General features: G+C 61.1%; 39 protein-coding genes, 1 tRNA gene, 2 rRNA genes and 1 pseudogene (1 of these 43 only partly in view). 19 read left to right on the top strand and 24 right to left on the bottom strand.

Annotated features, from left to right (window positions below; translation table 11 throughout):
- The first annotated feature begins 234 nt into the window (after window positions 1-234).
- Window positions 235-774 (top strand): gamma carbonic anhydrase family protein, encoded by a 540-nt coding sequence (locus tag I6L36_RS13045; RefSeq protein WP_053288965.1) that lies wholly within the window; start codon window positions 235-237, stop codon window positions 772-774.
- A gap of 77 nt (window positions 775-851) precedes the next feature.
- Here I6L36_RS13045 and polA read toward each other — a convergent pair whose 3' ends face one another.
- The gene (gene polA / locus I6L36_RS13040) at window positions 852-3,605 is read right to left on the bottom strand and encodes a DNA polymerase I (RefSeq protein WP_053288856.1); all 2,754 of its coding nucleotides are present in this window, start codon (window positions 3,603-3,605) and stop codon (window positions 852-854) included.
- 401 nt (window positions 3,606-4,006) lie between these two features.
- Here polA and elbB point away from each other — a divergent pair, with 401 nt between their 5' ends.
- Window positions 4,007-4,657, top strand: coding sequence for an isoprenoid biosynthesis glyoxalase ElbB (gene elbB / locus I6L36_RS13035; RefSeq protein WP_053288857.1), 651 nt, complete (start codon window positions 4,007-4,009; stop codon window positions 4,655-4,657).
- 72 nt (window positions 4,658-4,729) lie between these two features.
- On the opposite strand, the gene I6L36_RS13030 is transcribed toward elbB, so the two are convergent.
- From I6L36_RS13030 to I6L36_RS13015, 4 genes are all read right to left on the bottom strand, one after another.
- Window positions 4,730-4,939: a cell division protein ZapB gene (locus tag I6L36_RS13030; protein WP_010672454.1), complete on the bottom strand. Its 210-nt coding sequence runs from the start codon at window positions 4,937-4,939 to the stop codon at window positions 4,730-4,732.
- 221 nt (window positions 4,940-5,160) lie between these two features.
- The gene (locus tag I6L36_RS13025; RefSeq protein ID WP_010672453.1) at window positions 5,161-6,441 is read right to left on the bottom strand and encodes a hypothetical protein; all 1,281 of its coding nucleotides are present in this window, start codon (window positions 6,439-6,441) and stop codon (window positions 5,161-5,163) included.
- A 21-nt stretch (window positions 6,442-6,462) separates the two neighbouring features.
- Complete coding sequence (gene cysE / locus I6L36_RS13020) at window positions 6,463-7,242, bottom strand: serine O-acetyltransferase (RefSeq protein WP_010672452.1); 780 nt, start codon at window positions 7,240-7,242, stop codon at window positions 6,463-6,465.
- An 8-nt stretch (window positions 7,243-7,250) separates the two neighbouring features.
- Window positions 7,251-8,162, bottom strand: a complete 912-nt coding sequence (locus I6L36_RS13015; protein WP_043155671.1) for a cation diffusion facilitator family transporter — start codon at window positions 8,160-8,162, stop codon at window positions 7,251-7,253.
- A gap of 87 nt (window positions 8,163-8,249) precedes the next feature.
- Here I6L36_RS13015 and I6L36_RS13010 point away from each other — a divergent pair, with 87 nt between their 5' ends.
- From I6L36_RS13010 to trmL, 3 genes are all read left to right on the top strand, one after another.
- On the top strand, window positions 8,250-8,945 hold the full coding sequence (locus I6L36_RS13010; RefSeq protein WP_010672450.1) for a response regulator: 696 nt from the start codon (window positions 8,250-8,252) through the stop codon (window positions 8,943-8,945).
- Complete coding sequence (locus I6L36_RS13005) at window positions 8,942-10,297, top strand: ATP-binding protein (RefSeq protein WP_053288858.1); 1,356 nt, start codon at window positions 8,942-8,944, stop codon at window positions 10,295-10,297. The genes I6L36_RS13010 and I6L36_RS13005 overlap by 4 nt, the downstream gene beginning before the upstream one ends.
- A gap of 70 nt (window positions 10,298-10,367) precedes the next feature.
- A complete protein-coding gene (gene trmL / locus I6L36_RS13000; RefSeq protein ID WP_010672448.1) occupies window positions 10,368-10,832 on the top strand; it encodes a tRNA (uridine(34)/cytosine(34)/5-carboxymethylaminomethyluridine(34)-2'-O)-methyltransferase TrmL in 465 nt (154 codons plus the stop codon).
- Between the two features lie 31 nt (window positions 10,833-10,863).
- Here the strand turns inward: trmL and I6L36_RS12995 are convergent, their stop codons facing one another.
- From I6L36_RS12995 to lexA, 4 genes are all read right to left on the bottom strand, one after another.
- The gene (locus I6L36_RS12995) at window positions 10,864-12,234 is read right to left on the bottom strand and encodes an MATE family efflux transporter (RefSeq protein ID WP_182955898.1); all 1,371 of its coding nucleotides are present in this window, start codon (window positions 12,232-12,234) and stop codon (window positions 10,864-10,866) included.
- 14 nt (window positions 12,235-12,248) lie between these two features.
- The gene (locus I6L36_RS12990) at window positions 12,249-12,875 is read right to left on the bottom strand and encodes an SCO family protein (RefSeq protein ID WP_216986710.1); all 627 of its coding nucleotides are present in this window, start codon (window positions 12,873-12,875) and stop codon (window positions 12,249-12,251) included.
- 190 nt (window positions 12,876-13,065) lie between these two features.
- The gene (locus I6L36_RS12985) at window positions 13,066-13,275 is read right to left on the bottom strand and encodes a hypothetical protein (RefSeq protein WP_080560358.1); all 210 of its coding nucleotides are present in this window, start codon (window positions 13,273-13,275) and stop codon (window positions 13,066-13,068) included.
- Between the two features lie 431 nt (window positions 13,276-13,706).
- Window positions 13,707-14,333 carry a transcriptional repressor LexA gene (lexA, locus tag I6L36_RS12980; protein WP_010672444.1) on the bottom strand — a complete coding sequence of 209 codons (627 nt, stop codon included), beginning with the start codon at window positions 14,331-14,333 and terminating at the stop codon, window positions 13,707-13,709.
- Window positions 14,334-14,537: 204 nt separating this feature from the next.
- Here lexA and plsB point away from each other — a divergent pair, with 204 nt between their 5' ends.
- Window positions 14,538-16,961 (top strand): glycerol-3-phosphate 1-O-acyltransferase PlsB, encoded by a 2,424-nt coding sequence (gene plsB / locus I6L36_RS12975; protein WP_201922608.1) that lies wholly within the window; start codon window positions 14,538-14,540, stop codon window positions 16,959-16,961.
- A 63-nt stretch (window positions 16,962-17,024) separates the two neighbouring features.
- On the opposite strand, the gene ubiA is transcribed toward plsB, so the two are convergent.
- Complete coding sequence (ubiA, locus tag I6L36_RS12970; RefSeq protein WP_201922610.1) at window positions 17,025-17,888, bottom strand: 4-hydroxybenzoate octaprenyltransferase; 864 nt, start codon at window positions 17,886-17,888, stop codon at window positions 17,025-17,027.
- Window positions 17,885-18,436 carry a chorismate lyase gene (locus tag I6L36_RS12965; protein WP_042879173.1) on the bottom strand — a complete coding sequence of 184 codons (552 nt, stop codon included), beginning with the start codon at window positions 18,434-18,436 and terminating at the stop codon, window positions 17,885-17,887. The genes ubiA and I6L36_RS12965 overlap by 4 nt, the downstream gene beginning before the upstream one ends.
- Window positions 18,437-18,581: 145 nt before the next feature.
- Here I6L36_RS12965 and I6L36_RS12960 point away from each other — a divergent pair, with 145 nt between their 5' ends.
- Both I6L36_RS12960 and I6L36_RS12955 read left to right on the top strand, forming a co-directional pair.
- Window positions 18,582-19,013, top strand: coding sequence for a flagellar basal body-associated FliL family protein (locus I6L36_RS12960; protein WP_010672440.1), 432 nt, complete (start codon window positions 18,582-18,584; stop codon window positions 19,011-19,013).
- A 56-nt stretch (window positions 19,014-19,069) separates the two neighbouring features.
- Window positions 19,070-19,240, top strand: coding sequence for a hypothetical protein (locus I6L36_RS12955; RefSeq protein ID WP_010672439.1), 171 nt, complete (start codon window positions 19,070-19,072; stop codon window positions 19,238-19,240).
- Between the two features lie 57 nt (window positions 19,241-19,297).
- On the opposite strand, the gene I6L36_RS12950 is transcribed toward I6L36_RS12955, so the two are convergent.
- The 3 genes from I6L36_RS12950 to I6L36_RS12945 form a co-directional block, all read right to left on the bottom strand.
- The gene (locus I6L36_RS12950; protein WP_010672438.1) at window positions 19,298-19,636 is read right to left on the bottom strand and encodes a DUF2799 domain-containing protein; all 339 of its coding nucleotides are present in this window, start codon (window positions 19,634-19,636) and stop codon (window positions 19,298-19,300) included.
- A gap of 168 nt (window positions 19,637-19,804) precedes the next feature.
- On the bottom strand, window positions 19,805-19,927 hold the full coding sequence (locus I6L36_RS22190; RefSeq protein WP_010672437.1) for a hypothetical protein: 123 nt from the start codon (window positions 19,925-19,927) through the stop codon (window positions 19,805-19,807).
- 265 nt (window positions 19,928-20,192) lie between these two features.
- The gene (locus I6L36_RS12945; protein ID WP_041212112.1) at window positions 20,193-21,215 is read right to left on the bottom strand and encodes a LacI family DNA-binding transcriptional regulator; all 1,023 of its coding nucleotides are present in this window, start codon (window positions 21,213-21,215) and stop codon (window positions 20,193-20,195) included.
- 252 nt (window positions 21,216-21,467) lie between these two features.
- Here I6L36_RS12945 and I6L36_RS12940 point away from each other — a divergent pair.
- The 4 genes and pseudogenes from I6L36_RS12940 to I6L36_RS12925 all read left to right on the top strand — a co-directional run bounded on the left by I6L36_RS12940 (window position 21,468) and on the right by I6L36_RS12925 (window position 24,803).
- Window positions 21,468-21,898: pseudogene (locus I6L36_RS12940) on the top strand (PTS sugar transporter subunit IIA).
- A 35-nt stretch (window positions 21,899-21,933) separates the two neighbouring features.
- Window positions 21,934-22,221: a PTS sugar transporter subunit IIB gene (locus tag I6L36_RS12935; RefSeq protein ID WP_016349013.1), complete on the top strand. Its 288-nt coding sequence runs from the start codon at window positions 21,934-21,936 to the stop codon at window positions 22,219-22,221.
- A 60-nt stretch (window positions 22,222-22,281) separates the two neighbouring features.
- Complete coding sequence (locus I6L36_RS12930) at window positions 22,282-23,538, top strand: PTS ascorbate transporter subunit IIC (RefSeq protein WP_201922616.1); 1,257 nt, start codon at window positions 22,282-22,284, stop codon at window positions 23,536-23,538.
- 215 nt (window positions 23,539-23,753) lie between these two features.
- Entirely contained in the window at window positions 23,754-24,803 is a 1,050-nt protein-coding gene (locus I6L36_RS12925; protein ID WP_201922619.1) for a glycosyltransferase family 9 protein, read from the top strand.
- A 21-nt stretch (window positions 24,804-24,824) separates the two neighbouring features.
- On the opposite strand, the gene I6L36_RS12920 is transcribed toward I6L36_RS12925, so the two are convergent.
- Genes I6L36_RS12920 through rfaD form a run of 5 tightly spaced genes read right to left on the bottom strand, consistent with a single transcriptional unit; the run spans window position 24,825 to window position 30,346 of the window.
- On the bottom strand, window positions 24,825-25,520 hold the full coding sequence (locus tag I6L36_RS12920) for a glycosyltransferase family 32 protein (protein ID WP_201922623.1): 696 nt from the start codon (window positions 25,518-25,520) through the stop codon (window positions 24,825-24,827).
- A complete protein-coding gene (locus I6L36_RS12915; protein ID WP_042864640.1) occupies window positions 25,517-26,248 on the bottom strand; it encodes a glycosyltransferase family 25 protein in 732 nt (243 codons plus the stop codon). The genes I6L36_RS12920 and I6L36_RS12915 overlap by 4 nt, the downstream gene beginning before the upstream one ends.
- On the bottom strand, window positions 26,229-27,551 hold the full coding sequence (locus I6L36_RS12910) for an O-antigen ligase (protein ID WP_223932050.1): 1,323 nt from the start codon (window positions 27,549-27,551) through the stop codon (window positions 26,229-26,231). Before I6L36_RS12910 ends, I6L36_RS12915 begins: the two co-directional genes overlap by 20 nt.
- 22 nt (window positions 27,552-27,573) lie before the next feature.
- Window positions 27,574-29,337 carry a polysaccharide deacetylase family protein gene (locus I6L36_RS12905; protein WP_216986709.1) on the bottom strand — a complete coding sequence of 588 codons (1,764 nt, stop codon included), beginning with the start codon at window positions 29,335-29,337 and terminating at the stop codon, window positions 27,574-27,576.
- Window positions 29,338-29,386: 49 nt separating this feature from the next.
- A complete protein-coding gene (gene rfaD, locus I6L36_RS12900; RefSeq protein ID WP_201922634.1) occupies window positions 29,387-30,346 on the bottom strand; it encodes an ADP-glyceromanno-heptose 6-epimerase in 960 nt (319 codons plus the stop codon).
- A gap of 154 nt (window positions 30,347-30,500) precedes the next feature.
- Between rfaD and I6L36_RS12895 the strand changes: the two genes are divergently transcribed.
- From I6L36_RS12895 to I6L36_RS12875, 5 genes are all read left to right on the top strand, one after another.
- On the top strand, window positions 30,501-31,145 hold the full coding sequence (locus I6L36_RS12895; RefSeq protein WP_010672429.1) for a TetR/AcrR family transcriptional regulator: 645 nt from the start codon (window positions 30,501-30,503) through the stop codon (window positions 31,143-31,145).
- 183 nt (window positions 31,146-31,328) lie between these two features.
- A complete protein-coding gene (locus tag I6L36_RS12890; RefSeq protein WP_045522539.1) occupies window positions 31,329-32,519 on the top strand; it encodes a glycine C-acetyltransferase in 1,191 nt (396 codons plus the stop codon).
- Window positions 32,520-32,608: 89 nt separating this feature from the next.
- A complete protein-coding gene (gene tdh / locus I6L36_RS12885) occupies window positions 32,609-33,634 on the top strand; it encodes an L-threonine 3-dehydrogenase (protein ID WP_010672427.1) in 1,026 nt (341 codons plus the stop codon).
- Between the two features lie 219 nt (window positions 33,635-33,853).
- Window positions 33,854-34,306 carry a cytochrome c5 family protein gene (locus I6L36_RS12880; RefSeq protein WP_039041132.1) on the top strand — a complete coding sequence of 151 codons (453 nt, stop codon included), beginning with the start codon at window positions 33,854-33,856 and terminating at the stop codon, window positions 34,304-34,306.
- Window positions 34,307-34,390: 84 nt separating this feature from the next.
- Window positions 34,391-36,694: a bifunctional diguanylate cyclase/phosphodiesterase gene (locus tag I6L36_RS12875; RefSeq protein ID WP_200163706.1), complete on the top strand. Its 2,304-nt coding sequence runs from the start codon at window positions 34,391-34,393 to the stop codon at window positions 36,692-36,694.
- Here I6L36_RS12875 and rep read toward each other — a convergent pair.
- Window positions 36,681-38,693 carry a DNA helicase Rep gene (rep, locus tag I6L36_RS12870; RefSeq protein ID WP_216986708.1) on the bottom strand — a complete coding sequence of 671 codons (2,013 nt, stop codon included), beginning with the start codon at window positions 38,691-38,693 and terminating at the stop codon, window positions 36,681-36,683. The genes I6L36_RS12875 and rep overlap by 14 nt on opposite strands.
- 152 nt (window positions 38,694-38,845) lie before the next feature.
- Here rep and I6L36_RS12865 point away from each other — a divergent pair, with 152 nt between their 5' ends.
- Window positions 38,846-40,066 carry a cysteine desulfurase gene (locus I6L36_RS12865; RefSeq protein WP_201985759.1) on the top strand — a complete coding sequence of 407 codons (1,221 nt, stop codon included), beginning with the start codon at window positions 38,846-38,848 and terminating at the stop codon, window positions 40,064-40,066.
- 12 nt (window positions 40,067-40,078) lie between these two features.
- Window positions 40,079-40,513 carry a SufE family protein gene (locus tag I6L36_RS12860; RefSeq protein WP_201985760.1) on the top strand — a complete coding sequence of 145 codons (435 nt, stop codon included), beginning with the start codon at window positions 40,079-40,081 and terminating at the stop codon, window positions 40,511-40,513.
- A gap of 21 nt (window positions 40,514-40,534) precedes the next feature.
- Here the strand turns inward: I6L36_RS12860 and tcdA are convergent, their stop codons facing one another.
- The 4 genes from tcdA to I6L36_RS12840 all read right to left on the bottom strand — a co-directional run.
- Window positions 40,535-41,371 carry a tRNA cyclic N6-threonylcarbamoyladenosine(37) synthase TcdA gene (gene tcdA / locus I6L36_RS12855; protein ID WP_201985761.1) on the bottom strand — a complete coding sequence of 279 codons (837 nt, stop codon included), beginning with the start codon at window positions 41,369-41,371 and terminating at the stop codon, window positions 40,535-40,537.
- A 147-nt stretch (window positions 41,372-41,518) separates the two neighbouring features.
- Window positions 41,519-41,595 (bottom strand) — tRNA-Asp (locus I6L36_RS12850).
- A gap of 97 nt (window positions 41,596-41,692) precedes the next feature.
- Window positions 41,693-41,807, bottom strand: a 5S ribosomal RNA gene (rrf, locus tag I6L36_RS12845).
- Between the two features lie 121 nt (window positions 41,808-41,928).
- Window positions 41,929-42,500, bottom strand: a 23S ribosomal RNA gene (locus I6L36_RS12840) (it continues 2,318 nt past the right edge of the window).

Genomic DNA, 42,500 nt, shown 5'->3' with positions numbered 1-42,500 from the left:
CCTTATTTTCAAAGGCTTTTCGAGGCTACCGACCGGCTTGTTTGCGTTGCCGCTTGCCCTGTCGATGGAGGCGCATTATAGGGAGCTAATTCGTTCTGGCAACCCCTCCTCTGCAATAAAATTGTAAAAATCGGCACTTTTTTAGTTATTCATATCCAAACACAGCTTTTATACAAACTTATCCACAGAAACCGGTGTCGTCTTGCTAGAATGGCCGAAAACAAGGAGGCCAAGATGGACTTGCGACTGAGACCTTACAAGGGAAAACGCCCGCAACTGGGCAAACGGGTATATGTGGATCCCTGCGCCACCCTAGTGGGGGATATCCAGCTGGGTGACGATGCCAGCATCTGGCCCATGGTGGCCGCCAGAGGGGACGTCAACCATATCCGCATCGGTGCGCGCAGCAACATTCAGGACGGCACAGTGCTGCACCTGACCCGCAAGAGTGCCAGCAACCCCGGCGGCTATCCGCTGCTGATAGGTGAGGATGTCACGGTCGGTCATAAAGCCATGCTGCACGGTTGCACCATAGGCGACCGGGTGCTGGTCGGCATGGGTGCCATCCTGCTGGATGGGGTGATCGTTGAAGACGATGTGATGATCGGGGCGGGCAGCCTGGTGCCACCAGGCAAGCGGCTCGAGGCCGGCTTTCTTTATATGGGCAATCCCGTCAAGCAGGCCCGCCCTCTCAAGCCGGCCGAGATCGCCTTCCTCAAGACCTCGGCCGACAACTATGTGCTGCTCAAGGATGAATACCTGCAAGAGGCCTGACCCTGCAGCCACAAACAGGAAGCCCGGCATCATGCCGGGCTTCTCTTCTTATATAGCTATGTGACCATCAGGCAGGATCAGTGGGCCTGATCCCAGTTGTCACCGGTGCCCGCTTCCACCACCAGCGGCACATACAGTTCGGCCGCACCCGACATCTTCTCCTTGATGAGGGCGATGTACTCTTCCAGCTTCTCTTCGCGGATCTCGAACACCAGTTCATCGTGCACCTGCATCAACATGCGGATCGACTGGTCTTCAATGCCCCGGATCCAGCCATCCACGTTGATCATGGCCCGCTTGATGATGTCGGCAGCCGTACCCTGCATGGGGGCGTTGATGGCGGCCCGTTCGGCCGCCTTGCGCAGGCCCGCGTTGCGAGACTTGATATCCGGCAGATAGAGGCGACGGCCAAACAGAGTCTCCACATAGCCCTGGGCGTCCGCCTGCTGGCGGGTACGCTCCATGTACTCCAGCACACCCGGGTAGCGCTCAAAGTAGAGATCCATGTACTTCTGCGCTTCGGCGCGACCGATCCCCAGCTGCTTGGCCAGACCGAAGGCACTCATGCCATAGATGAGACCAAAGTTGATCGCCTTGGCACTGCGGCGCATGTCGCTGGTCACCGCATCAAGCGCGACCCCGAACACCTCGGCGGCGGTCGCCTTGTGGATGTCCTTGCCCTCGGCGAAGGCGGTCAGCAGCCCCTTGTCACCGGAGAGGTGGGCCATGATGCGCAGCTCGATCTGGGAGTAGTCCGCCGCCACCAGCTTGTAACCGGCGCACGGAATGAAGGCCTGCCGAATGCGGCGCCCCTGTTCGTTGCGCACCGGAATGTTCTGCAGGTTGGGATCGGTGGACGAGAGCCGACCGGTCGCCGCCACCGCCTGATGATAGGAGGTGTGCACCCGCCCGGTCTGCGGCTTGATCATCAGCGGCAGCTTGTCGGTGTAGGTGGACTTGAGCTTGGCCAGCCCACGGTGCTCCATCAGCAGTTGCGGCAGCTCATAGGTCTCCGCCAGCTCGGCCAGCACCTCTTCCGCAGTGGATGGCGCTCCCTTGGGGGTCTTTTTGATGATAGGCAGCCCCAGCTTGGTGAAGAGGATTTCACCCAGCTGCTTGGGCGAGGAGAGATTGAACTCCTGCCCGGCCAGCTCGTGGGCCTGCTTCTCCAGCTCTGCCAGACGCACTTCGATCTCCTGGCTCTGCTGATGCAGCAGCTTGGGCTCGATGGTGGTACCGAGTCGCTCCATCCGCGCCAGAACCGGCAGCAGCGGCAATTCGATCTCTCTGAATACCTTGGCAAGTCCCGGCTCGGCAGAGAGCTTGCCCCACAGCGCCTGATGCAGACGCAGGGTGATGTCGGCATCTTCCGCCGCGTAAGGAGCCGCCTGCTCCAGTTCGATCTGGTTGAAGGTGAGCTGCTTGACCCCCTTGCCGGCAATGTCCTCGAACGAGATGGTCTCGACGTTCAGATACCTGCGGGCCAGGGAATCCATGTCGTGGCGGCTGGCGGTAGAGTTGAGCACATAGGATTCGAGCATGGTGTCGTAGGCGATACCCTGCAGCTCGATGCCGTGGTTGAGCAGCACATTGCGGTCGTACTTGAGGTTCTGCCCCACCTTGAGACGGGCCGGATCTTCCAGCAGCGGTTTGAGCTTGCCGAGTACCACGGCCTCGGTCAGCTGCACCGGCGCCCCCAGATAGTCGTGGCCGAAGGGCACGTAGGCCGCCTTGCCCGGCTCGATAGCAAAGGAGACGCCAACGACGCGCGCTTCCATATAGTCGAGACTAGTGGTCTCGGTGTCGAAGGCAAACAGCGGCGCCGCCTGCAACCGTGCCAGCCACTCGTCGAATTCGGCCTCGTCCAGGATGCAGCGATAGTCGGTTTCGATGGCGGCTGCCGGGGCGGCGCCTTCCTCATCACCTTCTGCTTCGCTCTCCTCAGCGCCACCGGACTCCAGCTCTTTGATCAGGTTGCGCAGCTCATACTCGCGATAGACCGCCAGCAGAGCCTCTTTGTCGATGGGGCCAAGCTGCAACTCTTCCAGGCTCTGTTCCAGCGCCACGTCGGTCTTGATGGTGGCCAGCACATAGGAAAGGCGCACCTGCTCTTCCTGCTCGCGGAACTTGTCGGCGAACGCCTTGGAGCCACGGAAGCCGAGCGCCGCCACCTTGTCGAGGTTGGCGGCGATCTCGTCGATGCTGCCTATCCCCTGCAACAGAGCCAGTGCGGTCTTCTCGCCGACACCTGTCATGCCGGGAATGTTGTCCACCTTGTCCCCCATCAGCGCCAGGTAATCGATGATGAGCTCGGGCGGTACGCCGAACTTCTCGATCACCCCTTCCCGATCGGTCTTCACATCCTTCATGGTGTCGATCAGGGTGACATGGTCGGAGACCAGCTGCGCCATGTCCTTGTCGCCGGTGCTGATGAGCACAGGCAACTGTTTCTCGGTCGCCTGACGGGCCAGGGTGCCGATCACGTCGTCAGCCTCCACCCCTTCGACCATCAGGAAGGGGAAACCCATTGCCTTGATCATCTGGTGGATAGGGACGACCTGGCTGCGCAGATCGTCCGGCATGCTGGCGCGTGTTGCCTTGTATTCGGGATAGATGTCGTCGCGGAAGGTCTTGCCCTTGGCGTCGAACACCACGGCCACGTGGCAGTCGGGGTACTGCTTGCGAAGGCTGCGCATCATGTTGGCCATGACACGGACGGCGCCGCTAGGCAAGCCGGTCGAGGTGCGCAGATCGGCCTGCTGCGAGGCAAAGAAGGCGCGGTAAAGATATGAAGATCCGTCGACCAGAATAAGAGGATTGCTAGAGGCCATGAAAATCGTCCTGCCAAGAATAAACAGCCGCTAGGATGCCACAGGGCCCGCACCACACCAAGGGGACTCCCACCATCACCCCGGCGCACAGGTGGGGCACATTGCTGTGGATAACTCTGTGCTCAAAAATGGCACCATTGCATCACGGCCGTGACAAAGCTGTGGATTAAAACAAAAAATATCTTTTAAAACATTACGTTGAGATCATGAAAACTCAACATGACACACTCATCATGATCTCGATCAATGTGGAAAAAAATTCAAGGGGGGTACTGAGGCAGGATCCAAAACGAAACAATCCTAGCACAGGGAGATGACTTGACCAGCGGAGGTCGAACGATAACCATACAAAAGTACAACAATCTACCCTGGCTCACATTTTCAACAACGAGGAGTCTGTCATGAAAAAAGTGGCCGTGATCTTGAGTGGTTGTGGCGTGTTTGACGGCGCCGAAATCCACGAGGCCGTCATCAGCCTGCTGGCGCTGGCCCGTCAGGGAGCATCCGTTCAATGCTTCGCCCCCAATGTCCCTCAGCTTCATGTCATCAATCACCTGACCGGCGAGGTCAGCGAGGGAGAGAGCCGCAACGTGCTGGTCGAGGCGGCCCGCATCTGCCGCGGCCAGATCAGGGATGTGGCTGAACTGGATGCAGCCGACTTCGACGCCCTGCTGGTGCCGGGCGGCTTCGGCGCCGCCAAGAACCTGTGTGACTTCGCCATCAAGGGCGCAGAGTGCCGCATCCAGCCGGATGTGCTGAAGGCCTGCCAGAGCTTTACCAGAGCAGGCAAACCGGCCGCCTACATCTGCATCGCACCGGCCATGATCCCGCTCATCTATGGGGCAGGCACCCTGGCCACCATTGGCAACGACGAGGACGCTGCCAACGCCATCGAAACCATGGGTGGCAGTCATCTCGACTGCCCGGTGAGCGAATTCGTGGTGGATCAGGAGCGCAAGGTCATCTCCACCCCTGCCTACATGCTGGCCAACAATATTGTGGAGGCGGCGGACGGCATCGAGAAGACCGTCAAACAGCTGCTGGCACTCTGATTGCCCGGCAGACCAAAACAAGCGGGCCGCTCAAGGAGCGGCCCGCTTTCATTCCGGTCAATCTAGACGGGATCAGATGGCATCGCCCATCTGGTCCATCTTGCCCAGCAGGGCACGCAGACGCTCTTGCCAGGCAACGTGCTCGTTGCGCAGTTGGTGGTTTTCGTCTTGCAGCTTGCTGTTCTGCTCTTTCAGCTCGTCCAGCTCCATCTTCAGCAAGGAGATGTTGTCGACGGCGGATTGTACTTTGGATTCGAGTTGCTCAAGGACTTCTAGTGACATATGCATACCTGTATGTTCAATTGCGATGCCCCACAGAGGGCGATTCAAGCGCGTGGAGCCAGCATACCCTGATGCGCTCGGCACAAACAAGCCAGCACGTTGCAAAATGCGCCCTGCGGCCCGGTATTGCTTAAATATGCGTCGGTTTTTCTCGCAGGCAGCAGGAACCTCGATCCCGGGCGTCCGCCGTGGCATAACCCGCCCTCCTGCCGATGCCGTCATCAGCCATGCAAGGCGATGAAGCCCCCCATCATCAGACAGGCCACGGCGTACATCAGCAGGCCGTAGAGCAGGTTCCAGCGCAGCAGCAGCCCGGCGCTCAGGTTGTAGCGGGACGCCAGCGCCAGATTGGAGCCGGAGAGCGGGCTCGTCCCGGTCGCCAGCCCCCACCCCATGAGGAAGCACATGCCAAGCAGGCTGGGATCCGGTGCCAGCGGCCAGAGCAGCGGCGCCACCCCCGAGATGCTGATGAGAGGATGCACGCCCACTATGGCCACCAGGAAGATCAGCAGCAGGGTCAGGCAGGCTTCCAGCCAGCCGAAGTGGTTGAACAGCGGCAGGCCGTGGCCACTGCCAAAGTCCAGTACTGACAGCGCGCTGTTGATGCCAGCCGCCAGCAGGCCGGCCCCCAGAAACAGCACAAGCTGGCCACCGATGGCCGGGAAGCGCTCCACCACCTGGCGCTTGAGAGCAGCCCCTCGCCCCGCTTGCGGCATGAACAGCAAGGCCAGCAAGGGCGCCACCAGGGCGATCACCGCCAGAATGCTGAGTCCGGGCCAGAAACGGTGGATCACCAGCACCAGCAGTGCCAGGGTCACCGGTAGCCCCAGGGTCTGGAGCCGCAGCGGATAACCTTCAAAGGTCTCCACACCGAGTCGCTCTACCTGCCAGGCCGTCAGCCCCATGGCCAGCAAGGCCGCCAGTATGCCAAAAGGCAGTATGCTGCCCAGTTGCAGACCCGGTGCATAGGTGAGGGCCACCGCCATGGCGACGAAGAAGGGGGACCAAAACGCAGCAGCACAGAAGATCCGGCTCAGCACCATGACCTGACGCCGCTCCAGCGTCCCGTTGCGCTCCAGCCGATCGCCGATGATGAAGAGCACCGAAAGATTGATGACGGCCCCCAGCAGATTGAGGCTGGCCATGGTGCTCCACAGCCCCTTGCGACCGGACCAGGAGGCGGTGCCGGTCAAGAGGCCGGAGGTAGCCAGATTGAGGGTGCTCACTGCGGCAAACATGGTCAGCATGTTGATGTTCGGCAAGAGCCAGTCACCTGGGCTGAGGCTGGCCCCCCGCCACCAGGAAAAGAGCAGCAGCAGGAGCGCCGCGCCGTAGAGGGCCAGCGCCTGACGCCGTGCGGCACCCACCAGCCAGGGCCAGGTGAGCAGGGAGGCGGCCCAGGCCGCGATGGCGGCGGGCCAGGGGGAGAAGTCCAGATAAAGGTGCAGCAGGTTGAGCAGCCACATCCCCAGGATCAGAAAGCCTGACCAGCGCTTGACCATACAACGGCCTCGGTCAGGGGATCAGAGGCACTGATCCATGTCCAGGGAAGGTTTGTCGCACTCGGGGCGGCCCACAATCCTGGCGGGCACGCCAGCGACCGTGGTGTGAGGCGGCACCGGGTTGATCACCACGCTGCCGGCACCGATCTTGGCGCCGACGCCCACCTCGATGTTGCCGAGGACCTTGGCCCCCGCCCCTATCATCACCCCTTCCCGGATTTTGGGGTGACGATCGCCACTCTCCTTGCCGGTCCCTCCCAGAGTCACACTCTGCAGGATGGAGACGTCGTTCTCGATGACGGCGGTTTCCCCGACCACGATACCGGTGGCATGGTCAAACATGATGCCCTTGCCGATGCGGGCGGCCGGGTGTACATCCACGCCGAACACCACGGAGATCTGGTTTTGCAGATAGAGCGCCAGGGCACGGCGTCCCTGACGCCACAGCCAGTTGGCCACCCGATACCCCTGAAGAGCATGGAATCCCTTGAGGTAGAGCAGCGGGGTGGAGAAGAGGTCGACCGCCGGGTCGCGATCCTGCACCGCGCAGATGTCGGCGGCCACTGCGGCCAGCAGCTCGGGCTCGCTGCGCAGGGCCAGCTCGATCACTTCCCGCAAGGCGATGGCAGGCATGGTGGTGCTGTCGAGCTTGTTGGCGAGCTGGAAGCTCAGCGCCGAGCGCAAATCCCGGTGATTGAGAATGGTGGAATGAAAGAAGCTGGCCAGCATGGGCTCCTGGGCCGCCATGCTCTGCGCTTCCTGCTGAATTTTTTGCCAGGTTCTGGCAACCAGATCATCCATGTTGCAGCCTACTGTTGTTCAGGGTGAGTGCTTTGTCGTTCTTTTGTCAGCACCGAGATGGGGTCCATGTGAATGATCACATCCATCCGCTCGAAGGCCTGGCGGACGGCCAGTTCAGCCTCGTCGGCTATCTGATGGGCCCTGACCAGAGGCAGTTGATCATCGAGTTCCAGATGCAACTGCACGAAACGGGTCGGCCCGGATTGGCGGGTACGCAGGTCATGTACGCCATGCACCCCCTCTACGGCACAGCAGAGGGCCATTATTCTCGCTTGTTCCTCCTCTGGCAACTGACGATCGAGCAGGGCCTGCACCGATTCGTAGCCGATATGGACGGCCCCCCACACCAGGAACAGACCGATCAGAATGGCAAACAGGCCATCGGCCCAGTACCACCCCTGCCCCGCCAGCACCAGTGCCACCAGCACGCCGCCATTGAGCAGCAGGTCGGAACGGTAGTGCAGCATGTCGGCCTTGATGGCCACACTGTTGGTCTTGCGGATGACAAAGCCCTGGAAGCTCACCAGCAGCAGAGTCAGCACGATGGAGCCGACACTGACCCAGATCCCCGCCTCCAGGCGCACCACGGGCACCTGATTCAGCATCGACGAGATGCCGTGCATCACCAGCAGCAGGGCGGACCCCGAGATGAAGGCCGACTGCACCAGACCCGCCAGGGACTCCGCTTTGCCGTGGCCGAAGCGATGCTCTTCGTCGGCAGGGGCCAGCGCATAACGGATGGCCAGCAGATTGATGAGAGAGGCGCTGATGTCCATGAAGGAATCGGTCAGGGATGCCAGCAGGCTGGATGAATCCGTCATCAGCCAGGCGATCAGTTTGCCCAGGATGAGCAGGGTGGCGGTGGTCACAGCGGCCATGCTGGCCAGGGTGACCCAGCGGGAATAGTGTTGGTGGCTCAAAACCGGCTTTCCTCCGACGCGTAAAAACTTATTATACCCTGACCCGGACGTCAGTTTGGCGTGCAAAATCAACAGAGTGACTCCCAGATGAACAAAATACTCCTGGTCGACGACGATCTCGAACTGACCCAGCTGCTCACCGAAATCCTGACCTTGGAGGGGTTTGAGGTCACCGTCGCCGAGGATGGGGAAGAGGGATTGCAGCGACTGGCAGAACAGGCTTTCGACCTGGTGCTGCTGGACGTCATGATGCCCAGACTCAACGGTTTCGCGATGCTGACCCGGCTGCGCAAGACCCACGACACCCCGGTGTTGATGCTGACCGCCCGTGGCGACAGCCAGGATCGGGTCAACGGGCTGGAGGCCGGTGCCGACGACTATCTCGCCAAGCCGTTCGACGACAGGGAGCTGCTGGCCCGGGTGCGCGCCATCCTGCGTCGAACCCAGAGCCAGGCTCCCCAGCGCGGCGGCAGCTCGGAAGAGGTGCGCTTCATGGATCTGGTGCTGCAGCCCGGCCTACAACAGGCTCGCTGCGACGATCAGTTGCTGGAACTCACCGCCACCGAGTTCGGCCTGCTGGAGTGCCTGCTGCGCAATCCGGGCCAGATCGTCAGCAAGGGCCTGCTCTCCGAGCAGGTGCTGGGCAAGAAGCTCGAACCCTTCGATCGGGCCATCGACATGCACCTGAGCAACCTGCGCAAGAAGCTGCCGGAGCGGGCTGACGGCCAGCCCCGCTTCAAGACAGTGCGGGGACGAGGCTACCTGTGGCTGGAGCAGGCATGAAATCGGCCCGCACCTTCAACGGCCTTTCCACCCAGATCTTCCTCTGGTTCTGGTTCATCCTGCTGCTGGTCGTGGCCGCGGTGGTAATCCTACCCACCCTGGACCCCCGCAACATCATCCCGCTGCCGGCCCACGAGATTACCCGTCTCAACAACAACCTGGCGGCGCTGCAACGGGGCGCGGATCCCGAGCAGGATTTCGATCTGGCCAAGGCCATCGATGCCGCGGGCCTCTTGCCGGTGGACAACATCTATCTACGCGATGCCAAGGGGCAGATGCAGTCCAGCACCCGGCTGAGCAAGTTCGTGATCCGTTTCATGCTCGACTCGGACAACCCGGCCAAGCCCATGCTGGGCAGCGAACACCAGCGCGCCATCGCCGGCCCCTTCCAGATGGTCCATCGCGGCCAGACCTATCACGTCTATTTCGGTCTGAACGTCGAAAACTCCTACCTGTTCCTCTTCATCCAGATCCTGGATCACCCCATCCAGATCCTGGGCATCGCCATGCTGGTCAGCACCCCGCTCTGTCTGTTGCTCGCCTGGCGCCTGACCCGCCCCATACTGCAGTTGCAGCAGTCGGTCTCCCAACTCGCCCAGGGCAACCTGGAAATACAGATCCCCAACCTGGGGCGGCGCGACGAGATAGGCCAGCTGGCCGAACATGTCAGTCGCATGGTCGATACCCTCAAGGACATGATCCAGAAGCAGAAGCAGTTGCTCTCCGACATCTCCCACGAGCTGCGCAGCCCCCTGACCCGCATCCAGCTCGCACAGGCGCTGATCCGCCGCAAGCAGGGGGACAGCGCCGAGCTGGCGCGCATCGAAGGGGAGATAGCCCGGCTCGACAAGCTGATAGGGGATCTGCTGGATCTGTCGCGGGTGCAGCAACATGTGGAGGCGCCGGTGACGCTGCCCCTGGCGGAGCTGCTGGAGCCCATCCTGGACGATGCCATGTTCGAGGCAAACCAGAACGGCAAACAGCTCAGACTCCCTTCCCTGCCCGCCGAATCCCTCACCATGTGGCCAGAACTGTTGGCCCGCGCCCTGGAAAATCCCCTGCGCAACGCCCTCAAGTATGCCCGCGAGTTCATCAAGGTGGACTGGTACCGGGAGGGACGGGAGTGGGTGATGACCATACGGGATGACGGCCCTGGCGTGCCGGTGGAGCAGCAGCCCCGGTTGTTCCTGCCCTTCTTTCGGGTGGACGATGCCCGCAACGCCAAGACCGGGGGCACTGGTCTCGGCCTTGCCATCGCCGCCGAGGCGATCCAGCGTCATGGGGGGACCATCCGGGCCAGCAGCAATCAGCCGACCGGACTGGTCATCACCATCCGTCTGCCCATGCCCTGACCTCCCCCTTTTCATCGGCACGGGTGCTGGGTATGCTGGCGCCCGTTTCGCACCAGCCCAGGATCCTTCCATGCTCGATATCGTGCTCTACCAACCGGAAATCCCCCCCAACACCGGCAACATCATTCGCCTCTGCGCCAATACCGGCTACCGGTTGCACCTGATAGAGCCTCTGGGGTTCGAGTGGGATGACAAACGGGTCAAGCGGGCCGGGCTCGACTATCACGAGTTTGCCGACATCAAGCGCTGGCCTGACTATGAGGCGTTTCTGGCAGCCGTCGCCCCCCAACGGGTCTTTGCCTGCACCACCAAGGGACGCACCGCCCACTCGGCGGCCCGGTTTGCCCCCGGTGACGCCCTGCTGTTCGGGCCCGAGAGCCGAGGCCTGCCCATGGAGATCATCGAGAGCCTGCCATTCGAGCAGCGGCTGCGCATCCCCATGCTGCCCCAGAGCCGCAGCATGAATCTGGCCAACGCTGTCGCGGTGTTCGTCTACGAGAGCTGGCGACAGTTCGACTATTCAGGCTCGCTCTGACCGCTGACGATATTGGCAAGGTGGCCAGGATTCAGACTGACTGCGCCGTCCCCTGCCCCGCTAGCAGCCGTCCATCACGCTCCAGTCGCCAGCAGAGCCAGCCCAGCGTCAGGCCACGACCGGCCATCAGGGCACTCATGGCGGCCCACAGGGCCGCCACACCCCATCCCTGGCAGAACCACCAGATGGGAAAGAAGCCGGCAAACACCGCCACCAGCATGCTGTTGCGCATCTCCCGGGCCCGGGTGGCGCCGATAAAGACCCCGTCCAGCAGGAAGCACCAGACCGCCAGCAGCGGCATGGCCACCAGCCAGGGGAGCTGACGTTGCGCCTCGGCGATCACCGCCGGTATGTCGGTAATGTGACGGATGAGCCAGTGGCCCCCCAGGGCAAACGAGAGGGTGAATGCCAGGGCGATCAGCAGCGCCCAGCCCAGATTGAGGACGATGGCCTCCCGCAGCAGCGGCCGATCGCGCCGCCCGATGGCGCGCCCTACCATGGCTTCCACCGCATAGGCAAATCCATCCAGCCCGTAGGAAATCAGCATCAGGAAATTGAGCAGCACCGCATTGGCGGCCACCGCCACATCCCCCAGCCTGGCCCCCTGCAGAGTCATGAACACGAAGCAGAGTTGCAGGCACAGGGAGCGGATGAAAATATCCCGGTTCAGGGCGAGCAGCCGTAGCAGGGCCGGCCACTGGCGCCAGCGCAGCCAGGCGTTGTGCCACACCCCGGGATCAAGTCGGCGCAGATGCCGGCTCACCAGCCAGAGCCCCACCCCGAGCGTGCTGTAATCCGCCAGCAGGGACGCTGCGGCCACCCCTTTCACCTGCCAGCCCAATCCCAGCACGAACCAGGCATCCAGCACCATGTTGACGAGATTGCCCAGGATCAGCAGCAGCATGGGACTGCGTGCGTCCTGCATGCCCAGCAACCACCCCATGATGACCAGATTGCACAAGGCCGCCGGGGCGCTCCAGATCCGCACCGACACATACTGACCGGCATAGGTCTGTACCTCGGAAGAGCCGCCACCGAGGGCGATGATGGCAGGCAGGAACGGCAACAACAGGAGCAACAGCGCCATGCCCAGTCCTATCGCCAAGCCCAGGGCCCGCGCCAGGGTGTCGAGCTGCCCTTCGGCATGGGCTGCACCTTGAGCCTGGGCGGTCAGCCCTGTGGTGGACATGCGCAGGAAGCCAAGCAACCAGAACAGCAGATTGATGAAGGTCGCACCGACCGAGACGCCGCCGAGAAACCAGGCCTGGCCAAGATGACCGATCACCCAGGTGTCCACCAGCCCCAGCAAGGGCGTGGTGACGTTGGAGAACACCATGGGCAGGGCCAGGGCGAAGACGGCTCCGTGGCGGCGAGGATCCTTCAGCCAGGCGGGAATCAGCATGGTGCGCGCCGGGCTCACTCGCCAGCCAGCCGCACGATGCGCGCGAAGTCGGCCACCATGGTCTGCATGTCCACGTGGGGCACCTCACCCGGTGCCACTTTGGGTCGGAAGGTGGCCACCAGCTTCCCCTCGGGGTTGATCAGCACGATGGAGGCGGAGTGGTCGATCAGGTAGTCCTTGCGCTCCCCTTCCACGATGGAATAGACCAGCCCCAGATTGCGGACCAGAGGAAAGAGGGCACTGTGAGGTGCTGTCGCCGCCTTGAACTCGGGCTCGAAGAAGGCGGTATAGCTCTTCAGGCGGGCGCTGTCATCCCGCTGGGGATCCGCCGAGATGAATACCACCTGGCTAGTGGGGGCTATCTTCTTCAACGCCGGATAGACGCTGCGCAGATCCGCCAGCGTGGTCGGACAGACATCCGGGCAGTAGGTGTAGCCGATGAACAGAAAGCTCCAGTGTCCCGTCAGGTTGGCAGGGGTAAAGGGCTGTGCATCCGCATCCGTGAGGGTAAACGGGTTGATGTCTCGCCCCGCCGGGTAGTAATCGGCCTGTTCCGGCACCACGGGCTGACTCCAGTAATAAGCCGCCGCAATGGCGCCGATGAACAGCAACAGCAGCAGGTAAAAGCGTGGTTTAACCATATAAAACAAAGCCTTGCTTATGTTAGAAGCCCTAGGGGCAAAACCGGTAGGGGTCATTGTAACCCGCCCGCCCCCGCCGCTGGCTAGTCTTGCATCCCGGCGGGAAAGCGTCTGTGCCATGGATCAGCCGCATCGGCGCCAAAACAAGAGCCCCGCTCTGGCGGGGCTCTTGTCTGTACAGGAAGAGGGATCAGGGCCGCAGCCTGTGCTGCGGCTGGGCACGTCTCAGGGGGACGCGCAGCGGGATGACGGGGGCAGTCCAGGGCTCATCCGGCAATCCGATGTCGTGATGACGGCGAAACAGACGAACCAGGCGGACAATCTTGTCTTTGGGGCACCCAAGCCAGATGGTCCAGCCATCTCCCTTGTGATAGACCCAGAGCGCATAGAACCATGTCATCCGACTGCCCTTGATGAATCGGGTGATGGAAGATGCGGGCGCTGCGGCCGGCACCGGATCCCACGGCGAGCTTGAAGCCATACCTGTCCTCCTTGCTCAACAGGTCACGCTGACGAGTCTCTTTGTCCTCAACGACGAACCAACCACGGCAGCGTACTGACTGTACGAGTCCCCAGTGTGAGGCGACTCTCCCTTCTGCGCACCGACCCGGCGATCATGCATCCCTGCCATGGCGTGCTGCCCGGTGCGACTCCCCCTTCCCTGATCACCGACCATGACAGGGGCCTTATCAAAGGATATATCCGAAATGCATGTCGTGCGGCGAGACTATGTGCACAGGAAGGAGAAGCGAAAAGGTGGGGAGGGAGATGCCATCGGCAGATGAAAATGAAGAGGCCTCCCGCAGGAAGCCTCTTCATCGCATCGGATGCTTACATCCAGTCAGCGTTGCGGATCACGCCGACCGCCAGGCCCTCTATGGTGAGGTGCTGACTGGCGAGATCCACCTCGATGGGGGAGAGCTCTTCGTTTTCCGGCAGCAGCCACACCTGGCTGCCCTTGCGCTGGAAGCGCTTGACGGTGACGTCTTCATCGAGACGCGCCACCACCACCTGGCCGTTACGTACCTCCTGGGTCTTGTGTACCGCCAGCAGGTCCCCGTCCATGATGCCGATGTTCTTCATGCTCATGCCCTGCACCCGCAGCAGGAAGTCTGCCCGCGGGTGGAACAGGGCGGGATCCACCTGGTAGTGGCTCTCGATGTGTTCCTGGGCCAGGATGGGTTCCCCGGCCGCCACCTTGCCGATCAGTGGCAGGCCGTTTTCTTCAGGCTGCACGTCCTCTTCTTCGAGCAGCAGACGAATGCCGCGGGACGTACCCGGCATGATCTCGATGACCCCTTTTTTGGCCAGGGCCTTCAGATGTTCTTCGGCCGCGTTGGCCGACTTGAAGCCAAGCTTCTGGGCAATCTCGGCGCGAGTCGGCGGCATGCCGGTCTCGTTCATGTTCGCCTTGATGAGCTCGAGTACTTCAGCCTGGCGAGGGGTAAGGGGTTTCATAGCATGGGCACCTGTCTTTTTATACAGCACACTGGCAGTATATACAGTGCTGGGGCCAAGGCAAGGCGCAACTGGCATTTGTCGCGACCCGACGCACATTTGCCCCTCCCCCCGCTCTGAAGTACCGACTCATCGTACCTCTCGGCGACAAGCCGCCGGTGATTTGCTATGCTCACGCCGCATTTTTTTGGAGAGCAGACGCACATGTCCCTTGGGCAGAACATTTCCAGAGCCATCCTGCAATGGCCGGTCAGTGGCTTGGTCAATCACAAGAGCCTGCCGGAAAATCCCATCACGGAGCTCAAGCTGGATCCGGCCAGACCCATCGTCTATGCCCTGAAGACCAGCTCGATCACCGACCTGATGACCCTGCAACAGTGCTGCGAGGATCTCGGCCTGCCCGGTCCCTTCACGCCGCTGGAGCTGGGTGGCCAGCTGCTGCCGCGCTACGTCTGTCTGGATCGTCCGCCTCCCCTGTTTGGCACGCGCAACAAGCCGCTCCCCTTCCTGCAGGAGTTCCACCAGCTGCTGGACCTGCACAAGCAGGATCCGGCGCTGGACATCCAGGTAGTACCCGTCACCCTGTTCTGGGGCCGCGCCCCGGGCCGGGAAGGCGAGGAGGCCTCCGGCTGGAACATCATCAGCAGCCTGGCGCCAAACCGCCTGAAGAAGGCGCTGATCGTGATCCTGAAAGGGCGCGAGAACCTGGTGCGCTTCTCCCCTCCCCTCTCCCTGCGCTACATGGCGGACAAGCACGGCACCGACGAGGCCATCGCCCACAAGCTGGCGCGGGTGGCCCGCACCCACTTCAGCCGCCAACAGCTGGCCGCCACCGGACCCAAGTTGCCGAACCGCAACCTGCTGTTCAAGCAACTGCTGGATTCGAGCGTGATCCAGCAGGCCATCGAGGAGGAGGCCAGACGGGAAGGGATCAGCCTGGAGAAGGCGCAAAAGCGTGCCCACGGCTACATGGACGAGATCGCCTCCAATTTTTCCTATCGGTTGATCCGCCTCGGCGAAAGCTTCCTTGGCTGGCTGTGGAACAAGCTCTATCGCGGCCTCTCGGTCAACGGAGCAGAGCAGGTGCGTCAGCTGGCCCAGGAAGGGCACGAGATCGTCTACGTCCCCTGCCATCGCAGCCACATGGATTACCTGCTGCTCTCCTACGTCATCTACCACCAGGGCATGGTGCCGCCCCACATCGCGGCGGGCATCAACCTCAACTTCTGGCCGGCGGGCCCCATCTTCCGCCACGGCGGCGCCTTCTTCATCCGCCGCACCTTCAAGGGCAATCCGCTCTACAGCACGGTATTCCGGGAGTACCTCAACCTGTTGTTTGCCAAGGGCTACTCGGTGGAGTTCTTCACCGAGGGCGGGCGTTCGCGTACCGGTCGCCTGCTGCCCCCCAAGACCGGCATGCTGGCCATGACCCTGCAGGCCATGATGCGCGGGCTGGACAGGCCGGTGACCCTGGTCCCCGTCTACCTCGGCTACGAGCACGTGATGGAGGTGAACACCTACCACAACGAACTCAAGGGGAGCCGCAAGGAGAAGGAGAGCTTCCTGCAGGTGCTCGGCATCCTGCGCAAGCTGCGCAACTATGGCCGTGGCTTCGTCAATTTCGGCGAACCGCTGACCCTCAACAGCTACCTCGGCGAACATGTGCCCACCTGGAAGGAGAGCATCGGCCGGGAGGAGCGTCCCGAGTGGATGGCCTCCACCGTCAATCAGCTGGCCGAGCTGCTGATGACCCGTATCAACGATGCCGCCGCCGTCAACGGCCTGACCCTGAGTGCCCTGGCCCTGCTGGCCGCCGAGCGCCACGCCTTGACCCGGGACGAACTCCAGGCCCAGCTCAACACCTATCTGGACCTGCTCAAGCAGGTTCCCTACAGCCCGCACAGCACCATGCCGGACGAGGACGCCAGGACCCTGCTGGAGCAGGCGATGGAGCTCAACAAGTTCGAGGTGAGCGAGGACAAGCTGGGCCAGATCATCAGCCTGGACCGCTATCAGGCGATCCTGCTCACCTACTACCGCAATAACATACTGCACCTGTTCGCCATGCCCTCCCTGGTGGCGGCCCTGATCGAGCGGTGCGAGGGGATCTCCCGCAGCGAGATCGTCGCCCGCTGTGTCGACATCTACCCCCTGCTCAAGACCGAACTCTTCCTGCGCTATGAAGAGGAGGAGCTGCCTGAACTGATCGATGCCCTGCTGGCCGAGCTGTTGCGCCAGCAACTGGTCGAGGCACGCTGCGGCGGCTACTGGGTCAACCCCGGCAACCAGATGCGCCTGCTGCTCTTGGCCGAAAGCATCCAGGAGACCCTGCAACGCTACGCCATCGTGCTGACCCGCATGCTGGCCCAGCCCCACATCGAGGCGGAGCAGCTGGAAGCGGACGGCCTGATGATGGCGGAGCGCCTCGGCACCCTGCACGGCATCAACGCCCCCGAGTTCTTCGACCAGAAGCTGTTCAGCACCCTGATCCACACCCTGCGCAGCGAAGGTTATCTGGATCCGGGCTGCAAACCGGATCTCGGCCGCTTCCAGGCATTGGCCGACAACATAGTGCCGCTGCTCAGCAACAAGATCCGCCGCACCATCCAGGCGGGCAACCGGCTCTGAGGCGTCGACACCCAACAAAAAGGCCGCATCATGCGGCCTTTTTTCATCAAGGAAGGGGGCAGGTTAGAGGTAGTGAACCATCACCCCGAGCAGCACCAGCGCCCCCACGTAGTTGTTGTTGAGGAAAGCCTGGAAGCAGGCTTCCCGCTGCCGCTCCCGGATCAGTCGCTGCTGGTAGACGAACAGCGCCGCCGCCCCCAGCAGTCCCCAGTAATAACCGGATCCCAGCCCCATCAGCTGCCCGATCCCCAGCAGGATCAGCAGGGTCCCCAGTTGCAGCGCGCCGATGACCCGCTTGTCGTGGCGGCCGAACAGGATGGCGCTCGACTTGAGGCCAAGCTTGAGGTCGTCATCCCTGTCCACCATGGCGTACTCGGTGTCATAGGCGATGGTCCACAGCAGGTTGGCAAGAAACAACAGCCAGGCTTCCGGCGGCAGGGCATTGGCCTGAGCCGCGTAGGCCATGGGAATGGACCAGGAGAAGGCCATGCCGAGCACCAGCTGGGGGATGGGGATGAAGCGCTTCATGAAGGGGTAACAGACCGCCAGCAGCAGACCGGCAAAGGACAGGCTGATGGTGAGCGGGTTCAACGTCAGCACCAGGGCGAACGAGAGAAGCGCCAGCACGGCAAACAGCACCAGCACTTCCCGCTCGGCGACCCGCCCCATGGGCAGCGGTCGCCCGGCGGTGCGTTTCACATGACCATCGAAGTTGCGATCCGCATAGTCATTGATGACACAGCCGGCGGAGCGCATCAGAAAAACGCCCACCACGAACACGGTCAGGATCCAGGGGTCAGGCAGGCCACCAGCCGCCAGACAGAGCGCCCACAGGGTCGGCCACAGCAGCAGCAGGGTACCGATGGGCTTGTCGATGCGGGCCAACTGCGCATAGGCCAGTCCCCGCTCCTTGGTTAACAGCTTCACTCCAGCTCCTTATCCGATGGCAACGAATGAGACGATAGCGAGGGCAGGAAAAGTTCATGGACCAGCAGTGGCCATTGCCCCAGAAACAGGCGGGAACGACGCCCCCAGACGGTGGCGGCCGGACACCAGGGATTGCTCGCTATCTCGAAACAGGCCAGTTGCAGGTGATCCCGCCGCGCCGGTGCCTCACCGAAAATGCGCTCTCCCAGCGGCTGCTCTCCCAGATCCTGCAAACCGCCCCCCTGCAAGGCCGCTTCGGCAAACAGGGTCCAACCCAGGATGGCAGGCCCGCCATCACCGTGCAGGATCACCTCGCGGCACATGCCCACGGGGGCCGACACCGCTACCAGCGCCTGCTCGTCCACCGTCAGCGACACGGCGCGATTGCCGAGCAGCTGCACCGAGAGGTGATGATTGTAACGACGCAGGCGCCGGGTCATGGAATCGGCCTCCAGCAACCAGGGACGCAGCGCCTCGGGGGGCTCACACTCTGCGGGTGCCCGCCACGGGACAAGCTGGACGAGGGGAACAGTCAACTCGGACTTCACAGCTTCACCATCCGGAGATTTCCGTTGTCAGGTTAAAAACCGGTTTATTATCCGTAAATCAATGGCGAATTGTAAGAACATCCGTGCTTGACGGCCCCGATGGCAGCATCAAAAATGGGGCATCCGTCGCTGCCGAGCCATCCAGATGAAGATCTTCAGAATTCTGCTGCTGTCCCTGGGGTGTACCCTCTTGAATACACAGGCCTTCGCCAATGAGGAAGAGGCCACCGATCCCGCCTCCTCCGCCGTCCAGCCGGGATTCGCCTATCACGCTCTGGATCCGGACATCATCACCAACTACCTTGGCGACGGCAAAACCCTCGGCTATGTACGGGTGACGGTAGAGCTGATGGCCACGGACGCTGCCGACCTCAAGTTGCTGGAGCAGCACGACCCCCTGATCCGCGACGCCATCATCCGGCTGATTGGCAGCAAGACGGGCGCACAGATCAAGTCCCTGGTGAACCGGGAAGAGCTGCGCAAGGAGTGTGAGGCCAAGGTCAACGAACTGCTGGTCAAGGAGACGGGCAAGAAGGCGGTCCGCGAGCTCATCTTCACCAAATACCTGTACCAGTAACCACACCGGGAGGGGTCCTGCCCCTCTCACCCGTTGCATTCACTGTCGAGGACGTCATGGGTCACAAGACGCTGTGTGAGTGGCGCCGTCACGAGATCCCCGCCGATCTCAAGACGCTGCGCAAGATTGTGCGCAAACCCAAATTCGTGTGTGGCAAGTGTGCCCGCAGCGCCAATGACAAGGATTACCTGTGCCAGCCGCTGCGGCTGAAACATAAGGAAGGGTAGGTCCCTCTTCTCACGAAGAGATTCACGCAAGATTTCAGAAGAGAGAGGAAGGCTGATTTATTGATCAGTCCAGCCATGGCGACCCTGTTCAAACAGGCGACGGGCCTGCACGTCGTTGGGACAGACGCCGCGATACTCCTCTCCCGACCGTCCTGCCAGATAGAGATGCTCGGGTCGGCAATACCAGGCCAGCCCCTTCTGGCGACCCAGCTCCCAAAGGGCAACGTCCACTTTTTCCCCGCACTGGGTCTGGTGAAAAGCCACCCTATCGCCAGCAAAACCGAGCTTGCCGTCCGCCTCTCCCACGTCGCTCCACACCTTCTCGCAAGGGTCGTCGGAGTTGGAAACACAGCCCCCGAGCAGGGCGGCACAAAACATGATGACGAGTGAGCGCATATTCATCCTTGGCGTCGTTGGAATCGTTGTTGAGCCGCTGCCTGCCTTGTACAGCGTCATTTGAGCAGTTCATTCTAACCAGCCCGCCCCATTCTCACCAAGGGCTGCCCCCCTCGCCACACAAAAAATCGGGCGGGCACCAGGCCCGCCCTCAGGCGTTACAGGGAGTCACTGATCGTCGAGAGGGTCATAGTCCTGCCAGCTCTCGTCATCCAGCTCCTCCAGCTCGTCTTCCCAGGATTCCGGCTCCCAGTCATCATCGAGATCGAAATCAGGCGTCTGCGTACCCATGCTCATTCTCCTTGGATAGTGCACCGGCCTACAAAGTCTATCCAGAATAATGGGGCTCGCCAGTGGTTCCGATCAGAGCTTTATCAGGGTGCAGCCAGCCACCTGGAGTCATGGCTCCGGTGGCATCCACGCTCTGCTCCAACCCGGTGACAGACCGGGCGAACACGTCGGCTGGCAGTTCCCGCGCAGGGCGACGGGGCACCGACCTGGTCTTCGGTCACAACGCCTTGAACATGCTTGCCTCGCCCTGTCGTGGCATCGCTCCTCAGGTGCTCTGACGCTTTTGCAATTGAAAATCCAGGGCGAGGCTCATGCCGGCCACCTCCTCTCCCGCCAGTTGGCGCAGGATCAGCTCCGCCGCCTCCCTGCCCATCTGGTGATAGGGGATCCTGACCGAAGTCAGCGCAGGATGACAGGCGCGCGCCACATCCAGATCGTCGAAACCGGCGATGGCGAGCTTGCCCGGCACGCTCAGATGGCGGCGCTGGCATTCGAACAGCACCCCGGCCGCCAGCTCGTCGTTGACGCAGATCAGCGCATCCAGTTCGGGCCAGCGCAGCAGAAACTCCCCCAGCATGGCCGCCCCCGTGCTAAAACTCGGCAGCTCAGAGGTATTGATGATGGCGTCCGGGGAGAGGTAGTTGTCCAGCAGCGCCTTCTGCCAGCCCTGCATGCGCTGCTGCAGCATCCACTGCTCCTGGCGGGCACAGAGAAAGCCGATGTTGCGATGACCGCGCTCGATGAGGTGGCGGGTCAGCTGATAACCGGCATCGAAGTTGGAGACCCCGACGTTCATGTCGATGGGATGGCGCGCCATAGCTCCCACCTCCACCACCGGCAAGCGGGCCGCCTGCAGGCGCTGCCGGATGACCTCCCCGGGATCCCCCCCAAACAACACCACGGCGGCCGGATTGTGCTGCAGGAAATTGCTGAGCAGGCTGGCCTCCTGCTGCTTCAGGTGCTGGGCATCCCCCAGCATGATCTGATAGCCCTCGGCGAGCAGGGTCTGCTGCAGCCCGGCAATCATGTCACCGCAGGCGCGCTCCGCCAGGCTGGGGACGATGACCACTATGGTCTGGGAAGTGGCGGAAGCCAGAGCCCCCGCCGCCCGATTGGGGATATAGCCGAGTTCATCCACCGCCGCCTCGATGCGCTCGCGCATCTTGTCGGACACCAGCTCGGGGGTGCGCAGGGCGCGCGACACCGTCATGGCTCCCACCCCAGCCAACTGGGCCACGTCGTTGAGGGTCACCCGACCCGTGCTGCGGCGTTTTTTCGCTTCTGACATCCTTTCCCTTCCTCGGCATGCGGGCATTCACTTTAAGGCAAAAGCGGGGCACTGACTATTTGCTCAAACCGGATTTTACCTTCTTTGAGGCCGATAAGGGGCAGGATGAAACCCTTCTGTGAGAGAAATGATAGCGCTATCATAGATCAATGTTAGCGCTATCTGGTAGCGCTAACTTTCGGGATCAAGCTCACAGTTATCAAAAGGCAAGATCGCTAGATTGGCGCCATCCTATCCAGCCCGGACACTGCCATGCTGACCCAATTGCTGACCGAGGAGGTCATTTCCATCGAAGCGGGCGCCACGCCATCGAGCTGGCCACCGCCCCCCTGCTGGCCAACGGCGCCATAGAGCCCTCCTATGTGGCGGCGCTCTATCGCTCCCACGAGAAGCTCGGCCCCTACTACGTGCTGGGACCGGGGCTGGCCATGCCCCACGCCCGCCCGGAAGACGGCGTCAACCGGCTGGGACTGGCGCTGACCGTGCTGAAGGAGGGGGTCAACTTCGGCTCCGAGGGCAACGACCCGGTCCGGCTGCTGGTCACCCTGGCCGCCAGCGACAGCAACTCCCATGTGGAGACCATCGCCCAGCTGGCCGAGCTGTTCATGAATGAAGAAGACGTGGCGGCCATCATGGCGGCCACCAGCAAAGACGACATCTTGCGCATCCTGGCGCGCTACTGATCTGCGCCACGGCGCACCTGACAGAGGAAGAGAGCATGAAAATTCTGGTTGTATGCGGACACGGCCTGGGCACCAGCCTGATGATGGAGATGAGCATCAAGAGCATTCTCAAGGAGCTGGCCGTGACGGCCGAGGTGGATCACCGGGATCTCGCCTCCGCCGGCAGCGAGAGCGCCGAGATCTTTGTCGCCACCCGCGACATCGCCGAACAGCTGGTCAGCATGGGGGTCGACGGCCGGCTGGTATCCCTGGACAACATGGTCGACAAGGCCGCCATGAAAGAAAAACTCGCCATCGCCCTGCGCGAGCTGGGCGCACTCTAACCCCTTTGCGACTGTCTGGGCGGCCGGTGAGCCGCCGCTTCCATCTGCTTGGAGCTGACCATGGAATTTTTCAATTTTCTGATGTTTGACGTGCTGTCGGAGCCGGCCGTGCTGGTTGGCCTCATCGCCCTCATCGGCCTGATCGCCCAGAAGAAACCGGTGACCGAGTGCATCAAGGGCACGGTCAAGACCATCATGGGCTTCGTCATCCTGGGGGCCGGCGCCACCCTGGTGGTGAACTCGCTGGGCGACTTCGCCACCATCTTCCAGCACGCCTTCGGCATCAAGGGGGTGGTGCCCAACAACGAGGCCATCGTCTCCATCGCCCAGCAGTCGTTCGGCAAGGAGATGGCGATGATCATGTTCTTCGCCATGCTGGTGAACATCCTGATCGCCCGGCTCACCCCGTGGAAATTCATCTTCCTGACCGGTCACCACACCCTGTTCATGTCGATGATGGTGGCAGCCATCCTTTCCGCCGGCGGCATGAGCGGCATCCCGCTCATCGCAGTGGGCAGCCTGGTGGTCGGCGTGACCATGGTGCTGTTCCCGGCCCTCGCCCACCCCTACATGAAGCAGATCACCAGCTCGGACGATGTGGCACTCGGCCACTTCTCCACCTGCTCCTACGTGCTGGCCGGCTGGATCGGCGCCAAGTTCGGCAACAAGGCCCACAGCAGCGAAGAGGTGCAGGTGCCCAAAAGCCTGCTGTTCCTGCGCGATACCCCGGTGGCCATCTCCTTCACCATGGGCATCATCTTCCTCATCACCTCCGCCTTCGCCGGGCCCGAGTTCGTCGCCAGCGTCGCCAAGGGCAAGCACTGGTTCATGTTCTCCCTGATGCAGTCCATCACCTTCGCCGCCGGGGTCTACGTGATCCTGCAGGGGGTGCGGATGGTCATCGCCGAAATCGTGCCGGCCTTCAAGGGGATCTCCGACAAGCTGGTGCCCAACGCCAAGCCGGCGCTGGACTGCCCCATCGTCTTCCCCTACGCCCCCAATGCGGTGCTGATCGGCTTCCTGTCGAGCTTCGCCGCCGGTCTGGTGGGCATGGTGCTGCTCTACCTGCTGGGGCTCACCGTCATCATTCCGGGCGTGGTGCCGCACTTCTTCGTCGGCGCGGCAGCCGGGGTGTTCGGCAATGCCACCGGCGGCCGTCGCGGCGCTCTACTAGGTGCCTTCGCCAACGGCCTGCTGATCACCTTCCTGCCGGTGTTCCTGCTGCCGGTACTGGGAGATCTGGGCTTTGCCAACACCACCTTCAGCGATGCCGACTTCGGTGTGGTGGGGATCCTGCTCGGCCTCATCGTACGCTGATCACTCTTGCTCATCGGGGGCATGGCAAGCGATGCCATGCCCCCGCTCATCTTCCCGCACTGCCAGCCGGGCCCCACCAGCCCGAACAACGTCGAAAATATGTGCAAACACAGTGCGTTGGATCGGATTTTCACCCCATAGCGGCAGCATCTGACAGGGGAGTACGATATGCTGATGCGCTGACGTTCAACCCGACCTCGCTCGAGGCCCTTTCCATGAAATACCTGGTAGTACAAACCAAACAGATAGGAGATGTGCTGATCTCCACCGCACTGTGCAACAACCTCAAGCAGCACGACCCTGCCGGGGAAGTTCACTATCTGGTCATGGATTACTGCGCGGGCATGGCAGAGGGAAACCCCAACATCGATCGATTGATCGTCATCGAGAAGGCGCGCCGCAACGAGTGGCGCTATATGAAGGATTTGCTGCTGGGCATTCGCCGCGAACGCTACGATGTGGTGATCAACAGCCAGGGCCAGATGATAGGCCTGCTCACCTGTCTCTTCTCCGGCGCCCGCCTGCGGATCGGCTTCGACTCCTTCCCATGGCGCCTGGGCCACAACCGCATCGTGCGCTTTCGCCATGACACCGAGCATCAGGGCAACAGCACCCTGGTGGACGACCGGTTTTCACTGCTCAAGCCCCTCGGCCTCGCCAGGGAGGATCGCAACTACTACCTCTGGCTCAGCGACGCGGAGAGACAACGGGGGCGCGAGACCCTGCTGGCCGCTGGCGTCGACACGACCCGGCCACTCATCGCCATGGGAGTGAACTCCCTCGGCCATTACAAGCGCTGGCCCATCGACTGCTTCGCCAAGGTCGCCCAGTGGCTCATCGAGGAGCACAATGCCCAGATCCTGGTCTATTGCGGACCGGGGGAAGAGGAGTACAACCGGGGGCTGAAGCCGCTGCTGCCAGAAGCGCTGCAGGCCAGCGTGTTTGACCATGTTCAGACCCGCTCGGTACGGGAGCTGGTGGGGCTCTTCGCCCATTGCCAGCTGTTCGTTGGCAACGACACAGGCCCGCGCCATATGGCGCAGGCGCTGGATATCCCCCTGCTCACCATCGTCTCTCCCCTCGGACACTCCGCCATTGCCAATCCCGTCTCTCATCCCCGTTATCGCTTCGTCGACACGGGTCGTCAGGATCCGCAGCAGGAAGTGCGCGAGGTACAGATGCAGCTGGATGAGCTCTGGAGTCAAGTCACTCCTGTCACCGGCAAGCAGGCAGATGGAGACACGGCTCCCCTGCCCACTGTCTAGCACGGTGATGCCATATCGCCATCATTTGCGCAGGCGGAAGAACTCCTTCTGCCATTCATAGAGATACCCTGACCAGCCTTTGACCTTGGCACGCAGGAACACAAGACCGGATGAGCGTTTCCAGCTGTGCTGGAACCAGTGAGTCATGTAGCGCTCTGCCGCCGGCTCGAAATGAATCGCCTCCCCCTGGTAGTTGTAGAAATAGTGCACGGGGGCGATCAGGGCGGTATCCCCTGATGATGCCAGCTTCTCCGAGACCAGGTGTGTCATGATCTCCGGCCCCATGTACATGGGAGAGGACATGATCTCCTGTTCATAGAAGCGTACCAGTTCGGACAGCATGGCCGAATCCTGTCTGGCGTAGATGACCGCGGTGCCGATCAGCCGATCGGATTCGTAGCCAACGCCAAAGGCCACGGACTCGAAGAGCGGGAAGGGATCCTGGTTGATGGTGACATCGGTATCCAGATACAGACCCCCTTCCTGAGCGAGGATCTTGAGCCGCAGGTAATCGGTCACGAAGGCCAGCAGGCCTCGCCGGTAGCATTCCCGGGCAAAGGTGCACTCCTGTATCCAGCGTTTGACCTGCGGATCCGTGTCCAGCCAGAGCTTGTAGTCGTAACCCTGCTTGCGCCAGTCATCGATGCACACGTGCGCCAGAGGAGGCAAGCGGCTGCCGAGCCAGATGGCGTGAATGGTTCTGTTGGTCGCACTCATGCCTTGCCCCCCGCCTGTTTCATGTTCCACAGGGCCATCCTGACGAAGCGGTAGAAGCGATAGAGTTCACGGGTCAACTTGAATCCCAGCGGAACTTTCTTCAGCACGACCTGATTCTGGATGTCGCTGCCCATGTCCCGCGGACTGTAGATGGCATAGGGAATCAGGCCGGTACAGATGAGCCCGGTGCGATAGGACTCACCGATGAAGTTGTCGACCGAACAGAGCCACCGCTGGCTGTGGGCCAGCAACCGGCGGGCCCCTTGGGGAGAGATGCTGTATCCCGTGGTCCAGCACGAGTTGTTGTGCCAGAACATGAGCTGCATGTTGTCCACTGTAGTCAGGGCCGTGGCGGTGCCGATCTGGGGTTCCACCTTCACGTACTCGTACTGTTCGTGGATCTTCGGCAGGGTACCCACCACCTCTTCAAAATACTGGGTGGGCAGGAAATCGTCTTCCAGGATGAGGATGGGCTCGTCGAGCTCGACACACTTCTCCCACAGCAGATAGTGGCTGGCATAGCACCCCTTTTCCCCGGGCGTCAGCGGTCTGCTGCGAAACCGGATCCTGTGCTGATCATCCGGCAGGGCTTGCAGCCGCTCGGGCAGCCCCTCAAAACCGTTCACTGCGCTGAAAAATTCGAAGGGGATGCCTCTGGCAGAGAGCACAGACTCGACACGACTGCGCCGCTCGACGGCCCTGTCCAGACTAATGACGTAAATTTTCATGACCTTCCTTTCCAAGCCTGTTCAGTTCCCAATGCAATGCGGTCGAGTAGATGGCGCCCATGAAGACGCTGAATACCCACTGCCCGGAACGCATGTAGAAGAATGATTCGAAGTTGTTGATGATGAGCCAATAGAGGATGAAGGAGATGGCCAGCATCTTGATGAAACGGGACGAAACCGGACAACACAGCACCTGGCGGAGCACCGAGAAGAGCGTGCCATACAACACCAGGAAACCGGCTCCCCCCCAGCACACCAGGGTTTCCATGTTGGAGTTGTGCAGGTGACGAAACTCCCGGGTAATGTAGTCAGGCAGCGTCTTGGAGAGGGTGATCACCAACGACTGGCTGCCATAGCCTGTCCCGAAGAAGGGGTGAGCCAGGAACCACTGGATGGCCTCCAGCCAGGTCTTCAATCGCACCCCGATGCTGAAGTCCCGTACCTCGTTCCAGTTACCCGTCAGGATGGCATGCACATCCCCCTGATGCAAGAAGCCGGCCAGCAACCGCTCCCGGATGAACGAAACCTGATAAAGCGCCAGCATGGTCATCAGCAAGATGGCGTAGGTCAACACCACCTTGCGCCTTGGCCAGTGCTCTCCTCCCCCCAGCAAGGGGAGGATGGCCAGCGAAGCCGAGATCGCCAGCCAGGACTGACGGGACTGCAGAATGACGGAGAAGACCCCGAACAACAGGATGCCGAGCAAGATCCCGGCATTCCCCAGCGACAACTTCCTGAATTTCGAGGTAAGCAACAAGAGCACAAAAAACAGGAAGCAGGCCCCCGCGATCAGGGAGCCATGCTGGGCATTGCGGTAATTGAAATCTACCCTGGCCCCATCAAGACCTGTCTCGACGATGGAGAAGAAGGATGAGTGATAGGCAAAGGTGAAAATGACACCGAGGCAGAAGGTCAGCAGGGTGATGACGATGCGGCGAGGGTCCCCCTTCAGCCAGTAGGCGAGACCAAGGAAGAAGAAGAGGTATGCCATCGACTTTACAGAAGGGTACTTGAGGGCATACTCGGGCACGAACTGTCTGGATGCGACCCAGCTCAGGCACTGTACCACCACGGCCAGACAGAGCAGTTGAAAGATCCTGTTCCTTGTAAAGAAGGCCCTCTCCACATAGAAGGCCATCAGGGTGGCCAACACTATGATGGTCTGGCAGACGTCGGCGATCAGCTGAATCGAATCCTTGAACAGGGTATAACCCAGAATATTCAGGAAGATGAAGTTGCCGAACGCCTGGCCGTGAAAGATGCGGAGAAAATCGTCACTCGTCGATGAGTCATGATCTGTCATACGGAGCAAGGTGTATTCCCTGTCAGGTTTTTCGGAAGACATAGTTGCCACGGATCTTGCGCCACAGACCGAACATGTCGGTGCGGGGGAAGATGGCGATCCGGCGGATCTGGAACGGATCCCGGTGCATGGCTCTGGGGCCGCTGTTGGTGGCCACAGCATAGCGATAACCGGCGGCAACGGCCTGGGCTTTTGCACTGTCGTTCAGATCCCCGTAAGGATAGGCAAACGAGATCAGGGGATGGCCGAGCAACTGCTCCAGCCAGGCCTTGTTGGCCTGGATCTGGTGGGCCTGCTCCTCTGGGGGGAGCGTACTCAGGCGGGGGTGAGTCAGGGTATGGCCCCCGATCTCCACATGACCGGAGGCCACCAGCGCCTTGATTTCGTCCGGGGACATCAGGGTCACCGGGGTATCGGGGTGAGTCGGGTGCTCCACATCCCAACGATTGTGATCCTCACCGGTCACCACATAGACCACCGCCTTGTAGCCATACTTTTCCAGTAGCGGCAGCATGCGGGTGAGGTTGTCCCGATAGCCGTCGTCCACGGTGATCATCAGGTACTTCTTGCCGTATTGCAGCCGGTGGATGAACCCGTTCTCCGCCAGGTCGGCAAATGTCAGCGTCTCGTAGCCCAGCCACTTCATCAGCTTGAGGTGCTTCTCGAACATGGCGACCGGGAGCCAGGTGCCATGCACTCCCTTTTCGCTCTCGTGCTCGATGAAGCGGTGATACATGATGACCGGCATCTCCCGGCGCAGGGTCTCGACCACGGCGTCCTGATAGACGGATTCCAGCCCGGTCACGACGCCTTGCAAATCATACTCTTGCAGGATCCGTTGGCGCACTGGGTCTGGCACCACCTTGGAGGCCAGCGCCGAAGGGATCTGTGCCTTCAGCCCGGCAAAGTCGATGGCCAGATCCCTTGGGCCGATGTCGCCGAAGTTGCTGGCGAGGGCCTCGTCCAGATTCTGCTCCGTCACCAGACCGATGGCCCTGGCTTCGCCGATGGCAAACGCCGGACGACCGCACAGCAGCGCCTCCATCGCCACCCGACCGGCACCGATCACCAGATCGCAGACCGCCATCAGGGAGGGCACATCGTCCACATAGCCGACGAAGTCGACCTTGTCCTGAAAACGGGCAAAACGCGCCGGCACCTGGGTGCCGCTGACGACGCGCACCCGGCAGGCTTCCAGATCCAGCACCTCGTCCAGCAACCGGTAGCAGAGCTCCCCCTTGGGACCGCTCAGCCGACCAATGATGGCGATCACCGGTTTGTCGTTGTCCGGTATCGGCACGGGCTGGAACTTGTCGGTCTCGATGCCGTTGCGCAGCACCTGCACCATGGCCGGGTCCACCCCCAGGTTGTCGATGATCTGGCTGGCGATATCCTCGCACACCGCCACCGCCCGGTAGCCCAGCGCATGGAATGCCTTGCGGGAGGCGTGTACCGGCTGGCGCCCGTGCACCGTGGTGATCATGGGGGTGCCGGTCAGCTTGCAGGCGACGTAGCTGCTCCAGCCCGAGGCGCGCGAATGGGCGTGCACAAGCTGGATCCTGTGCTTGCGGATCAGATAGATGAGATAGAAGACGTGCCAGAAGCGGCGCAGGATGCTGCGCTTGTTGAAACGCAACCGAAAGACCGGCCCCAGAGTCGGTTTGGTCAGGGTGTCAGAGACGTAGAAAACCTGGTGGCCACGGCGGGTCAGCTCGTTGCCGACCGTGGTGGCATAGACCTCCGCGCCCGTCACTTCGAGCTGGGAGAGAGCCATCAATATGTTCATGCAAGCGCATCCGATCGACGGGTGGCCAGAGCCACCCGCCAGAGGGGGATCAAGCCCGGTTCAACCAGGCCATGTAATCGGCCACGCCTTCGGCCACAGTCTTGAACTCGCCGTCATAGCCGACGCCGCGCAACTTGGTGAGATCCGCCTGGGTGAAGCTCTGGTAGCGACCCTTGAGGTGATCCGGGAAGGGAATGTATTCGATGGCGCCTTTCTGGTGATGCCTGATCACGGCTTCCGCCACGTTCTGGAACGGCTCAGCCCGGCCGGTGCCGCAGTTGAAGATGCCGGAGTGCTGCGGATTCTGCCAGAACCAGAGGTTCACCTTGCAGACGTCGTCCACGTAGATGAAGTCGCGCATCTGGCCGCCATCCGGAAAGCCGTCACAGCCCTCGAACAGCTTGGGATTGTCACCCTGCTTCACCTGGGTATTGAGGTGGAAGGCCACGGACGCCATGGATCCCTTGTGCTGCTCGCGGGGACCATAGACGTTGAAGTACTTGAGACCCACCACCTGGGAGTTGATCTCCGGTATCCAGCGACGCACGTACTGATCGAACAGCTGCTTGGAGTAGCCGTAGACGTTGAGGGGCTGCTCGAACCTCGGGTCTTCGATGAAGTTGTCGTTGCGCCCACCATAGGTCGCGGCGGAAGAGGCGTAGATGAAGGGGATTTCCCGCTCGATGCAGTAGTGGAACAGATCCTTGGAGTACTCGTAGTTGACCTCCATGATGAACTTGCCGTTCCACTCGGTGGTCGCGGAGCAGGCGCCTTCGTGGAAGATCACCTCGATGCCGTCATCCCACTCCTCGAATTCGTCACCGGAGACGATCCGCGCCTGGAACTCGTCCTTGTCCATGTAGTCGGCGATGGTGAGGTCGACCAGGTTGACGAACTTGGTGCCGTCGGTCAGGTCATCAATGACCACGATATCGGTCCGTCCTTGAGCGTTCAGCTGCTTGACCAGATTGCTGCCGATAAAGCCAGCACCGCCAGTTACTACGATCATGGAGTTTGCCTCGCGTACGTTGTGGCCCCGTGTGACTGCCTGTTAAAGCTGTGTATAGTGGGCCAATTTGAAATTGCCGAAAAGTTTATCACGGGCCGCAAGGGGATTCGACCTCGATGACTTTTCCCCTTAGGGCCCGGCAGAGGGACCAGCGATGAAGACCAGAGACAGGATCATCCACAGCGCCACCGAGCTGTTCAACGATCAGGGCGAGCGCAACATCACCACCAACCACATTGCCGCACACCTTGGCATCAGCCCGGGCAACCTTTACTACCACTTCAGAAACAAAGAAGACATCATCCACTCCATCTTCGATCAGTACGCCCGCCACCTGAGCGACAGCTTCACTCCGATCCGCAGCAGCGAGATCCGGCTGGAGGATCTGATGGGCTACCTGGATGCCATCTTCTATTTGATGTGGCAGTTCCGCTTCTTCTACGCGAACCTGCCGGACATCCTGAGTCGCGACGAGCTGCTGCAGCAGAAATACCTCAAGGCACAGGAGCAGCTCCGTGCCACCGTGGAGACGCTGCTCAGAAGCCTGCGCGAAGGCGGCATCATCGCCGTCAGCGATGAAGACCTGCCGGATCTCGGCCAGACCATCAAGATGGTCGTCACCTGCTGGATCCCGTTCCAGATTGCCCAGGCCCCGGCCACCCGCATCACCAAACCCCTGCTCTACCAGGGGGTCTTGCGGGTGCTGTTTTTGCTGCGCCCCTACGTGCAGCCACAAGTGGCCCCCCAGATACATCAACTGGAGCAACATTATCATCAACTGGCCCAACCAGCCGGGTGAGATCTGTTTCACAATTGTTGATTATCAGCATAAAAATTTGAATTTATACGCAGGGATTACAGTAAAATGTTGCCCATTCTAGGGTCTGTCGGCGTTTCGTCGCGACCGTGACGACGCCGAACCGTGCGGGTTGCACGGCCCGGGATCCTGATAACACAGTCGATACAGCAATGAGGACCGAGGATGTCTAACGGATTCTATCGTCACCTGACCGCACAGCTCGAACAGGTCAAGGCGGAAGGGCTATACAAGCAGGAGCGCATCATCACCTCGGCCCAGCAGGCCCAGATTGCGGTGGGCGGCGAGCAGGTACTGAACTTCTGTGCCAACAACTACCTGGGGCTGGCCAACCATCCCGACCTGATTGCCGCCGCCCATCAGGGGCTCGACAGCCACGGTTTCGGCATGGCCTCGGTGCGCTTCATCTGTGGTACCCAGGACCAGCACAAGGAACTGGAGCAGAAGCTGTCCGCCTTCCTCGGCACCGAAGACAGCATCCTCTACTCCTCCTGCTTCGACGCCAACGGCGGTCTGTTCGAGACTCTGTTCGGTGCCGAAGACGCCATCATCTCCGACGCCCTCAACCATGCCTCCATCATCGATGGGGTGCGGTTGTGCAAGGCCAGGCGCTATCGCTACGCCAACAACGACATGGCCGAACTGGAAGCCCAGCTCAAGCAGGCCGATGCCGACGGCGCCCGCTTCAAGCTGATCGCCACCGACGGTGTCTTCTCCATGGATGGCGTCATCGCCGACCTCAAATCCATCTGCGATCTGGCCGACAAGTACGACGCGCTGGTGATGGTGGATGACTCCCACGCCGTCGGCTTCATCGGCGAGAACGGCCGCGGCACCCACGAATACTGCGAGGTGATGGAACGGGTCGACATCATCACCGGCACCCTGGGCAAGGCGCTGGGTGGCGCGTCCGGTGGCTACACATCCGGCAAGAAAGAGGTGATCGACTGGTTGCGTCAGCGCTCCCGTCCCTACCTCTTCTCCAACTCCCTGGCACCCTCCATCGTCTCGGCCACCATCAAGGTGATCGACATGCTGGCCGAGGGTCACGACCTGCGTGCCCGCCTCAAGGAGAACAGTGCCTACTTCCGCGAGCGCATGAGCGCCGCCGGCTTTACCCTGGCCGGCGCCGATCACGCCATCATTCCGGTCATGCTGGGGGATGCCAAACTGGCCGCCGAGATGGCGAGCCGCATGCTGGACGCCGGTATCTACGTGGTGGGCTTCTCCTTCCCCGTGGTACCCAAGGGTCAGGCGCGCATCCGGACCCAGATGTCCGCCGCCCATACCCGGGAGCAACTGGACAAGGCGATCGATGCCTTCATTCGCATCGGTCGCGAGCTCGGTGTGATTTGATCACATGGCTGGCTGATTAAAACGGGGGCCAAGGTTGGGCCCCATTTTATTACCCTCTGTACCCGGCATGGCGCCGTGAGGAATCTGTCATGAAAGCACTCTCCAAACTCAAATCCGAAGTCGGCATCTGGATGACCGATGTCCCGGCTCCCGAGCTCGGCCACAACGATCTGCTCATCAAGATCCGCAAGACCGCCATCTGCGGCACCGACATGCACATCTACAACTGGGACGAGTGGGCCCAGAAGACCATTCCCGTCCCCATGGTGGTAGGGCACGAGTATGTGGGAGAGGTGGTCGCCGTCGGCCAGGAAGTGCGCGGCTTCGCCATCGGCGATCGCGTCTCCGGCGAAGGCCACATCACCTGCGGCCACTGCCGCAACTGCCGTGCCGGTCGCACCCACCTGTGCCGCAACACCATTGGTGTGGGTGTGAACCGCCCGGGATCCTTCGCCGAATACCTGGTGATCCCGGCCTTCAACGCCTTCAAGCTGCCGGACAACATCCCCGATGAGCTGGCCGCCATCTTCGATCCGTTCGGCAACGCCGTGCACACCGCCCTCTCCTTCGACCTGGTGGGTGAAGACGTGCTCATCACCGGCGCAGGCCCCATCGGCATCATGGCTGCTGCCGTCTGCCGTCACGTTGGCGCCCGTCACGTGGTGATCACCGACGTCAACGAATACCGGCTGGAACTGGCCCGCAAGATGGGCGCCACCCGTGCCGTCAACGTGGCCAAGGAGAAGCTCTCCGATGTCATGGAAGATCTCGGCATGACCGAAGGGTTCGATGTGGGGCTGGAGATGTCCGGGGTGCCCAGCGCCTTCCAGGACATGATCGACAAAATGAACCACGGCGGCAAAATCGCCATGCTCGGCATTCCTCCCTCCACCATGGCCATCGACTGGGGCAAGGTGATCTTCAAGGGACTCTTCATCAAGGGGATCTACGGTCGCGAAATGTTCGAAACCTGGTACAAGATGGCAAGCCTCATCCAGTCTGGCCTGGATCTCAGCCCCATCATCACCCACCATTTCCATATCGATGACTTCCAGCAGGGCTTCGAAGCCATGGGCTCGGGCAAGTCCGGCAAGGTGATCCTGAACTGGGATTGAGGACACGCGAGGGGCGCCTGGGCAATCAGCGCGCCCTATTTTGTTCAGCCTCACGAAACCCGGCGCATGCCGGGTTTTTTTATGTGGGATCACCCCTTCCTGCTCTGCCACTTTGTTTGCAGATTGCTTAACACTTCACACACAAGCGTTTAAATGACTGTAACTATTCGGTTATAATCCCGTCGTTTTCTGAGGATAATAAGAGCCTGCTGGGAGTACATGAGCGTGTTGAAAAAACTGAGCTATTTGCTGGCTGCCGGGATGGCGGCCGCCACTCTGTCCGGCGCCGTCCTTGCCGCCGATGACATGTCGACAGAGGCCATCGCCGAGCGTATTGCCCCGGTTGGCCAGGTTTATACCGCCAAGGATCTGGAAGGCATTGCGACCGCGGCGGCGGCGCCTGCAGCAGCCTCCTCCGGCCCACGTGACGGAGAGACCGTGTTCAAGGGTGCCTGCTTCGCCTGCCACGATACCGGTGCCGCCGGCGCCCCCAAGCGAGGTGACAAGGCAGCCTGGGAGCCACGCATCGCCCAGGGATTCGACACCTTGCGCAAACACGCCATCGAAGGCTTCACCGGCAAGGCTGGCATGATGCCACCGCGGGGGACCTGCGCCACCTGCAGTGACGAAGAGATCGAGAACGCCATTCACTACATGATCGACAAGCTCTAAGTAATTGAAAGGGCTCCTCTTGCAGCCCTTTCAATCCCATCACTTCCGACTACGCTTGAAGGTAAGTTTTTTCGGGAGTGTTGCATGTCAGTTCAGCCCACCACACCGCCAGACTCGCACTCCTTGCTGGCGGTCGTCTCCTCCATCATGGATTTTCCCGCCCCCGGCATTGCCTCCCCCGAGGATTACGCCCGACTGGTCGGTATGCTGGACACACTCTGCCCTCTGCAACATTTCGCCATGCTGGGGCTGGCCGACGGGGGGCTGAACTGGCGCTACACCTATCAGCTTCCCGACGTGTTCAAGCAACAATTGGGACGGGAAGAACCTCGCCTCACCGAACAGCTCACCCGGCTCGATGAAGGTCAGGGCTGGTGCGTGCAGCCTGTGGAGCATATCGACGTGCAGTGGTTGCTGGCACGCAGCACCCCGGATCAGGCACCCACCCTGAGGCTGCTGCTGGAGTGCCTGGCCAAACGCCTGCACGAAACCCAGACCGGTACCCAGCTGGCGGGGCAGGCTTCCCCTCTCATGCAGCGGGATCCCCAGTGGCAGGAGAAAATCGAGAAGATCGGCCGAGTGATGCGCCTGGCTCACAACCTGCCTCAGCATGCCCTGTTTGCCCAGTTGGAAGCTGTGTTGCGCCAGATGCTCTCGGTCAGCGACATGTTGCTGATCCGGCTGGAAAACCAGCGACTGGAGCGACTCTATCCACCACACCTGACATACGACGATGACATCATTCGGGCCATGTGCCACAGCACCAACAGCGTAGAGCGCCATGAAGAGGGACTTTACTGGTACAGCCTGCCCCTGCGCCAGCAGCAGCAATACTTTGCCCACCTCATCCTCAACATGACCCGGCCTCTGGAAACCGATGACAGGCTGTTCCTCGATTTCCTGCGCCATCAGCTGACCCTGTTGCTGGAGCTCAAAAGGGTGCGACAGCAACTCGATGAGCTCAACTCGGAGGAGTCCATCAACCAGCGACTCCAACAGCTGCGCCAAACCAACTTGAGGTTGCAGAAACGGCTCAAGCATCATCAGGAGCTGGAGCGGCGGCTCCAGTTCAATGCCCTGCACGACCCGCTGACCCAGTTGCCAAACCGGGCGCTGCTGATGAATCACCTGCATCATGCCATGACCCGCTACCGCCGTTACCAGACAGCCGGCTTCACCCTGATTTTCGTCGATGTGGATCACTTCAAGCAGGTCAATGACGCCCTGGGCCACAGTGCCGGCGATCAGTTGCTGCAGGAGCTGGGCAGCAGGCTGCAAGGCTGCATCCGGCAAAATGACATGGTGGCGAGGCTCGGAGGGGACGAATTCGTCATCTATCTTGACAACAGCCAGCGGGAAGAGGACATCAGCCCCGTGCTCAATCGCCTGATTGGCCGTATCGGCCATCCGTTCCGGCTCCAAGGCAACGAACTGACCATCACCGTCAGTCTGGGGGTCGCCAACGTGACGGAGCAAACGGCCGATGTCAGTGAACTGCTGCACCAGGCAGACCTCGCCATGTACCAGGCCAAGCGTAACGGCCGCAGCCGCATCGTCATGTATTCGGAGGCCTGTACCGAACAGGCGGGGTCACCGGAAGAGCGGCTCTTCAGAGCCTTGCGGGAAGGGCGGATTGTGCCCTACTTCCAGCCGGTGATCAGGCTGTGTGACAGCCGCCTGGTCGGACTGGAGGTGATGGCGCGCTGGATAACGGAGGAAGGGGAGCTCAAGGATGCATTCGACTTCATTCCTCTGGCGGAACAGTGCGGCCTCATTCAGGATCTGGACCGCCAGATCCTCAAGCGCACCTGCCAGCAACTGAAGCTTTGGCAACCCGCCTCCGGGGTCGGTCGTTTCAGGATAGCCATCAACCTCTCCGGCAAGCACCTGGCCAGCCACGAGCAGATCATGCAACTGCTCACCATCATGGAGGAGGAGGGTGTCATCCCCGCATGTTTCATCTTTGAGTTCAACGAACGCGAGCTCTCCCGGCAGAGTGCCGACTCCCTCACTGCCCTGCATGAACTGAGGGCGAAAGGGATCCAGGTCAGCCTGGATGACTTCGGCACCGGCTTCTCTTCCCTCAACGCCCTGTTTCACTTCCCAGTGGATTACATCAAGGTGGACGACAGCTTCACCCATCGCATGTTGAACTCCCCCAAGGATCTGGCGCTTATCCGCGCCATGCGGGACATCTGCCAGGACCTCGACTTCACCCTGGTGGTCGAGGGGATCGAAAATCAGCAGCAGTTGCAAAAGCTCATCGAGCTTGGCTGCGCCCTCGGGCAAGGGCGCCATATCTCGCCCCCGCTGCCGGGAGCCGATATTCCCCCTCTGCTGGGTCAGGCTTCTCGAGAGACCAAGCCTTCCGACCTCAATCCTTCTTGAACAGGGCCCGCAGGTTGGCGACACCAACCTGCCCCTTCTGCTGGCGCTCCTCGGCCGTCACCTTCTTCTGGTTTTCCCACTCCAGGTCATCCTGGGGCAGCTCCAGCAGGAAGCGGCTCGGCTCCGGCCGCACCGACTCGCCAAACTGGCGGCGCTCCTTGCAGAGAGTAAAGGTCAGCTCGGTCTGGGCCCGGGTGATCCCCACGTAGGCGAGGCGCCGCTCCTCCTCCACATTATCCTCGTCGATGCTGGTCTGGTGGGGCAGCAGCCCCTCCTCCATGCCCACCATGTAGACATAGGGAAATTCCAGCCCCTTGGAGGCGTGTAGGGTCATCAGCTGCACCTGATCCGCCTCATCCTCCCCTTCGTTGCGCTCCATCATGTCCCGCAGGGTGAGGCGAGTCACCACCTGAGCAAGCGTCATCGACTCCTCCAGCTCATCCCCCTCCAGCATCTCGCTGATCCAGCGATAAAGGGTGGAGACGTTTTGCATCCGCATCTCCGCCGCCTTCGGACTGGGGGAGGTCTCATAGAGCCACTCCTCATAGTGGATCTCCTTGATCATGTCCCGCACCGCCTCCACCGGATTGCCGCGCAGCGCCTGATCGCCGAGCCGTACCAGCCAGTTGGTGAAGGCCTGCAAGGCGGATAGACCGCGCCCGGAGAGGTGTTGCTCCAGCCCCAGCTCGAAGCTGGCGGCAAACAGGCTCTTGCCGCGCTGGTTGGCGTACTGGCCCAGTTTTTCGAGGGTAGTGGGGCCTATCTCGCGGCGCGGCAGGTTGACTACCCGCAGAAAGGCAGTGTCCTCATCCGGGTTAACTAGCAGCTTGAGGTAGGCCATGATGTCCTTGATCTCGGTGCGGGAGAAAAATGAGGTACCGCCCGAGATACGGTAGGGAATGCGGTTGGTCATCAGCGCCTTCTCGAAGATGCGCGACTGATGGTTGCCCCGATAGAGGATCGCGTAATCCTTGAACCGGGTGCGGTTCATGAACTTGTGGCCCATCAGCTCGGCGGCGATACGCTCCGCCTCGTGCTCCTCATTCTTGGCAAACAGCACCTTGAGCTTCACCCCCTCGTCCAGCTCGGAGAAGAGCGCCTTGTCGTAGACATGGGGATTATTGGCGATCAGGATGTTGGCGCACTTGAGAATACGCCGCTTGGAGCGGTAGTTCTGCTCCAGCTTGATGAGCCGCAGATTGGGGAAATCTTCGTTCAGCAGCACCAGGTTCTGCGGCTTGGCACCGCGCCAGGAGTAGATGGACTGGTCGTCGTCCCCCACCACGGTGAAGCGGGCCCGCTCGCCGACGATCTGCTTCACCAGCTCGTACTGGCTGGTGTTGGTGTCCTGGTATTCGTCGACCAGCAGATAGCGGATCTTGTTCTGCCAGCGCTCGCGCACCTCCTGATTGCTCTTGAGCAGCAAGGTCGGCATCACGATGAGGTCGTCAAAATCCAGCGCGTTGTAGGCCACCATCTGGCGGTGGTAACGCTCGTAGAGCTGGGCCATCAGCATCTCTTCCGGGCCGCGGGCGATGCGCATGGCGCGGGCTGGCAGGATAAGGTCGTTCTTCCAGTTGGAGATTTGGCTGATAAGGGCCGAGAGCTTGTCCTTGTCGTTGTCGAGCTCGTCTTCAGTCAACTCTTTCAGCAGCGCCAGCTGATCGGTGTCGTCGAACAGGGAGAAGTTGGCCTTGAGGTTCAGGCTCTTGTGCTCGCGGCGGATGATCTCGAGCCCCAGAGTGTGGAAGGTGGAGACCATCAGCCCCCGCGCCTCCTTGCGACCCAGGGTCTGACCGACCCGCTCCTTCATCTCCCGCGCCGCCTTGTTGGTAAAGGTGACCGCCGCTATGTTGCGTGCGTTGTAGCCGCACTGCTGTACCAGATAGGCAATCTTGTTGGTGATGACGCGGGTCTTGCCCGATCCGGCACCCGCCAGCACCAGGCAAGGGCCGGAGACATACTTGACCGCTTCGTTCTGATTGGGGTTGAGCTTCATGGGCCGGATCTCTTGGCTTATGATGAGGGGCGGCATTGTAGCAGAGATCCCGCGGGCAGCCGAAACCGGGCACGGGATCCCGCCACTTCATCTTGTGTTTGCCCGCCATTTTCCGGATCATGACCGACTTTTCCAGACGAGATGAGGGGAGCATGAATCAGCAACAGCACGACCGGCTGCGCGGCCAGTTTCCAGCCTTGGCGCAGGAGGTGAACGGCCACCCTCTGGTCTATCTGGACAACGCCGCCACCACCCAGAAACCGCAAGCCGTGCTGGATGCGATCAATCACTACTATCGGGCCGACAATGCCAACGTGCACCGCGCCGCCCATGCCCTGAGCGGCCGGGCCACACGCGCCTTCGAAGATGCCCGCGAGACGGTTGCCCGCTTTATCAATGCCCCTCGCAGCCACGAAGTGATATGGACCCGTGGCACCACGGAGGCGATCAATCTGGTGGCCCAGAGCTGGGGGATGAGCGAGCTGAGGGCGGGGGATGAGATCGTGCTCAGCACCCTGGAGCATCACGCCAATATCGTCCCCTGGCAGCTGGTCGCCCAGCGCACCGGCGCCGTCATCCGGGTCATCCCCCTCGATGAGCGGGGCGATCTCGACATCGCTGCCTATCTGGCCCTGCTGGGACCACGTACCCGACTGGTGAGCGTGGCTCACGTCTCCAATGCCCTTGGCACCGTCAATCCAGTCAAAGAGATGGTGGCAGCGGCCAAGGCGGTCGGGGCCCTGAGCCTCATCGACGGCGCCCAGGCGGTGGCCCATCTCGAGGTGGATGTGCAGGCTATCGGCTGCGACTTCTACGCCTTCTCCGGCCACAAGCTCTATGGCCCGACCGGCATCGGCGTGCTGTGGGGCCGCACTGAGCTATTGGAGCGAATGCCCCCCTGGCAGGCCGGCGGCGAGATGATCGACAGAGTCAGCTTCAGCGGCACCACCTTCAACATCCTGCCCTTCAAATTCGAGGCAGGCACCCCCCATATTGCTGGCGCCATCGGCCTGGCCGCAGCCATCGGCTTTGTGATGGAGCAGGACAAGGATTCATTGGCCAGCCATGAAGCGGTGCTGACCGACTATCTGGTTGCCGGACTGCAACAGATGCCAGGGCTGCGTCTGGTCGGCGAACCCGGTCAGCGCGCCGGCGCGGTCTCCTTTCTGCTGGACGACATCCACCCGCAAGATGCCGCCACCCTGCTCGACATGCAGGGCATAGCCCTGCGGGTCGGCCATCACTGCGCCATGCCGCTGATGGAATCTCTTGGTGTCGGCGGCACGATGCGCGCCTCGCTGGCCTGCTACAACAATCGGGACGATGTCGACGCCCTGCTGGCCGCCCTGCACAAACTCCGTGACTTCTTCTAAGGCAGACACCCGATGAACAGCCTCGCAACCTACACCCGGATAGGCGTTGAGCCCGACGCAAATAGTATCCGTCAGCAGTTTGCGGCAGCAAACGGCTGGGAGAACCAGTACCGACTCATCATCCAGCTCGGCAAGCTGCTACCCACCTTGCCAGCAGAGTGGCAGCAGGAGGCATTTCGCCTTAAGGGATGTGAAAGCCAGGCCTGGCTGAAGGGGGAAAAGAGCAAGGATGGTTGCTGGCACTTTGCCTGTGATTCCGATGCCCGCATCGTGCGCGGTCTTATCGTCATCGTGCTGGCGGCACTCAATCATCAGAGTGCCGACGCTATCCAAGCTTTTGATATGGATGCCTATTTCAGCGAATTGGGGCTCGAGAAACACCTGAGCCCGTCGCGAGGCAACGGGCTCAGGGCAATCGTGTTGGCAATCCGGGAGCAGGCTGCCTAACCCACCTTGTACAGTGGTCGATCAGGCTTCGCCAATCGACCCTGCGTCTTCATTTCCAGCCTCTTTCTCGGCGCGGGCTCCCCGCTCGGCAATCTTCTTCAATACCCGGGACGCGGCAACCAAGCCAAAGGTGGCCGTCACCGGCGTCACGGCACCGAAGCCGGAGGCGCAATCCATCTTCATATTGCCGTCGCTGGCCGCCTTGGCCTGGCAGGTGCCGCCATTGCCATCCGGATAACTCAGCTGCTCGGTTGAGAAGACACACTCCACCCCGAATTTGCGCGCCGGATTCTTGCTGAAGTTGTGCAGTCGGCGCAGGTCGGCGCGCACCTTGGCGGCCAGCGGATCCTGAATGGTCTTGGCCAGGTCGGCCACGGTGATCTGGGTCGGGTCCATCTGCCCGCCGGCACCGCCCGCCACGATCACCGGGATCTTGTTGCGCTTGCAGAAGGCAATCAGCGCCACCTTGGCCTTGACCGAGTCGATGGCATCCACCACATAGTCAAACTCCCGCTTGATATGCTCGCCCAGGTTGTCGGCGGTGACGAAGTCATCCACCTCGATCACCTCGCAATCCGGGTTGATGGCACGGATGCGCTCGGCCATCACCTCCGTCTTGAGACGGCCGACCGTGCCCTGCATGGCATGGATCTGGCGATTGGTGTTGGTGATGCAGATATCATCCATGTCGATCAGAGTGATCTGGTTGATGCCGGCCCGAGCCAGCGCCTCGGCCGCCCAGGAGCCGACGCCACCGATCCCGACCACGCAGACTTTCGCCTGGCTGAAGGAGCCAAGGGCACGCTGGCCATAAAGACGGGCTATGCCCCCGAATCGCTGTAGATACTCTGCTTTCATACCACCACCTTGCTTGAGGGCGGCCATTATAGCGGCAACCTCCGTCAGGGGCGATGATCGGATGATGGCGATGTTGATGTAAGGGGAAATAAGTGCTGTCTCGGGAACGAAAAAAAGCCCAGTCGTTAGACTGGGCTTCTTGAGTAGTGGCGGAGCGGACGGGACTCGAACCCGCGACCCCCGGCGTGACAGGCCGGTATTCTAACCGACTGAACTACCGCTCCGCATTCGGTTAGCTTTCGCTAAATCATTTGCCGCTTATTCTGAGGTGTCATCCTCGCAGCCGGTCATGTAATTCTTCACATCACCGTTTAATTGGGTGCCTGGCAGTGTCCTACTCTCGCATGGCGAATGCCACACTACCATCGGCGCTACAGCGTTTCACTTCTGAGTTCGGCATGGGGTCAGGTGGTTCCACTGCGCTATTGCCGCCAGGCAAAATCTTAATCCAGAAAGCTGACGTGAATAACGACTTTGCTAGTTGCTTGTCATTACCACTGAATTTGTAAGTAGTTCACTCATTCGCTACAAGGCCAGAAACACTTCTTGGGTGTTGTATGGTTAAGCCTCACGGGTAATTAGTATGGGTTAGCTCAACGTATCGCTACGCTTACACACCCCACCTATCAACGTTGTGGTCTCCAACGGCCCTTTAGGACCCTCAAGGGGTCAGGGATGACTCATCTCAGGGCTCGCTTCCCGCTTAGATGCTTTCAGCGGTTATCGATTCCGAACTTAGCTACCGGGCAGTGCCACTGGCGTGACAACCCGAACACCAGAGGTTCGTTCACTCCGGTCCTCTCGTACTAGGAGCAACTCCCTTCAATCATCCAACGCCCACGGCAGATAGGGACCGAACTGTCTCACGACGTTCTGAACCCAGCTCGCGTACCACTTTAAATGGCGAACAGCCATACCCTTGGGACCGACTTCAGCCCCAGGATGTGATGAGCCGACATCGAGGTGCCAAACACCGCCGTCGATATGAACTCTTGGGCGGTATCAGCCTGTTATCCCCGGAGTACCTTTTATCCGTTGAGCGATGGCCCTTCCATTCAGAACCACCGGATCACTATGACCTACTTTCGTACCTGCTCGACCTGTCCGTCTCGCAGTTAAGCTGGCTTAT

Origin of the sequence: Aeromonas sp. FDAARGOS 1406 (assembly GCF_019048565.1) — a bacterium.
Classification (GTDB): domain Bacteria; phylum Pseudomonadota; class Gammaproteobacteria; order Enterobacterales; family Aeromonadaceae; genus Aeromonas; species Aeromonas caviae.
Note: the sequence above shows the minus strand (reverse complement) of the source record. Positions and strands in the feature narration are given on the sequence as shown.

Coding starts and splice junctions, on each gene's coding strand:
- I6L36_RS12985 (WP_080560358.1), bottom strand. CDS start 13,275: ATGACATGGTTCTATGCGCTCTGGGTCTATCACAAGGGAGATGGCTGG.
- polA (WP_053288856.1), bottom strand. CDS start 3,605: ATGGCCTCTAGCAATCCTCTTATTCTGGTCGACGGATCTTCATATCTT.
- tcdA (WP_201985761.1), bottom strand. CDS start 41,371: ATGAAAGCAGAGTATCTACAGCGATTCGGGGGCATAGCCCGTCTTTAT.
- elbB (WP_053288857.1), top strand. CDS start 4,007: ATGAAAAAAGTGGCCGTGATCTTGAGTGGTTGTGGCGTGTTTGACGGC.
- trmL (WP_010672448.1), top strand. CDS start 10,368: ATGCTCGATATCGTGCTCTACCAACCGGAAATCCCCCCCAACACCGGC.
- I6L36_RS12890 (WP_045522539.1), top strand. CDS start 31,329: ATGTCTAACGGATTCTATCGTCACCTGACCGCACAGCTCGAACAGGTC.
- I6L36_RS12865 (WP_201985759.1), top strand. CDS start 38,846: ATGAATCAGCAACAGCACGACCGGCTGCGCGGCCAGTTTCCAGCCTTG.
- rep (WP_216986708.1), bottom strand. CDS start 38,693: ATGAAGCTCAACCCCAATCAGAACGAAGCGGTCAAGTATGTCTCCGGC.
- cysE (WP_010672452.1), bottom strand. CDS start 7,242: ATGGATGATCTGGTTGCCAGAACCTGGCAAAAAATTCAGCAGGAAGCG.
- I6L36_RS12910 (WP_223932050.1), bottom strand. CDS start 27,551: ATGACAGATCATGACTCATCGACGAGTGACGATTTTCTCCGCATCTTT.
- I6L36_RS13005 (WP_053288858.1), top strand. CDS start 8,942: ATGAAATCGGCCCGCACCTTCAACGGCCTTTCCACCCAGATCTTCCTC.
- I6L36_RS12960 (WP_010672440.1), top strand. CDS start 18,582: ATGAAGATCTTCAGAATTCTGCTGCTGTCCCTGGGGTGTACCCTCTTG.
- I6L36_RS22190 (WP_010672437.1), bottom strand. CDS start 19,927: ATGGGTACGCAGACGCCTGATTTCGATCTCGATGATGACTGGGAGCCG.
- I6L36_RS12920 (WP_201922623.1), bottom strand. CDS start 25,520: ATGAGTGCGACCAACAGAACCATTCACGCCATCTGGCTCGGCAGCCGC.
- I6L36_RS12995 (WP_182955898.1), bottom strand. CDS start 12,234: ATGCTGATTCCCGCCTGGCTGAAGGATCCTCGCCGCCACGGAGCCGTC.
- I6L36_RS12955 (WP_010672439.1), top strand. CDS start 19,070: ATGGGTCACAAGACGCTGTGTGAGTGGCGCCGTCACGAGATCCCCGCC.
- I6L36_RS12905 (WP_216986709.1), bottom strand. CDS start 29,337: ATGAACATATTGATGGCTCTCTCCCAGCTCGAAGTGACGGGCGCGGAG.
- I6L36_RS12895 (WP_010672429.1), top strand. CDS start 30,501: ATGAAGACCAGAGACAGGATCATCCACAGCGCCACCGAGCTGTTCAAC.
- I6L36_RS13045 (WP_053288965.1), top strand. CDS start 235: ATGGACTTGCGACTGAGACCTTACAAGGGAAAACGCCCGCAACTGGGC.
- plsB (WP_201922608.1), top strand. CDS start 14,538: ATGTCCCTTGGGCAGAACATTTCCAGAGCCATCCTGCAATGGCCGGTC.
- I6L36_RS12875 (WP_200163706.1), top strand. CDS start 34,391: ATGTCAGTTCAGCCCACCACACCGCCAGACTCGCACTCCTTGCTGGCG.
- lexA (WP_010672444.1), bottom strand. CDS start 14,333: ATGAAACCCCTTACCCCTCGCCAGGCTGAAGTACTCGAGCTCATCAAG.
- I6L36_RS12990 (WP_216986710.1), bottom strand. CDS start 12,875: ATGGTTAAACCACGCTTTTACCTGCTGCTGTTGCTGTTCATCGGCGCC.
- I6L36_RS12950 (WP_010672438.1), bottom strand. CDS start 19,636: ATGCGCTCACTCGTCATCATGTTTTGTGCCGCCCTGCTCGGGGGCTGT.
- rfaD (WP_201922634.1), bottom strand. CDS start 30,346: ATGATCGTAGTAACTGGCGGTGCTGGCTTTATCGGCAGCAATCTGGTC.
- I6L36_RS12860 (WP_201985760.1), top strand. CDS start 40,079: ATGAACAGCCTCGCAACCTACACCCGGATAGGCGTTGAGCCCGACGCA.
- I6L36_RS12925 (WP_201922619.1), top strand. CDS start 23,754: ATGAAATACCTGGTAGTACAAACCAAACAGATAGGAGATGTGCTGATC.
- I6L36_RS13030 (WP_010672454.1), bottom strand. CDS start 4,939: ATGTCACTAGAAGTCCTTGAGCAACTCGAATCCAAAGTACAATCCGCC.
- I6L36_RS12915 (WP_042864640.1), bottom strand. CDS start 26,248: ATGAAAATTTACGTCATTAGTCTGGACAGGGCCGTCGAGCGGCGCAGT.
- I6L36_RS12945 (WP_041212112.1), bottom strand. CDS start 21,215: ATGTCAGAAGCGAAAAAACGCCGCAGCACGGGTCGGGTGACCCTCAAC.
- tdh (WP_010672427.1), top strand. CDS start 32,609: ATGAAAGCACTCTCCAAACTCAAATCCGAAGTCGGCATCTGGATGACC.
- I6L36_RS12880 (WP_039041132.1), top strand. CDS start 33,854: ATGAGCGTGTTGAAAAAACTGAGCTATTTGCTGGCTGCCGGGATGGCG.
- I6L36_RS12930 (WP_201922616.1), top strand. CDS start 22,282: ATGGAATTTTTCAATTTTCTGATGTTTGACGTGCTGTCGGAGCCGGCC.
- I6L36_RS13010 (WP_010672450.1), top strand. CDS start 8,250: ATGAACAAAATACTCCTGGTCGACGACGATCTCGAACTGACCCAGCTG.
- I6L36_RS12935 (WP_016349013.1), top strand. CDS start 21,934: ATGAAAATTCTGGTTGTATGCGGACACGGCCTGGGCACCAGCCTGATG.
- I6L36_RS13025 (WP_010672453.1), bottom strand. CDS start 6,441: ATGGTCAAGCGCTGGTCAGGCTTTCTGATCCTGGGGATGTGGCTGCTC.